Genomic DNA, 56,549 nt, shown 5'->3' on the forward strand with positions numbered 1-56,549 from the left:
CCCGGATTCAACTGGCTAGTGCAACGGGCGGGTTAATGCCGAAAAATACCTGATTCGGTGTTTTCATGCCAAGGCACTTCCTCGGACGATTGTTTAGTTTTTCCATGACGTGCTCAATATCCTGTTCAGTAATGTCAGTGAAGTCGCTGCCCTTTGGGAAGTATTGGCGGATTAAGCCGTTGGTGTTTTCGTTCAGTCCGCGCTCCCACGAAGCGTAGGGATGAGCAAAGTAGAAGTCTGCGGCGAGCGCTTCGGCTATGATCTGATGGCAGGCGAACTCTTTGCCATTGTCCGAGGTAATGGTATGGACGTGAGCTGACAGCGGCCCGAGCAGCTCAATTACCGCGTCCTTGACACCCTCGGCCTCTTTGCTGGAAACCTTGGAAATAAGTGCCAGCCGTGATTTTCGCTCAGTCAGTGAAACGATCGCCTGCTTGTGATGTTTGCCTATGATAGTGTCGAGCTCCCAATCACCCAGGCGGGCTCGTTCGCTCACAATGCTAGGTCGCTTCTCGATAGAGACTCGATTGGGAATTTGACCGCGGCGATCATAACTACCGTAGCGCTTTCTCCGCGGCTTCTGGCAGCGCAGACGGAGGTGTAGCTGACCGCCCCGGCGCTTGTCCTCCAGAATGTACTGGTAGATCCACTCGTGGCTGATGGATATCTGCTCTTCCTGTGCCAACCAGAGACTGACCTGCTCAGGGCTCCAATCCTCGCACAGCAGCTCCTCAACCCGGCTCCAATGGCCTGGGGCAATACGAGGCTGTACCTTGCACTGACGGCGCTGTAGAGCTAACTGTTGAGCCTGTTTGGGCCGATAGCCCTTCAGGCCGCGATTGCGCCGCATCTCCCGACTCACGGTGGACTTGTGAACGCCGACGATGCTGGCGATCTCTGTCTGGCTATGGCCTGCTTTCATCAGGGCGTAAATTTGATATCGTTGCTCTTGGGTTAGCTGTGCGTAGTGTCTCATCTGTGCTTCTCATTCTTGCCGGAACGATGAGCCGAGATGCTACCGCAGCTCGCCCTCCATTCCGACTTATTGAGTTGCACTTACGAGTTGAATCCGGGATTTATCTTCATCGTAGCCAAATTGAGCACTGGCCAATTCATAAAAATAACGTGAGTTGGCAGCCTGCTCCTCTGGCAGCATTCCGCCTTCGCCAGAGCAAATGCCAGTGCCCGCCATCTCGGCTCCTATAGACATGGCTAATTTCGCTTCTTCCGACAGTGCGCCAAAGCTCATGTCGGAAACGAATAGAGGAATATTCAGTTTCAATGGTTTTTTAGCTCTTTTGCCTATCACGAGCTCGCTGTTGACGGCAACATCTTCGAGTAAGGGCTTTGTTGCCATTTGCGCGGTCATAACCTGAATGTCATCCCAATGTGGCAGCAAATGACGAGGTACACCCATGGAGGTCATCGGGCCATGGTGGCCCATTTTTGATAAACCCTCCCGCGCAAGCTGATGAATGAACTCAACAGTGGGCTCTTCTGTTGTGGCGCTAGCAGTGGGGATCTTGTCAGCGTGCTGCTGAACTCCGGGGCCTTCTTTGCCTATTGCACTGTCATCAAATTGCTTATGTGTACCATCACAAAAGGGTAAATTGGCCGAATGCTTACACTGACACAAAAATGCATCACCTGATTCTTCAGCGGTAAAAGGTTTTGGTTTAAAGTCTGTGCCTGCGTGTGAACCGTCACAAAATGGTTGATTAGCGGAACGTCCACAGGCACAAAAGTAATACTCTTCACCCGCTGTAACCTCAACTTTTACCGGCTTATTATTTGCAACAATCGGATTCATTAATTCATTCCTTTAAAGACAATAATAGGAGAAAAGCTCGTAAGAGATTCATTAGAAAATTAGGGGCTGAGACTTATTAATTTTTATAGTTTTTGTCATAGCTCGCAAGGTGCTTTTTATTATAGCTAGCTTTACTAGTAGGCTAAAAGTAAGTGTTAAGAGCTGTGAACAGCGGTCACTTACTATGACTTAGACGCTCTCACTGCAAACCACTTCACCTCGAGGATATGACTTGTGAAAAGCCACAGAGCCCTCTACTTCTATCCAATCGCAAGGCAGGGTGGGGCCGCCAAACATCTCTTGCACGATGCAGATATCTAGCCAACGAACCGGCTCGCCTGACTTCACTTCATGCGTGTTGAAGCCTTTGTGCTCCCATTCTTCAAGTATCATTTCTATATCCATTGAATTCATGGCACCTGTTCTAAACAGATGGTCGTCATACCAGATCCTGCTTCCAATTTGTCCTCTGTGGTCTGAAAGGCAGCGCTTCCAGCCACCAGGATATTTCTTCTCAATCACATCGCGAGGAACAATGAAGTTAATGACCTCAAGTTGGATAGCCATCAGAATACCCCCTTAGTATGTAACAGCTTCTTTAGATGCTAGGCAGTTCATAGCAAGACACATTGCTGCTTTTTAGTTAGTGTTGTTGTGCTTTCCTTGGTGATCCCATACTACAACTCAGTACGTTTTTCTATTTATGTAATGGGCTGTAGCTGAAATCTATCTGAACAGGCTTCGCCAAATCCATGAAAACTTATACCCAGCTTATGGTTGCTCACCTACTCAAGTCGACACCATGGTCTGCTAGATAGTGGCTAGCCAGTTTCGGATTTTCATCCAGAATTTCGTTGATTTCATAAAGCCGTTCATATTTGCTTTCTATGATTAGCCATTTGCCATTAACTTTTTTGTAAGTGTCCCAATAGATAGCTGTGCCGGTTGTGAAGGCCTTCATGTTCAGGCTCCACATATTATCGGCTAGATACCATAGGCCAGTTGCTTCGCTATCACTCAATAGCTGAATTTCAGGGTGATGCCCGTTATGTTGACCCACAGCCTGTTTGTGAAATGCGTCGCGTTGCTTGTCTAGAAGTTCTTGTTTTCCCTTGATTTTCCATTCGTAACTTCCACCTAAAAAATGCACGGCAATATCATCATGATAGAGCGTCGCAAGTTCTTCTATGTTGGCGGTGTCAACGCAGCGGAAATAAGCATATTTAAGCTGTTTGATCGCTTCGATATCCATGAGCCGCTGAACATCAGCACTGAGTGCTTCGATAGTCGTAGCACTGACTTGTAGTGGTATACCAGGCTTGATGCCCATGTAGTCTTTGTTGAGAACTGGTCTTTTGGAGGCTGCTTTATTGTTCATTGTGCTTCCTGTCTTATTAAGAAGTAATAGTCGGTCAAGTTGAAGGCTGTAAGACAGCCCCTATGCTCAACAGAGGGCCTGTAGTCATTGGGAAGATAAGAGCAATGCTCAGTCTAATATGCTTGCCTTGAAAATACTAAATCCTCAGCTCTTAGTTGGCGATCATTTTAAGTAGCAGCTTGGCTGCGCAATGATGACAAAACAACTGAGTTGCTCTTGGCTATTAATTCATCATACATGGCTGCTATGGCCCAACTAGAGTAAGTAGGGCGCGTGCGCTACTCGATTAATGCAGCCAAGTCGGTTTACTATGAGCAGTTATTTAATACGATAGTGGATTCATCTGAATAACACCACGGTGCCGTTTAAGGCTAAAGGCATTGAGATAGGTTCAACAAGATATGATTAAAAAAAAACAGGAAGAGTTACTTGATGCTGTAGAGCGCTGTTTTGCTCGCTATGGCATTGATAAAACTAACCTGCAAGATGTAGCAGCTGAAGCTGGGGTATCTAGGCAAACGGTTTACCGCTATTTTCGGGATAAGAATGCTTTATTTGAAGAGGTTGTGCTCAGGGCTATGCGACACTTTTGGCAAGGTGTTGGTTTGCGCTTTTCCCACCTTGATGACCTCGAGAACTGGCTGCTTGAAGTCATCCTATATTGCGTTGATGAGGTTCCTAAAGATCCCCATCACGCATTAATTCGCCAGTTAGATTCAGTTGATAGCGGAATGCCGATTAGTCTCAGTCTGGAAGGGGTTCAGCCCATAGTGCTGGCTTTTGCTGAGCAATTTGAGCGGGCAAAATCCAATGGCAGCCTCAAGTCGGGCTTGACTGAGATAAATGTCGGTGTATGGGCCTATCGTCTAATACATACCTATTTGATGCTCGATCAATATCCAATGCGTGATAAGAATGAGCTTAGACATTGGCTCTCGGAGTATGTCCTGAGTGGCCTGTTCAATAAGCAAGTGTTCGCTGAGTAATTAGGAATAGTCACATGCAATTAGCACATGAAGATTGGTTTGAGTTGTACGCATTAATCCCTAAATACAGTCATACTCTTGATTATGGAGATATGGAGGATATGCGCAATATCTGGGCTGAAGATTGTACATTTACTGTTGATAGCCCTGCCTATTCAGCATCAGGAATTGATGAGGTGATCGCTATGCTGTCTCAAACCAGACAGTCGCACCCCCATGTTAGGCACATTGTTAGCAACTCCTGGGTTCGAGTCAGTGATACTGTTCAGATTTGTAGTTATCTTCAAATACTAGACACCCAATCCATGTCGCTGACCATGTTCGCTAGGTATATTGATGAGGTAGAAAAAACAGCTCAGGGTTGGCGAATTAAACATCGCAAGTGTCTTAATGGCTAAGTGATCAGCTTCTCAGCCCCTTTATGTAATGACATAGAGGGGACCTATAGCTTGACCACATTCAAGCGCTGACTCTTTGGCGAATCAGTCAATAGATCAACCCTGTGGTGTTGGTGCTTCCGAAAACGGTGCTTGTTCTTTTTTGGGTAGGCGATAAAGCCGCTGTTGGTAGGCGCTTGCACTCCACACTGAATAGGCCAGTGCGCGATCGATTAAGTCGGGTTTGGCTTGATCGGAGGGTGCTAGGCCAGAAGCTGTGCGCTTGTACAAAGAGGGCTTTTTATCCAGCTCCATAATCACTACGTCATCACCACGCATATAGGCCTGAGTGCTGTTGTATTGCATGATCGCGCGGCCGGGAATCTGGTCTATATCTGGCCTGAAGAGGTCATGCCCAGTGCTGGGACGCTGGTCTGGAATGCCCATTAGCCCAAGGAGAGTCGGCAGCAGGTCTATTTGGCTGGCTAGGCGTGTGTAGATCTGTGGTTCAACGGAGCCGCCTAGAATGAGTGCTGGAATGTGGAAGTATTCAATAGGTACAAGGTTGGCACCTCTGACGCGGGAATTGTGGTCTGCAACTACAAGAAACAGGGTGTTGTCCCAATAATTTGACTGCTTGGCTTTACGGAAAAACTCCCCCATGGCGTAATCGGCGTACTTAACCGCGTTATTGACGGTATCTCGCGGCTGCTCATAGAGCTCAATTTTGTTTTCTGGAAACTCAAAAGGTGAGTGGTTGGATGAGGTAAACACCATGGTGAAAAAGGGCTTATCGGCCGATTTGCTGAACTCTTGGTGAGCGCGTTGGAAGAGGTCGCCATCTGAAACGCCCCAGGAGCCGCTAAATTGCGGATTCAGAAAATCCTGTTCTTCTATAATGTTGTCAAAGCCATTCGCGGCAAAAAACTGCCTCATATTGTCGAAGTGGGCTTCACCGCCGTAAATAAAGCTAGTGTCGTAGCCTCGCCGCTTGAGCAATTCGGCGATGCTAAAAAAGTCGGATTGGGATTTTGGCAGCTTGACCACACTGCGAGCGGGAGTCGGAGTAAAGCCGGTGACAACGGCCTCTATCCCTCGCGCCGAACGAGTTCCGGTGGCGTAAAGATTATCGAACCAGATGCCTTCACTGGACAGCTTGTCAAGTTCAGGTGTCACAGGAGTGCCGCCCAGCGCTCCAACGAACTCTGCGCCCAAGCTTTCTTGCAGGATGATGACTAGATTCATGGGCTTTGCTAGGGGCTCAACCCACTTTGCTCTATGCAGGGTCGGTATTTCATCTGAGATAAACTGCTCTTTAGGCAGAGCCATGTCATCTCTTATTTCTTCAAGGACCTTGTCCATTTCCATTCGGCCATAGGCTTGCACACTCTTTTCATGGCGGCTCGAGCTATACAGAGCATAGAGCACGCTGTAGAGGGAGTTTAGGCTTAAGTCATTGACTAAAAGGTCTTTAGAGAAGGCAATTTTGGCGGGGTTAGCGGGCCTGTGGCCAAAGCTGGAGCGTATGCCCAGGCTACAAAGTATGACAACGATTAGGCTGCATACTACAGATGGTACAAGGTTTGGCCTGAGGCTTGTGCCACTACTTGCTCTGAGTACTTTAGCGAATAGCCACGAGATCAGCAGTACCGCCGATAGTCCTAGCAAAAGGTCTAGCTTATAGCCAGCCAGTAGCATGGATGTGACTTCTTTAGGGTATTTTAGGTAGTCAACAAATAAGATATTCGGTCGTAAGTCGTACTCTGAAATAAAGGTTGGAGTGGCGGCCTCCATAAAAATAGTGAGTAAGAAAGCAGTCACTAAATAGCATTGTAGGATTTTGAACCAAGAATGCTTGTGGCATAAAAATGGTGATAATAGGGCTGGGGGCAGTATTAAAGCGCAAGTCAGGATGAGGTCGAATCGTAGCCCTTGTAGCAATACAAAGAGTAAACCGTCAACAGCCTCTACTCGTTGCCAGTGAACGGCAATCAACAGGATTCGGGATATGCTGAGTGTAATGAGGATACACGCAGTGAACATGAGTATAGGTTGGTAAGCTCTGATGAGTGTTTGTTGTGCGTTTATGCTCAATTTACCTTCCCATAATTAAAGTGAGGCTTACTATCGGTTGGACGACGATACAGTGCTAGTCTTAAGAAAATCTTAAGATAGAGGGCTTTATGCTTTGCCCTACCAATGCTTTGCTTTGCGATAAGCCAAGGGATGCTTAGTAAAGCTTAACTGGAGCAAAGCAGGCAGAATAAAGCGATGATACAGAGCTCACAACTGGAAGGGACTTGCTAATGAAACCTGGTGAACAAGGCATTGCTCGGTTAATTTCAGCTACTCGCTACTCTTGGCTAGGGTTTAAGGCGGCCTGGAAATACGAGGCAGCGTTTAGGCAAGAGCTCATCTTAACAGCTATTGGAGTTCCTCTAGCCATCTTTCTAGCTAGAGATCTTAGCGAATTTCTTTTTCTAGTGGCATCACTATTACTCGTGCTAATAGTAGAGCTAGCTAATAGCGCCATTGAGGCGCTTGTGGACCGCGTGGGGGATGAATACCACGAGCTCTCAGGCCGCGCTAAAGATCTGGGGTCGGCGATGGTCTTTGTAGCCTTGGTGAGTGCTGCGCTCACTTGGCTTACTGTGTTGCTATCGATAGTCATTGCAAGCTAGTGGTACTAGTCGTGCTTTATGGCTCTAGGCTTATTCTAGATGGTTGAATGTTTTTGGAGATGATTATGTTTATGAAATGCAGCACTGATAAGAGCAGCTTAGCGCAATGGCTAAGATACCTTGCCTTACTAATTTGTAGTGCTTCCGCTTTAAGCTATGCAGGTGCTGATGTTGATGAGCGTGTCGATGACCTGACTCGTTTGAGCCATTCAGTCACAGCCTTAAATGACTTTATATATAGAATCGACGGCCAGGGCTCTATATTTTTAATCAATACCTCCGAAGGCTCTGTCTTGATCGATGTTGGCTCGGACGAAAAACAGGGTGCAGAACAGAAAAGGCTGGCTCAGGAGTTGGCTAGTGGGCCAATACGTAAAATTATTCTGAGCCACTTTCATAGCGACCATGTGGCTGCCCTGCCGGTATGGGAAGAGGAGTTATCGCAGGGCCTGCCGATTGTCACTCATCAGCGCTATGCCTATATGTCGCAGATTCAACGCGAGCTAAGCCCATTCTTTAATCGGCGTTATAAGATCTTATACGGAGATCTGGTCGATGAGTCGCCCAAGGAAGAGCGTAGCTATTGGCAATTAGAACCTGAGCATGAGGTCTATGTTGGAAAGCCTTATAGCTTTTCTTTAGGTGCTGTTGATTTCGAAATTATCGCCATGAATAACACTGGGGAGGGTGAAGATGGGCTTTTAGTTTGGCTGCCACAGCATAAGATTCTATTTGTCGGCGATATGTTCGGGCCGATTTACCCAATGTTTCCCAACTTGTATACCGTGCGCGGCGAGAAATACCGAGATGCACTGGACTATATTGACTCCCTAGATTTCATTTTATCTTTGCAGCCTGAAATGATGGTTTGCTCCCATTTTTGTTCCTTGAATGATCCGCAAGAGATACAAAACAGCGTCCTGAAAATGCGTGATGCAGTGCAGTATGTTTGGGATGAAGTTGTCGAGGGAATGAATGCGGGAAAGTCGCTATGGCAATTAATGGATGAGATTAGTCTTCCTAAAGACTTCGCTATCAGTCAGGGCCACGGTAAAGTGTCCTGGAGTGTGCGGGCAATTTGGGAGACCGTCTCAGGCTGGTATCACTATCAGCATGTCGCTGACTTATATCCCGTGCCAGTGGCAAGCGTATATGGGGATGTCGTGGCGGCAGCTGGAGGTGTGGGCAGCTTGCTGCAAAAAGCCAAAGAGCGTCAGCTGGCCGGCGAGTTGGTTCATGCCCTGCGGCTGCTCGATATACTGCGTGACTCAGAAACTGAGGAAGTGTTAACACTTAGATTAGCAGTGCTTGATGGCTTGTTAGAGCAGGCGCAGGCCTTGCGCAACTATAGCGAAATAGGTTTGTTGCGCCACGATCGGCAGCAAAGCGCTGAGCGACTAAAGTTCATTACAGGGGATGTAGTAGGGAGTGCTACTTGAGCGCAGCATAAATTACTCATTCACTATCGAAGAGCACCTTTGGCTCGCCCATTGACAAAACCCAGTGAGCATCACGGCGTACAATACGCCAGCCTTCTGGTCGGCGAGCCCATTGATCGCTGTACTCACCATGGGTGTCGTAAAAGCTCTGTTCGTAGGCTCCTTTGCCCTGATGGCGAGCCTGTACGTAGGCCCGCGTCACGGCGCGGTTGCCATCGAGCTCGAGTTGCACACTGCCAATCAGATGTTGCATGGCAGAGCAGCGATCGTGAAAACTGCGGAACTGTTGCAGCAGGGCATCAAGCCCTTGCTGCTCTTGGCCATCGCCATAGTTAAAGCGGACATCCTCAGCAAATACTTCGCCCACTCGATCCCATTGATTGCGATCAACGACCCGCGGGAATTCGTTGAGGGTGTTGAGTATCTCGCGCTCGTCACTGGCACGCTTTGACATGATGAATCCTCTCTAATGTGTTGTTAGCACTTTGAAGGGCTGGCGCAATATAGGCAAAACAAGCCGCTGCTTTTTAAGTACCCGGTTTAAATCCTTGCCCTGGCCGCTGTAAATGCTTAATAAAGCATCGACTTCAGTGGCTGGGTGCTGTGGAGTATCATTTTATGTGAGACCTTTCAGACATTGCCGACCATCTAATAAGTAGCGGTCCTTTTGTCCACACAGCGGAATCAGGTATGACTAAAGCTAAAACCAGCCCTTTCGATCCAATCCAAATTGGCCCACTAGAGCTGCATAATCGCTTTATAAAGTCCGGTGCTAACGAGAATATGTCTAAGAATGGCCGGCCCACTAAAGCGATGGTTAAACACCATACAGATCTTGCCCTGGGCGGAGTTGGGCTCACGACCGTAGCTTACTTAGCTGTGACCGAAGTCGGTCGTACTCTGGAAGATCAGATTTGGTTGCGGCGGGAAGTGCTGCCTGATCTGCAAGCCCTCACAGACTCAGTCCATGCTGCTGGTGCGGCAATTTCAGCACAAATTACCCACGGTGGATCCTTCGTCACTGGCCTGCGAGTTAAAGGCCGTACAATCAGTGCCTCATCTGGTATCAACGCAGCGGGTTTACTCAAGGGCAACATCCTGCAGCGAGCAATGAATGAAGAGGATATGCAGCGAGTGGTCGATGAGTTTGTCGCTGGCGCGGAGCTGTGCCGCGAGGCAGGATTTGATGCCGTAGAGCTGCATATGGGACACGGTTACCTGCTAAACCAGTTCATCTCACCATTATCGAATAAGCGCAAAGATCAATACGGTGGTAGCGCTGAAAACCGGGTGAGATTTCCGGCTCGCGTGCTGGCTGCGGTTAAGCAGGCAGTGGGTAAAGACCTTGCGGTGATTGCCAAAATTAATGTGGCTGACGGAGTGCGCGGCGGCGCTACTGCGGAAGATGGCTGTATTACTGCCCAGGCACTTGAAGCCGCTGGTGCCGACTTACTGGTCCTATCCGGTGGGCGTAATGTTGAGTCCACTTGGTTTACCTTCGGCAGCAATATGAACTTGGAGGAAATTAAGAAGGTGCTTAAGGGACAGTGGTTAAGCACTGCAATGCTGAGTATTGCAGCAAAAAGCGCCCCCAAGGTGACTTTCAAGCCAATGTATTTCTGGGAGTACTCGAGCAAAGTTCGCGCTGCCAGCAGGGTGCCAATGGCTTACCTAGGCGGTTTGCGCTCGATTGAGGGGACGCAGCAGGCATTAGACGCTGGCTTTGACTGTGTTGTGATGGCCAGGCCCTTGATACACGATCCGGGCTTGGTGAATAAGTTTAAAAGCGCTGAGCTCACTGAGTCAGGCTGCACCAACTGTAATGCCTGTGTAGCTTACATTTATCATAGCGATGGCACGCGCTGCATACTGAATCCACCGAATGACACTAGCTTGAATCACATTGCAGCGTCTGCCAACTAAGCGTTTTGGCGATACAACGCGTCTGCTACCTGCCGCAAAATAAGCTAAAGTGATTGCTGTATCTGGAACTACGCTACAATCACTAGTGACAGACCGCTTTCGGCTGTGGCCAGAGTCGCCAGAGTAAGGGTCAAAAAATTCAAGCTAAAAAATAATCTATAAATATGACGAGTTTTATCGTGGTAGGAGCAAAGTAATGGCAGCATCAAGTTTTGATTACGTGATTCGTAATGGGCTGGTTTTTGATGGTAGCGGCGGTGAGCCCTTCCTAGCGGATGTCGCTATTACTGGCGCTAAGGTTGTTCAGGTGGGCAAGGTCAGTGGCCGTGGTGAAGAGGAAATTGATGCCAGTGGGCGCATTGTCACGCCAGGTTTTGTTGATATTCATACTCATTATGATGGTCAGGTTACTTGGGAGAACCGTTTATCCCCTTCGTCTTACCATGGGGTGACAACCGTTCTTATGGGTAACTGCGGTGTGGGCTTTGCACCTTGTAAGCCTGAGCATCGAGATATGCTTGTGCGCGTCATGGAGGGAGTAGAGGATATTCCCGAAATTGTGATGACAGAAGGCCTGCCCTGGAACTGGGAAACTTTCCCAGAGTATATGGATGCGCTAGAAGAGCGACGGGCCGATATGGATTTTGCAGCTCAGTTGGCGCACGCTCCTGTAAGAGTCAATGTTATGGGCCAGCGCGGCGCTGATCGCGAGCCGCCGACCGCCGAAGAGATGGATAAGATGACTGCCATGGTGGCTGAGGCGATTCGTGTCGGCGCGATTGGGGTGACGACCTCACGCAGTATGAGCCATCGCACCAAAGCGGGCGACCTAGCCCCAACCGTTGAGACAGAGGATGAAGAGTTACTGGCCTTGGCAAGAGGTTTGCGCGAAGCAGGGGCAGGGGTGTTTCAGATGATTCCCGCTTCTACCGCTGGTGGTGACCCGGTTGCTGAAGTAGCTTTTATGCGCAAGTTGGTTGAGACTTCTGGTGGTCGTCCACTGTCCTATACATTGCTAAACAACACCTTTATGCCGGATTCTCACTTACAGTTTTTAGAGAAGATGGAGGAGGCCTCGGCAGATGGGCTGCCGATTCGCGGACAGGTTTTTCCACGCCCAGTGGGTGTTTTATTAGGTTTAGACCTATCGTTTCACCCCTTCCGTTTTAACCCCAGTTATTTGGCGACAGAGCATTTGCCCTTGGCAGAGCGGGTTGCGGCCATGCGTGACCCAGCTATGCGGGCTAAGTTGTTAGCTGAGGAGCCAGAGCACAGTAATGAAATTTTCCTCTACTTTGCTAGCCAGATAGAAACTTTGTATCCCTTGGGCAACCCGCCTAACAACGAGCCTGAGCCCTCCCATCGCGTGGGTGAGCAAGCAAAGCGCTTGGGTATAAGTGCCAAAGAATTAGTATACGATTTGTTACTAGAAGACGAAGGGCGAAGTACTCTATTTCTACCCGCAGCCAACTTTCTAGGTGACTCCCTGGAACCGGTCAGGGAGTTGCTTGAGCACCCGGACACTCTAATTGGTCTGGGGGATGGTGGTGCGCACTACGGAATGATTTGCGATAGCAGCTACCCGACTAGTTTACTGGCTTATTGGACTCGCGATCGTGAAAGAGGACCTAAGCTGCCACTGCCCTGGGCGATCAATGCACTGACTCGGCGCAATGCTTTGGCAATTGGTTTGGAAGATCGGGGTTTAATTGCACCGGGCATGAAGGCCGACCTTAACGTCATTGATTATGAGCGCCTGCAGCTAAAAGCGCCCTCGGTGACCTATGATCTACCTGCGGGTGGGCGGCGCTTGGCGCAAAAAGCGGATGGTTATGATCTGACAATGGTCAGTGGTGAAGTGACCTACCGCAAGGGTGAAGCCACAGATGCCTTGCCGGGGCGCTTGGTGCGAAACCCAGCAACGCGAGCCAGTCGGCAAGCCTAAGCTCTACTTGGCACAGCTACAGTTTATCTGTGGCTGTGCTGCATATCCAAATAGGACCTAATGCATTTCTAAGCTTTGCTGTCCCACGCCGCTAGGAGTGCCTCGTTGCTGAATGCCGCTTGAGCCCATGTCGGGGCGGGAGGAGCTATTCAGGCTGTGGGGTAAGGGGCCTAAAAGGGTCTCTCCCCATTCATGCTGTGGCAGAGCTTGCACCAAGTCGCCTACCTCGACTACGTCCGCAATTCCTAGCAGGGGTTGCAGCGCTGAGCCACCGCCGCTGCGGTTATCCCAGAGAGAATAGGTAGCACTTGCTAGGCGGTGCTCATGATCAAAGGCGAGCATTAAGAACTCACCGGAGACCTTGGCTTTCCCCCAGTCTATTGAGAACACATCAGCACCTAGGGCTCCAAGACTAATGCCGAGGCTGTCTTCATTGACGCGCCAGAACTCCCAAGCCAAAACGTAGCCTTGGGCGGAACTCGAAATGCGCAAGGGTGGGCCGAGTTGTAACAGCACATCGCTGAGTGAGTCCCCTTTGCTTAGTGAGCTGTGGGAGTTCACTGGTAGTGGACTGCCGAGCTCATACTGCCATTGTGTGCAGCCACTCAGAGCTAGACATAGAAGCAAGCAAAGATAGCGCGTACTTGTTTTAAAGTGTTTCATGAACTTTGCTGGAAAACTCGCTCAAGCGGTCATTTTCATCAAAGATAAATACTGCGCGGTCATAGCGAGTGTCCACTTGGAAGCGGTTGTACACAATAAGTAATAGCCCATTACCTTTGGAGCGTTCGTAAAGGTAGTAAAGCACTGTTTCGTCATTCAGTGCGATCAGCTGAGAGGGAGGGCCTAGCTGCTTGAGTACTTCGCTGCGGGTTGTTTTACCTGGAGTCATATTCTTTAGGACGCTAGGGTCCCATGTGACCTCTACGCCACGCTGGTTTTCATATTGCGCACAGGCTCCTAGGAAAACAGTGAGTGCAGCAATCAGAAACGATCGAATCATATCAGGCTCCTATAGATAAGCGTTTAGCATAGCCTTTTTTAACAATGAAAGCTGCTATGGCTGGAGCTGGCCTGTGCTGTATGGGCGCTATTGAATCTGTAATGATGGGGCAGGGGCAGGGGCAGGGGCAGGGTGCCGCGGGGAGCGGCACCTGGCTGATTAAGCTTCTTTCGCTGCTTCGGCGATAGCTTCCTCGAGTGGGCCAAGCAAACTAGCTGCGCGTGGGTAGCCTGCATATTGAGCGATAAATAGCAGCAGCTCACGGGCCTCTTCGGCGTTCATTTCGCCGCGCTTTAAGGAGGCTTTGAGTTGGATTTTGAAGGTGGCGGGTTCGCCTTTCTCGGCGATAATACCAATCAGCAGGATACGTTTGTCGCGCATAGACAGGGTTTCGCGTGTCCATAACTCTGCAAATAGCTGCTCCAGCATCACATCAGTGAAGGCATAGCCTTCAGGGGGTACTTCGACGTCTCCGGCGTAGACATCGCGGATTTTTTCAAGGCCTTTTTCGCGCCGAGTTTTGTCGCTCATGGTGTTGTCCTCTTATTGCTTGTTTGCCTCTTTATCCGCTGGGCTTAGTCCAGCGTTCCGAACAATTTGTCATAGAGCAAGGTGATCGTAGCGTAGTTTCCTTTGTGCATGTTCTCGTGGTGGATGTGATGCTTAGCTGTAATCCAGCTCACGGTCTTAAAGGGGAAGGGCAGGTCCACAAAGGTGTGGTTGAGAGTGTTCAGTTGGGTAAACAATACGTAAGTGATAATCGCGGTGCTGACATGAAATGGACCGAGGAATGCGGCCAGTATTGCAAGGGAGCCGAGAAACAAGGCAATACCAACAAAGGTTTCCACCGGATGGACGTAAAAAGCATCAATATAAGTGGGCTTTCTAGCTTGATGGTGAACCGCATGAATCCTGCGCATCCAACCATTGCCATGAAACCAAAAACGATGACACAGGTAATAGAAGAAGTCATAAACCATTAAGATAATGAAGCTATTGACGATGACCATCCACCATTTGTCGAGCTCAAGGGTCACACAAAAGGGCAGGATCAGAATAAAGAACGCTAGGTTAGTGATCAGGCCAATATTGCGGCTCGCTTTCATCACCGGAGGGTATTTTTCTTGAGCTATTTTTTTGCGGTCTTGTTCTTTATTGATTTCTCGCATGCGTTGTAGAGAAGGGTTAAGGAAGGCGAGGTAGTTAATTAGCTTAGTGAGTATGATGACTCCAGCCAGTACTATCAGTGCGGCCTGCCAGTGGTACTGGGATGCAAGCGTGGCTATGAATTCAGACATGGGATACTCCTAGTTTGCCTATTTAAGTAGTAGGTTGGCCAGGTGTTGGCGAGCTTCTGGCGAGAGCTTTTGTCTTAATTCTCGCGCCAGTTGTGCCAAGTCTGGCTCGTTATTAGTGAACACTGCCACTTCTGGTTGCAGTGCGTGATAGAGCCGTTTGATGGTACTGCGCAGTTGATCGAGGGCGGGAACGCCCACTATTTGGCTCATTTCGAACTCTAACTCGTCGATGTTTTCGACCGAGTCTTCTATCAGGGTCCGGCCAAGTCCGGTGAAGCGCAGTAGTACTTGCCGGGCATCATTGGGGTCGGGTTCTCGATAGATATAACCGAGCTCTTCTAGTTCATTAACGATTGAGCTAACCGCTTGTTTACTGACGTTCTGTAAACTTGCGATCTGTAGAATTCTTCCGCCCTCGGGACCAATAAGCGCTAGTACTTGGCCGTAGGACAGCTTCAGTCCGTCGTGGCCGCGCTGTACACCGAGCGCCATTAGGCGATGGTTAATGAAGTTACTTATGCGCGGTAGCAAACCAACCAACAAGACTGGGTGTTTGGACCCTGGCGCTTCTGGCGGGTAGGTATTAGTGGCCAAACAGACCGCTTTAAGCGTCTCAACACTTTGGCGCAAGGCTTTTTCGCCTACAATCTTTTCGCATTCGTGTTGTAGTCTAGCGGCAACTTCTAGCCCACAGCGCCGTAGATCGAGACCGTGAGCGGTCAGCTTTATGCGTTTGGCACGGCCATCAGTTGCATCGGGAATGCGACGGATATAGCCAGCATTTTCGATTAAGTTGGCCGTTTGGTTGGCTGCTTGGCGGGAAATGTTTAATGCTTCAGCTAAATCGGTTAAGCGCGCGCCCTCGCGAGGGAGTAATGAAATATATGGCTCATAGTAGAGACGCAGGTCCTTGAAGCCATAGGCGCCTGTTAAGCGCTCCATAATCTGAGATTCGAGATAACGGGAAACGCCAAGCACGTGACGCGGGAAGTTATCACGGTAGCGGCGCCATGTGGGATCAATGGCTAGGGCTATGGGCTGAGTAGAAATCATAGGATAAATGTAAAGTTAATTTGACGGTAGGTCAAACATAATTGACAAACTGCTCTGGCTAGAGCAAAGTTCTTTGTTATAAATGAGTCATATAGTGCTTGGATGGCTTAGCCATAGGAGGGGAGTGATTATGCCAAAAGCAGTGCAGGTGCCTGAAAGTCATCGAAATATACTAGAAACATCATTTTTTGCTTTTGTGAGCACTATCCGCAAAAAAGACCAGCTGATATCGACTAATCCAGTGGGCTTTGATTGGGACGGTGAGACCTTCCGTTTTAGTACCCTTAAAAGCCGAATAAAGTATCGAAATATGCAGGCAGATCCAAGGCTGACGATCTGTATTATGGACCCTAAAAGCCCGACCCGTTACATTGAGATGCGGGGTAAGGCAATACTTGAAGATGATCCGGAGGGCTCCTTGGCCAAAAAGATATTCAAGCGGCAAACGGGACGAGATTTTGATCTAGATGAGCCCGGTGCGGAGCGCGTCATTGTGACCCTCGAAATTGAGCAGGTCTCAACCCCTAAACTTTATGGGGGTAAGCTCGATCATATGGGGCGTTCCTAGCTCAGAGCTTTGCTCCAGCTTCTGAGAGCTAATCGCGCTGCAGCTCAGTATTTTAAAAGTGACAGTGACTAGGCTTGTACAACAAGCTCCTGAGACTTGGCCTCTGCTGATGGGATAAGACTCAAGAGCTCGCTTTGAAGTCAATCTAATTCAATGATTCTGATTGTTTGGTTGGGGCAGAAATTAACCGCGTCTTGGACCTTGCTGCGCAAGCTCTCACTCGGACGAGCCTGTTTCACTTTAACCTTGGGGTAGCCTGTGCCAGTATCAACAACCTCGAATACCTCGGGGCACTCGTCAGCGCATACGCCGTGTCCTTGGCATAACAGCATATCGACTTTAACTTGATACTTACCCATGGCCTTACAGCGCCCCCTTGCGATCCACCCGTCGGCGGTAGCGAAGAATGCAGGGGTCAGATGGTCGTAAAATAAGTGAAGGCATAATTTCTGCGTATTCGCCGGATGGTCCTGCTAGCTCGAACTCATATTCGTTTAAGAGCACCGAAAAAATCACTTTGACCTGAAGCATAGCAAAGGCATTACCTACGCATTTACGCTGTCCTCCACCAAATGGAATTAAGGCAAATGGATTGTCGGGTAGTGGTCGGTCTGGCTTGAACGCTAATGCATCTTCAAAGCTACTTTCAAGGCGGTGTGCCACATAGGGGCACAGCATGACGTTTTTGCCTTTTTCGATGATGTGCCCTTTGTATTCAAAGTCTTCAATGACCCGACGGGTGAGGGTGTTCAGGGGCGGGTGTACACGCAGTGTTTCGCGAATAAAGCCGTCTAGTTTCGACATGCGACGCAGTACTTTCATGTCAAATTGTTCGCCGGAAGCGATTACCGCATCCACCTCGGCCACGACTTCGGCGGCCAGCTCTGGATGTCGTGCTAACTCTACCAAGGTCCAGGCCGCGGTATTGGCGCTGGTGTGGTGGCCGGCAAACATAAACCACACGATCATACCGGCGACTTCGCTGGTGCTTAGATGAGTGCCATCGTTATAGGTGGCATCCATATAGACCTGCAGCAAGTCCATATGTGTTTCACCAGACTCCCGGCGTATGTCGATGCGCTCAGTAATGAGCTCTTCCAGACGTGCGCGAGCAGCATCCCGGGCATCATAGGCGTCTTTGCGCGCGTTTGGATCCTGTAGTCCCCCAGCGTCGGCTGCGGCGCCAAGAGTGTGGTAGAGAGAGGCGAACTCATCGGTTAATGAGTAGCGAAACTCCGGGCCAAGCAAGCAGTGAGTAGAGGTTTTGATAGTCAGGTCGGCAAAACCCTCATAAAAATCAAATTCACCCTCATCGCCCCAGTCGGCGATCCAGTCCTGCGTTTCTTTAGTGATGATCGGGGCATAGAAGTTCATTTTTTCACTGGCTAGGCCACGTGAGTGCATACGTAATTGCTGCCGTTCTATGTCGAGCGGCGCGCCGTACTGAACACCCTTGCCAAAGATGGGCACCATGAACTGATAAGCTTCTCTGGCGCTAACTTTTATGTCGTCAGCACGAAACACCGCTTCATGCGCTTCTGGGCCGACCATTAACACCGTATTGGTGCCACCAATATCAAATTCTGCAAGTTCGCCGCACTCTTCATAAGCGCGAGTTAAAAACTGTGCTGGGTGTTGACTAAACTCGTCAAAATGACCGCCTTGTTCTGCTGGTTTGGCGCCGCTGACGAAAGGGATATTTTGTCCGGAATTACTCATGGCATCCTCAACTTATAATTAGCGCATAAAACATTTCAAGTGAAATTGTTTGTTCACTATATCTCAAGCCTAGCACAGCGGCAAGCCACATTAGCCAATGCCTTAAGGTATAAAAATGTTGTGATCAGAGGGGAAAAAATTTGTTAAGGTATGTCAACTATCGTTAATGTAGTTTGAGGCGCGTAATGGCTTTAAAAATCAACCCAGCTGATATTGAGGCTATGGGTCTGCAGGCAGCTAAAAGTAAGGCGACCCAGGATCAGATCATCAATGCTGTTATTGGTCTAATCAAGGAGGAGGGCTTCTCTGCAGCTAGCTCCAGTCGTATAGCTAAGCGTGCAGGGGTTACTTGGGGCGCGGTGCAGCACCATTTCGGCGGTAAGGAAGAGATTCTAGAAGAGGTCTTGCAGCGCTCGCACCTGAAATTTCATGAAGCCTTGAGCGCCAGCCGCTTTACTACCGGTACTGCAGAGCGCCGAGTCGCTAAGTATGTCGATGCTGCTTGGTTTCATTACCAAGGTGATGAGTACATGGCCACGATGGAGATTTTGCTGGCTACTCGGGGCAATGGAAAAGCTTCTAGCGACCTTTCTATTAGCCGCAGTCGGAAGGCCCACTTGGCGCTTGCCCGGCGAATTTTTCACGACAGTGAGGCCTCAGATCGTATTTTCCAAGAGGTAATCTACACCGTTCACTGTATGTTGACCGGCTTGCTAATTGAAATAGCCCTTGAGCCGCAGAGCTTTGAGCCCAAGCCTTATCTAAAACGCCTAAAGGCCCAGGTCTCTTCAATGCTCTATGGCTAACAGCCCTACAGTAGATCCGTTGGCCTGGTTGCTTTGCGCCTGATGTTTTTAGGCTAAGTATTTTTCTGCAAAGGCATCCATGTCACGCAGTTTGTCAGCTAGACTCATGCTACTTGCCATGCCGTTTTCATCACAAAAGGCATCGCGATAAAGTGCCGTGACTCCCAGCTCTTGGCAGCGGGCAATATTTGCTTCACTTGGCTCAAATAGGCTCACATTGATATTAAAGTCTTCGATGGGTAGCTGCGTTGCCTTGCGTTCAGAGAGGAGGGCTGGAATAAGCTCCTCCAGCTCTGTTATTTCATGCTGACCACCAAGCCAGCCCTGATGTCTGGCGGCGCGCCGAAGCGCTGCATTGGAAGATCCGCCAATATAGATCGCTAGCTCGTGCTCTAATTTAGGTGACATCTGTAGACTAGGAAAACTGTAAAATTCACCCTGGTGCTTGACTGCTTCGCCACTCCAGAGCTTCTGCATGAGCTCTAGCATCTCGTCACTGCGCTTGCCGCGATTGTGAAAGCTTTGGCCGACCAGTTCGAACTCACTTTTTTGCCAGCCAATTCCAGCCCCTAAAATCAGTCGTCCTTCGCAGAGATTGGCTGCCGTGGAGATCGATTTGGCGAGATCCAAAGGGTTGTGCATCGGCAGCACGCAGACACTGGTTAAAAACTTAAGTGTCGTAGTGATCTGTGACAGCGCGCCAATTTGTACCCAGGGTTCAGGCCAATGTGTTTCCGGGTACCAGCGAATCATTTGATTGTCACTGTAATTGTAGCTGTCGTACTGCTCAGTGAAGGTAATAAGGTGCTCACTTAAGCTGACGCCTTCAAAGCCCAGTTGCTCAGCGTGTCGCGCAAGCGTCGGCAGTTCTTTCATGTCCAGCATCGCAATACTTTGCCAGTACTTCATTGCTTAATTCCAATCTGAGGTGGTAATAAGAGGGGAGCCTATGCGATCAAGCACTCTTCATCAGGCTTTACAGATCGCTAAATCTTGTCTAGCACAAAGCTAAATTATAGTTGACTATTAGTCAAACGATATTGACAATGTGTGGGCAGTGATCGAATAGCATGCCTTGTATCAACGAACTAAACATTGTGGTGGTACTGTTATTAGGTAAGCACTCGATGCTAGCTTGTTGCCATGAGGGAGAATAAAAAGCATGAACCAACTTTCCGCAGTAGGTTATATCGGATTAGGTGATATTGGAAAACCCTCGGCAGTTCGACTGCTTGATGGGCCCTGGACAACCTATGTTTATGATGTCGTAGAAGATGCGGTTGCCGAGCTAGAAAAATTAGGGGCTAAGGGCTGCTCCAGTCCGGCTGAGCTGGCCGCAGCCTGCCAGCACATCGGTATTTGCGTACGTGATGAATCTCAGGTGCAAGCCTTACTTTATGGTGAGCAGGGCTTGTTTGCCAACGCGGCACCGGGAACTGTGATTGCAATTCATAGCACCTTGGCTTGTTCGGTTCTAAAGCTTTGGGCTGGTGATGCTGAAGCGGCCGGTGTGCGTTTAATTGACGCAGCTATTACTGGTGGCCGGCAGGGCGCTGAAAATGGCACGCTGTGCTATATGGTCGGTGGCAGCGCGGCCGATGTTGAGCGAGCTAAGCCTGTCTTTGAAACTTCCGCTGAGCGGATTGTGCATGCTGGAGATCTGGGAGCTGGGATGCTGCTCAAGCTCTGTAATAACCTAATTACCTACGCTGAGTTTCTGGCAATGTCTGAGGCCTGCCGCTTAGCGGAAGCGGGCGGTCTCTCGATTAATGTCCTGCGCGAAGTGGGCCTCTCTAATGGCGTCGTCAACGAATCAATGCACCGTTTTGTAGAAAATAGAAATGCCATCTCAGCCAAGGCATCAGAGCAAGATATGGAAACTTACTTTGGCCCCTTCGGTCGCCTTGGAGAGAAAGATCTGGACTGTGCACTGGCCTCAGCGCGTGATTTGGGTGTCGAGCTACCCTCAACTGAGCGTTTGCGTGAAGTGGTTTACGATCTATTTATGAATAAAGCTTAGGAGAACAATGATGAATCCAGAGACACGTTTATTTATAGACGGTGAGTTATGCGCAGCCGCTTCAGGCCAAGAGTACCCCAACATTAACCCGGCAACAGAAGAGGTCATGGGGCAGGTGGCGGATGCCGGTCCCGAAGATATGGAGCGCGCCATTGCTGCTGCACGCCGTGCTTTTGATAACACGGACTGGGCAACAGATCACGCCTACCGGCTAAAGTGTATAAAGCAATTAAAGGCAGGTCTTGAGGCTAATATGGAAGATTTTAAGCTTCAGATAGCGGCTGAAACCGGCGCGCCAGCCGGTATCTGTGGGCTGGGCGGCCCGCAGTGCGAGGTGCCCATAGGCTTTATTGATTACACCTTAGAGTCGCTGCCAAAGTATGAGTGGAGCCGTGATATAGGTGTGTCAGAAGTGCTGGGTGTCAAAAGCCGGCGCTTGGTAGAAAAAGAAGCAGTGGGGGTAGTGGCTTGCATTACTCCTTGGAACGTTCCGCTGCAAATTAACCTAGCCAAGTGTATACCTGCTTTAGCAGCGGGCTGTACCATCGTGCTCAAAGCGGCGCCCGATACACCTTGGTCAGCTACTATGCTTGGTCGAATCGTAAAAGAGCATACCGACATCCCTGCTGGGGTCTTTAATGTGATCACTGCGGCGGATCCCCGAGAAGTCGGTGAGCAGCTAGTGAATGACCCGCGAGTCGACATGGTGTCATTTACTGGTTCTACCGCAGTTGGCAAACAGATCATGGCCAGTGCAGCACAAACCGTGAAAAAAGTTTTCCTCGAGCTGGGTGGTAAGTCGGCAAATATCATTCTTGATGATGCTGACTTGAGTCAAAGTCTGCTTTCTGCGCTAGGCGTGTGCTTTCACTCCGGGCAGGGTTGCGCAATTCATACCCGCCTACTGATTCCGCGAGCACGACAAGCGGAGGTTGAAGAATTACTCAAAAGCTACTTCGCTATGATCGAATACGGCGACCCTTCCTCAGAAAGCCAAATTATGGGGGCGCTGGTCAATGCACGGCAGCGTGAGCGTGTCCTGTCTTATATTGAGCAGGGTAAAAAGGAGGGTGCGCGTCTACTCTTGGGTGGTGGTACCCCAGCGCACTTGGAAAAAGGCTACTACGTGGAGCCTACCGTGTTTGTCGATGTTAGCAACGACATGGTAATTGCCCGGGAAGAGATTTTTGGCCCTGTGTTAGTGGCCATTGCCTACGAGGATGAAGAAGAAGCCATCCGCATTGCCAATGATTCTGACTACGGCTTGTCGGCGGGGGTTTGGTCCGCTGACGAAGATCGCGCGATGCGTGTTGCTCGACGTATGCGCAGTGGTACCGTCACCGTGAACGGCGGCAACTACTATGGCGCTGATGCTCCCTTTGGTGGCTATAAGCAAAGTGGTCTCGGTCGCGAAATGGGCCGTGAAGGTTTTGAAGAATATCTGGAAACAAAAACAATAGCGGTGGGAGTATGAAGTCGAATTTAGAGGGCCTGCACTATCTGATCACTGGGGGCTCTAGTGGTTTTGGTCTAGCAATTGCCAGAGCTTTGGTGGCTAAAGGCGCCCATGTCATTCTACTTGGCCGGAGCAAGGGCCCCCTTGATGCGGCTGTCGAGGAGCTGGGAGCGGATCATGCCACTGCTCGAGTTTGTGATGTCTCCAATGCCAGTGAAGTGAACAAGGTTTTTGCTAGCCTCCCGGCCTTGGACGGTTTGATTAACAATGCTGGAATGGCCCGGCCCGGCGCTGTGGAAAATCTTATAGCTGAAGAAGTACAAATGCAGGTAAATACCAACTTTCTCGGCACAGTTTACTGCTGTCAGGCAGCTATTCCGCTGTTGCGAAAAAATCGAGCCAACCCGCGTATTGTCAATATTTCATCAGCCAGTGCTTGGCATCATGATGAGATGGCTCACTTGTCAATTTACGCATCTACTAAAGCTGCAGTTGAGCGCTTTACACGGGACTTGCGTGAAGAGGTGCAGGCTGATGGCATTGGGGTGACTTGCCTGCGTCCCGGCTCAGCCTGGACCAACTTCTCTGATGGCTGGAATGAAGAGGCAGTGCGGAGCGGCTTTGAAGCGTGGATGAAATACGGCCCAGAAATGGATACCGGTATGGAGCCTGAGCACGTTGCAGAGTCTGTTGCGCATGTGCTGAGCTATCCGCCGGGCGTTGCGGTTGATCTGCTTGAGGTAAGGCCTAATCAGCCTATCCTTAAGCCCACATACGAAGACCGCCAGCCTAGTTAGGCTGACTACTGTTTAATAATAATGGAGAGCATTATGGATTTTACCGGAAAGACTATCATTGTGACTGGAGCGGGTGGTGGCATCGGCGAAGCTTATGCCAAGGCTTGTGCCGACAAAGGCATGAACGTTGTTATCGCAGAGTTGAGTGAAGCTGGCGGTCAGCGCGTGGCCAATGAAATTGAAGCAAGTGGTGGCAAGGCACTATTTGTAAAGACTGATGTCGGCGATGAGCAGTCGGCCAAGGACTGTGCCGCAGCAACAGTAAAGGCCTTTGGCTCGATTAACTACTTGATCAACAATGCGGCCATCTTCGGCGACATGAAGATCGAAGGCTACCTTGATATTGATATGGATTACCTTGAGAAGTTCATGCGCATCAATGCTCACGGTGCTCTTATTATGACTCGAGCTGTTGTCGATGCAATGACTGAGGCTGGGGGAGGCGCTATTGTCAACCAGTCTTCTACTGCGGCTTGGATGGGTATGGGCTTTTACGGTGTAGCAAAACTGGCGCTCAATGGTATTACTCAATCTTTGGCACATGAGCTCGGTCCGCGCAATATTCGTATTAATGCGATCGCGCCAGGACCAACAGATACAGGTGCTTTGCAGAAGACGGCCGGCGATTACGCTCAGCAAATGATCCAGGCGATGCCACTTAAGAGGCTGGGGCAGCCCGGTGATATGGCTGACGCGGCTCTATTTTTACTGTCGGATGAAGCGAGTTGGGTGACGGGACATATTTTGAACGTCGATGGCGGTCAGTTCATGCGACCTTAAGTCCGTCTTGTTTGCCTAGCATTTCTAAAAACCCCGGCTCGATGCTGGGGTTTTTTTTTGCTTGTTATTCCATTATATAAACATTGCTAAAGAAATGTAATGTGCTAGTCTAAGAGTCCAGATTTAGGCTCATAATAATTACTTGATAAGACACTATTGCTATCTGAGGTGAATAATATGCAAGGTAAGTTGCTCAAAAAAACATTGCTAGCCACTGCTTTGGTTCCACTTTTGGCTCCCGCTACAGTTTTGGCTCAGGGGGAACGCGTCGCACTAGAAGAGGTTATCGTATCGGCGCAGAGGCGCCAGCAAAGTTTGCAGGAAGTTCCTATATCGATTACTGCATTTGATAACAGCAGTATCGAAACCTATCGCATCACTAATTTAGTAGACCTCAATACTTTAGTACCTAACCTTTCAGCTGTTGAGGGTGCTGGTGGTTCGCGAAGCGTGCTGTTTCAAATTCGAGGCCTCTATGCCTCAGGAACTGCGCTTGCTGCGGATAGTGGTGTGGCAATTTATCAAGATGGCGTTTATCTCCAGGGGGGGAACGGGGCCTTAAGTAACTATGCCGAGCTGGAGCGGATTGAGGTGCTGCGTGGGCCGCAAGGGACCCTCTTTGGGCGCAATACTTCCGGTGGTGCAATTCATTTTATTACTAAAGATCCCACGGGTGAGTTTGGCCTTAAGCAAACACTGACCACAGGCAACCTAAATCTATTTGAATCGAAAACCCGAATCGATAGTCCCCAGTGGGGGCCGATCAGTATGAGTCTTGACTACACCATAAGTGAGCGTGATGGCCCAGTAAAAAATGATGGTGCGGGCTTTGTTGCTGATTTTTCCGCTCAAGGTGCTGGCAAATATAAATCACCAAAACGCCTCGGTGACGACAAGACACATACCCTGCTTCTGGGTGTTGAATTTGATCTCAACGATAAGCTCGATATGATTTACAAGTTTGATTACGTGGACATGAAGTCTACACCTGCAGCAGCGGGCATTGTTGCAGCTGATAGCTCTATCCAGCCTTTAATTGGGCCCTCGTTTGGGCGCAAGCGTCCCAAATCTGTAAACAACTCATTTCATATGCCCATTAACCAAATCAAACAGGGCCATAACCTAACGCTTCAATATGAGCTCAGTGACACGCTTTCATTCCGCAATATACTTTCTTACCGTGAATCCTTTCTCGACAGTCGAGGCTTTACCCTCGATGGCCTGGGGCAGTTTGCGCCAGTTGTCGTCGTGTTTGCAGTGACCAGTGGTCAGGAGTCTGAGCAGGTCAGTGAAGAAATGCAGCTTATCTGGGATACCGATAACTACACCCTTACTACCGGGTTTCTCTATTACGGTCTAGATCAGTCTGCGGGTGGCTACGGCCATGTACCCAATGCCTTTTACGGTTCAGCGCCTCCGGCAGTTACACTTTTCCCCGGATCAAATTACGCCATTCAGTCGACGGCTGAAACAGAGTCCTATGCAGTTTACGGGCAGTGGGAATATCGATTCAACGAAGAGTGGGAGCTTGTGTTAGGGGCTCGAGTTACCAATGATAAGAAAGATTACGAAGACCGCACCCTTTTAACTGGTGAAGTTGTCTATGTGTCATACGATGAAACTGAGCCCACGTTCTTGATGGGGCTTAACTATCAGCCCGCTGAAAATATGATGCTGTTTGCTAAAGCATCCAATGGCTATATTTCAGGGGGTGTGGTGTCAGGGTTGGCTTACGAGCCCGAGAAGGCCAAGTCATATGAAATTGGTATGAAGACGGATTGGCTTGAGCGAACCCTGCAAACAAACTTGTCTATTTTCTCAGTCGACTATCAAGACCAGCAGTTTGTGACATCGGGTAGCCAGGTGAAGCCACCGATTCCAGCTGCGCAAGCTATCGTGAATGCCGGCGATACTAAGGCGAAAGGTTTCGAACTTGAGACAACTTGGCTACCACTGAATAACCTGACACTGGCGTGGAATTTAGGTTATTTAGACTTTAAGTTTAAGACCTTAGACTTGGAGCTCTTAGGTACGGCGCCATCGCCGCACTTGCGCCCAGACTGGACCTCAACCGTAAGGGCAGACTACTTGGCTGAGTCTTTAGTGGGCAATTTAGATTTCCGTTTTCACCTTGATGCATCATATCGCTCGGAAGAGTGGAGCTCTTCACGCGCAGTCGACTATTCCGATACCGGTAAAAATGATTCAGTGTGGCGCTTAAATGCGCAGATATCGGTTGAGGAAATCAAAATAGGTGAGGGGAGTTTCAGGGTGGCTGTGTGGGGCCGCAACCTGACCGACAGTGACTTGCCAGCTAATATGAACGTTCTTGGTCCCGTCATCGCAGGTACCTACGAACCGCCACGGACCTATGGTGTCGATTTGACCTACGAGTTTTAGACTTAGTAGCTCCATCACTTAGCCTTCAAACAGGGCTCTAGCGCATCGTCGTGCTAGGGCCCTGTTTACTTATGAGCCACAGTAACTGTGCCGCAAGCATAATATGGCCCCTTTATTGGTAGATCCACAATACCCGTCAATAAAAGTTTAAGGCCGGGCCGGGTTCAGTATGAACACTATTAGCCTGTGAATAATCCGATATGACTGTCGAGTAAGACAGCCGGCGGTATTCAATGATATCGCTTAATGTAGGGAGCGGAGTAGAAATAAGCAGCTGGGTGATTAGCTCTTTTGTAGTAAAAATAAAGGGGCTTGATAGAGCTCACCAGAGCCTGCTTTGAGCTTTCTAAAGGTTACTTGCACTGGTAAATCACAAGCTACATCTTCGGCTTGGCAATCGACTAGTTGAGATACTAGACGTACGCTGGGGTCTTCTTCGAGAGCAATAAGAGCGGGAATAAAAGGTAACCAGTCAGCATACTCAGGGAAGAGTGGGCGGCGCACCACAGTGAAGGCAGCCACAGTGCCGCGGCCTGAAAGTTCTCGCCAGAGTAAGTCTTCGCCACAGTCGGGGCAGCTCTGCTGTGGGTACCACACTAGCTTTCCAGATGAAGGGCAGCAGGGTAACTCTAGACGCCCCTGTGCCGCAGCTCGCCAAAAGGGGGCGGTCAGTTGGGCCTGCATATCTGGCGTGATAGTCATCTTAGCCTCTACTTAAAATAAGGGTTGACGATTCATCGGCGGTAAAACCGGCGTAGGCTGCGAGCTCAGCGGCATCGACTTGATTGATGGCCTTGCCTCGGAGTTGCTTGACCAGTTCGATGACATGAGCAATGCCTAGGACATAGGCATGCGATAGAAGGCCACCGTGGGTGTTAGTGGGTAGTCCACCAGATGCACGCGGTCTATCGTAGCGCAAGCGACCACCTTCGACGAAGGCTCCCCCTTCACCTTTGGCGCAAAAGCCCATGTCTTCAATTTGCATTAAGGCAGTGATTGAGAAGCAATCGTATACTCCCAGGACATCAATATCGCTGGCCTGCACGCCTGCCATGTTAAATGCGCCTGGTGCGGCAAAGCCCTGTGGGGTACTGCTCAGATCCTGTTGCTGAGAAATATAGGGCGCGTTATCAATAATGCCATGACCGATGCCTTCAACAATGACCGGTTTTTGAGCGAGGTCTCTGGCTCGCTCGACTGTCGTCATGATGAAGGCGCCGCCGCCATCTGAAATCAAGCAGCAATCTTCAATACGAAGTGGGTCCGCGAGAGTTGGACGTGCTAGGTAATCATCTAGGCTAAGTTCTTTGTCACGCATGATGGCATCAGGGTGGCGGTTAGCGTGTGCTCTAAAAGTTGTAACCAATTCTCCGAGTTGTGCTGCAGTGGTGCCATATTCATGCATGTGCCGGCTGGCGAAAGTTGCAAAATAAATCGGTTGCGGAAACCAACCAAAAGGTATTTCCAGCTGCGCTTTGATTAGCTCTGAAGCGTGCCAAGCCCCTGGCCCGCCAGCCATTTGTGGCCTTCTGGTAGCCCAGTCGACAGCAAAGCTATTGACGATATATTTTGCCTCACCGCGTCGCAAAGCCTCGGCAGCTTGGTAGGCCGCTGTCGCAGCCCATACCATCCCGCCGCCTTCCGTGCTTTCCCAGAGCTGATGACTGGTGCCGAAGTGCTGATGAAAGTCTTCCCCGGTGAAGGCTTCAGGCATCATGCCACTATACATCACGCCATCGATGTCACTGGGACTCAATCCGGCATCACTGATTGCGCGCTCAATGGCCTGCGCCGCAATGGTTTTACTGTCGCGTCCAGAGGGACCGCTGTACTCTGACTCCCCAATACCTGCGATAGCCACAGCTCCGCGGATACTGTTAAAGTGCGTACTTTTACCCCAACTCATATAGTCTTCCTTGAATGACCTCAGCGCTGGGGCCGAAAGTCAGATTTCTTCATGTCCCAAGTTTGTGAGCTGATGCCCATTTCCCGCAATTTAAACTTTTGTATTTTATTAGTGGGGGTATAGGGCAAGGCTTCGCGCAGCTCGATGAAGCGTGGGACAAAATAGTAGGGCGCATTGTCGTTGATAAAACGGGCCAATTCCACAGGCTCTACTTCCTGTCCTGGCGCCAGCACGACGTCTAGCTTTATTTCAGCTTCACTCGCTAATTCTTCCGAGGGGATACCGACAACGGCAGCCTGGGAGACTGCAGGATGCTTAAGGGCAACGGCCTCTACCTGCATGGAAGATACGTTGCGGCCTTTATAGCGAATAAAGTCATTCTTACGGTCGACAAAGAAGTACTCGCCATCCTCATCCATGCGACCTAAGTCGCCAGTTCTGTACCACTCACCGAAATATGCCTTCTCAGTGGCTTCCGGGTTGTTAAAGTAGCCATTAAAAATGATGTACTCTTTTTTAGGGCGCACACAAAACTCACCCGTCTGGCCTACAGCTACTTCATTGCCATCATCATCAAGTAGCTTCAGTTCTAAGTGCTCATGGCACTGACCAAGAGAGTTTGCTTTCAATGTCATATCGCTGTTTCTGTTGAGCAGTGACATGACTTCACTCTGACCATAGCCCTGGTTAATTTTTTCAATACCAAAGCGCTCGCAAAAAGGCTGCAATAACTCTTCTGGCATTGGCACCATCTGGGCGACTCGCAGTGGGTTGTCGCGGTCGTTATGTTTTGGCTCTTGCTGCCACAGGAAGATGTGCATTGCACCTAAGGTAAAGGTTTGTGTGGCACCGTAATAACGTATTCGATCCCAGAATGTTGTGACAGAAAATACGGGATCCATGGCGCAGGTTATTCCAGCTACCAGGGCCCGATAAATGTTAGCTGCCCAGGCCGCTGAGTTATACAGCGGCAAACAGTTATAAGTAATGTCACCCGCTCGAGTATCGAAATTTTTAATACCCGACTCAGCTGTGCAAATCCAAAGATTGTGACTTTGCATGACCCCCTTAGGTTTGCCCGTTGTTCCGGAGGTCCAAAGGATGGCGGCGGTGTCGCCATAATGGATCGAATCGAGCTTAGGCTCTGAAGCGTCGAGCTTGTCAAAATCACTCAGATAGGCAGTAGCCAGTGTGTCCTTATTGTTGTCCCCCTTAACTAAAAGTTTTTTGCAGTTTAGTTTAGCGAAGACTTTAGTCAGAGCGCTTAGGTGCTCTGTATCGCTGACAATCAACTGGGCCAGGCTATCGTTAATGCTATCTAGCAACCAGTCACCCCTGTAGTCGGTATTAATCGGGACCCAGATGGCTCCGAGTTTATTGATTGCCAGTGTCAAAAATACATATTCGACACAACTGCCCATGTAGATCGCGACGCGATCACCTGCAGCTATACCTAGCTTTTTAAGCCCACTTGCGTAGCGATTGACGATCACATTGCTATCTTTAAAACTGTAGCGCATTTCGCCACTGGCTAGAAAGCAGGTGTCCCCATTATGTTGAGCCTGCAATGCTAAGACTCGGCTCAAGTTGCGATCACTGGGAGAACTAAGATCGATGTTCATTAGCTCAGGCTTCCTCTACATAAAACTGCTGTGCCCACTTACGGAACTTGTTAAATGGGCCGTCACCGTCACAGAGTTCGGGTTTTGCTCGGTAGATTTTGTTCTCCCAAATGGGGATGTCGTCCCGAAACTGCCGGTTCACCTCTTCAACAAAGGCGTGACCAATACGATCGGTTCTCTCGTCCCCCTCGGGGTTGTGGTAGTACACATGATTGACCTGCATCGATAGATCTTTTTCTATAGGGGCTTGAGTAGAGATCATGAACATTTCGATCAGGGTCGTATACTCAACAACAGCAAATCCAAAACCTGCTGTGTAGGCCGAGAGTGTCCCTTCAACAGAGCCACGGGAGCTGGGGAAGTGCTGCCTGCTCTCCATGATCATCGAATGGCCCTCAAAGGCCATTTTGTCATATTCGGCCGGGCCAGGATGTTGGTGTATGGTCTGAAAGTGAGCTGAATCCACTGTGTTTTCTGCCATTTCTTGGAGGCAGGTCTTGATGGTATGGGCCTGGCTAAAGGGGCCTTTAAATGCCTTGTCTTCCAGTTTGGGTACTTTGGGCAGCTCGAATAAGGGTTGCTTTTCTTGGGGGTGGTACCAAGCCATTATCCAGTTGTAATGCTGTACTACGGGGTAGGTGCTTAGGCAGGCATTTTCATTAATGCGCTTGGCATAGGGAATAGCAGCCACAGAGCCATCGGTATTAAAACGCCAGGCATGGAAGGGGCATTCAATAGTGTTGTCCTTTACCACACCGCCAACCGCTATATTGGCTCCTAAGTGTGGGCAATAGGCATCTTGTACGTGGTAGCCACCTTGCATATCCCGCCACAGAACAAGGTCTCGGCTAAATCGACGCAAAGGCTGAAGCTGGCCTGGTTCTAGCTCCGTTGAGTCACAGATGTAAAACCAGCCATAGGGAATGGGGAAGTCATAACGGCTCATAATATAGTCCTGCTTGTCAGAGGTGGTGGCTAGGGGGTATCAGTTTCACTGACAGATCTGTCAGTACTATAGAGTGTCGTAAACTTATATGTCAATATTAAGTTTTAATGTAAATGTTTTTTTGTTGAGGGTTTCAGATGGGATTGAAGGAAAGGCCTGCAGTTTCTCGAGTTGAGCAGAGGGAGCAGACCAAGTCGCGGATCCTTGAGGCGGCCATGGCATGTTTTGCACGGCTAGGCTTTGAGGGGACCCACTTCAGTCACATTACGGAGCACTGTGGTGTCAAACGCTCCACCGTTTTGTATCACTTCCAAAGTAAAGAGAATTTGTGGCGGGAGGCGGTAAAAAGCGTGGTAGAGCGCTTTGATGAGGCCTTTAGTCAATCCTTAAATCTCTGCGACCCCAGCTCAGATCAGGCTCGTGTTCGTGCCTTGATGAGTGCCTTTATTGATGCTCTGATCGCCGTTCCTCAATATGGGCAAATCTACCTTAGAGAAGGTAGTAGTGAGGGGGAGCGTTTAGATTGGTTGGTATCAAACTTTGGCCCACCTCGAGCGATGGCAATTGGCTTTGAGGATAGGCATTTACAGGAGCGAATTCGCTTATCCATCGTACGTGATATTCTGGGGGCAAGCTTGATATCAGTGGTAACACTTGGCCCGATGATGGAGGCCTCGCTGGCTGCGGCCTTAGGAAAAAAGCCAGCGGGCCTACACCCCATGACGGATTACCGAAAGCAAGAGCTGATCGAGGCCCTAATGCTGATAGTTTTCCCTCTGTAGCCAAGCTTTAGTGATCGCTGGGCAACGATTATTTAAGCAAATCGCTGCCCAGGCTTCAGTGAGTTATTGCTGCCTGTAGGGCAGTTCTTATTGCTTTGATGCTCGGGCAAATACAGGTCTTGAAATCAAAACTGATGGGTACTAGAGCCCGGCCTTAGTGGGCCACTCCGTTAAGAATGCCCGGGTCTTGGCGTAATTCTCGGCGCGCCATGGCTTCAAATAAAAATGGAAAACCATTGCTATCTGGCAGAGCGATTTGAGCGACCATTGCTTCGGGTAGTGCGCGACCACCATCGGCTAGTCGAGCTTGCCAAGCACGCATGCTGCGCCATTCTAGAGTTGCCATCCGCAGGTGAGCCTGGCGAGGATTTTCAGCTAGCACGAGGGCCCCGTGATTAGCTAGGAGAGCCCACTTAGCATCGCCAATCGCCTCTACTAGCGATCCGGTTATCTTTAGGTCATCGAAGGTGCCGTCGTATTCGCTGAAAACTGGTAGTGGCCCATCTACGTAAGCACTCGCTTGGTCAAGAGCTGGGGGCGTCTCCCCAAGACAGGCCCAGATACCACTCCACTGAGGATGGTTGTGCATCACTACGTGGGCATCGGGACGGGCAGCGTGAATTTGCAGGTGCAGGCCAATGGCGGGGGTGATGTTCCATTCGCCGCTAATCACCTCACCCTCTGGAGAAAGGGTAAGAATGTCTGCTTCGGTGACTTCATCCCACGCTAACTCCCAGGGGTTACTGAGTATTCTGCCGTCAGCGAGCCGCCAAGTGATGTGGCCAGCTAGATGCTCATTCCAGCCTTCGCGATAGGCAATTCGGCACAGCAGGGCCACCAAGCCTTGCTCAGAGACTTCAGGTAGCAGCGGATAGCGACCTGGTTTTGAGATGTAAGAGCCGATAGCCTCTCGGTTCAGGTATTGGTATTTATCCATAATAAAATCCTCCTGGTAACAGCATTTCAGGCAGTTAATCATAGGCTTTTTTGGCAACAGAAATCGAATTTCATTAATCACTCTTGTCGGTTTTGTGGCACTAGAGAAAAGAGTGTTTTTCAGTAAAAAGCATTGTTGATGAAATCGAATCAATTATACTGGCTTGCGCCATTTTCTCAGAGTGGCGGTGTCTTGGCTTAACCGCCAGCCCTGCTAATCATAAAGCCTATAGTAGAGTGCCTAGGGATACCGGAGTCCATTGGAGTTTCTTTTGCCGGTTGACGCCAGAGCCAAGCCGAATTTTAGGTGAAGACTTTCGAGCGACGGAATTGCCCTGGCGATACGCCGGTATAGCGGCGGAATATTCGATAAAAAGCACCGGTATCGCTGTAGCCCACCTGTCGACCAATTTCCTCCACGCTATGACGAGTGGTTGCTAAGAGAAACTGACTAGTCTTGACGCGCAGTAAAAGCACATAATCGAGGGGCGCCATACCGGTCTCAGTCTTGAAGCGCCGATTGAATGTACGCCGGTGCATGTTGAGGCGTTCAATACAGCGTAAGATCACGTGTTCTTCTGCATAATGTTCGCTTAGCCAACGCTGAGCTAGCGAAATCGAACCGTCGATCATAGCTTCAGAGCAGGGCTTATAGATATCGTGATTCCACTGAAGAGCATAGGTTTCAGCGCAATCTTTAGCGATGTCATCACCCCAGCAGTTGGCAATCATAGCCAGTACAGCTTCTTGCCAGGGAAGTTCGCCAGAGCATAGGACAGAGCCATCCTTAATCCAAGTCGGTTTTTGAATGAGCTCAAGGTCTGGGTAGGAGTGCTCGAACTGGCTGGTGAACTGGCTGTGTGTGACTGCCTTGCCACTACGAAAAAGGCCTGCTTCAGCTACTATAAATGTTCCTGTTCCCACTGCTACAACATTTGCACCTTTGTCGCTAACTCGCCTTAGCCAGCAGCTGAGTTCGCGAGAGTGAGCGGGTAAGCCTGCTTCTGGAATATTTAATGCGGGAACGAATACCCAGTCGGGCTGTAAATCCATGCCTTCATCAGGTTGGTCAATAAAGCCAAAGCGGTGATCTAGACTACTCTTATCATCGCAGCTGACGGCATAAATATGATCATCTTCTGTTCGGCTTGCTATGCAATGCTGTAATAGGTCGTGAGCTGAGGCTACTAGTGAGACTACTGAGCTCTGCGTTATAGCAAAGGCAAGCCGCATTCTATCCTCCATGTCCATATTGGCCAGCAATTGGCGCATCTGGCAATTAAATTGCTTCTTCGGCAGTCCTACAATGTTTAAAAGCTGGGCAGAAAACATCCTTTAAGCAATGTTATTTAGGGTGTTTCGAAGTGTACCGATATTACAACTATATGCTCATAACAGGGGAATTGCCATGTCGTACAAAATTATACAGTGGGGCACCGGGGCGGTTGGAAAACACGCTTTGCGGGCAGTCTTGGATGATCCTGATATGCAGTTGGTTGGGGTCAAGGTCTATAGCGAGCAAAAAGTTGGTCTTGATGCTGGCACCTTATGTGATCGGCCCGAGACTGGGGTGAAAGCAGTGCTAGATCAAAGCCAGCTGCCACTGATGGACGCCGATTGCATTTTGTATATGCCAATGCTCCCAGACTATGAGGAGATCGCTAACTTGCTACGTGCGGGCATCAATGTCGTTACCACAGCTGCCAACATGTACCCGAAAGCTTACGGAGAAGAAGTCTTCAATAACTTGAATCAGGCAGCGCTGGAAGGCAAGAGCGTGTTTCATGGCTCAGGAATAAATCCGGCGTTCATGTCGGATGTGCTGCCATTAACCCTTTCGGGTATGTCTCATCGGGTTAGCAAAATCATAGTTCAGGAAGTATCTGATGTGCATGTTTATGCGAGTCAGGCTCCAGAAATCATGATGGATAACATCGGATTTGGTAAAACACCCGAAGAAGCACTAAGGCCCGACAATCCCTTCTTGGAGTGGATGAGTGCCTACTTTCACGAGTCTATGTATATGCTGGCTGAGCACATGCAGGTGAAGTTAGACCGTATCGAGCCTCATCATGAAGTGGCGGTTGCCAACAACGCTGTGCAGCTTGGAAATGATCTAGTGATCGAAGCCGGTAGCGTGGCCTGTCGTCGTTTTGAATGGCGCGGGATTATCAATGGTAAAGATGCCATTGTATTGCGAACCTTTTGGAAAACTACATTGGACATTGAGCCCGCTTGGGCTGTCGACTCTAACAAGGAGGTAGAGTGGACAGTGACTGTTGAAGGGACGCCTTCCTATCAAGCTAAAGTAGAAGTCTGTGCCAGTTTTGATCCACTAAACGTAATGTGCGGTAAAGGCGGAGAAGATGCGGCCGTCATTGGAACTGCAATGCATGCAATAAACGCGATTCCAGTGGTTTGCAAGGCCGCCCCGGGCGTCAGAACTTTTCTAGACCTTCCTATTATTGCCAGTCATGGCGCATTTCGATAATCCAAGCTTGGACTTCTTATGAATAATTTACTAGATCGTATGCGGGTTGAGGGCAAGGTGGCAATAGTCACCGGAGCCGGTCGAGGGGTCGGGCGGGGTATCGCTTTAGCGCTAGCGTCAGGTGGTGCCAAAGTTGTTTGTTCCGCTCGTTCTGCCAAAGAGATTGCAGAAACTGTTGCTATGATTAAAGCGCAGGGTGCTGAATCTGTGCCTATCATCGCTGATGTTATGGACGAGCAGCAATTACAAAACCTTGTCGATCGTACAGTGGAAGAGTACAGCGGTATCGACATTATTATCAATAATGCGGGGGGCAATGATTACGCGCCCTTTCTAGAAACTACTACAGATTCTTTCAAATATCATTTTGACTGGAACACCACCTCAGCTTTTACACTTAGCAGGATTGCTACACCCTGGATGCTCAAACGCGGTGGCGGGAGCATAATCAATATTTCTTCGGCAGCTGGCCATATAGGTATTCGAGGAATGATGGCCTATTGCGTGGCAAAAGCGGGTTTAGATCAACTCACTCGCTGTATGGCGGAGGAACTAGCCCCTAAGATTCGTGTTAACTGCTTGGCGCTAGGCTCAATAATGACCCCGGCATTACAAAAAACCTTTGACCTGGAAGAGGGGTTTCGCGAAAAGCTTGAAAGTAAAACGCCCCTTCAATGTGTAGGAAATGCTGAAAATGTAGGTTTAGCAGCATTGTTTTTGTGTTCTGAAGCTGGCTCCTACTGCACTGGCGCGATACTCAATATCGATGGCGGGATCCAAGATACAAACCTACCATTTAGGCTACCTGACCTTTAAGGAGGGTGACAATGTCTCGCTCGGAGGATCCGTTCAGGTTCGATAATAAAGTCGTGGTCGTGACTGGCGGCAATGGTGCTATAGGGCAGGGTTTGGTGCACGGATTTTCCCTGCGCGGTGCTCAGGTTGTAATAGCCGATCACTCAGAAGCTGTGGTGCCAGTTCGGTCTGCAGGTGCCGGGCGGGTATTGGATGTGCGCACTGATATAACCGACCGCGATTCAGTGGATGCGATGGTAGCTCAGACTCTCGATGAGTTTGGTCAGATAGACGTTCTAGTGAATAATGCGGGTGCAGGAAAGGGGGTTGCGAGTATTTTGGAAGTGGATCAACCATCAATCGATTGGCTTATCGATCTGAATATTCGTGGCACGCTCCACTGTACCCAAGCTATCGCTCGACATATGAGCGATAGCCAGTCAGGTTCCATCGTTAACATCGCATCCGGCGCAGCGCTCAGTGGGGTTGCCGGTCGCTACGATCCTGTCTATGCCGGCTGTAAAGGGTTTATGGTATCGCTTACCAAGGTTTTAGCGATGGATCTTGGTCAGTTTGGTGTTCGGGTTAATACCGTTGCGCCAGGGTGGATCGTGCCAGAGAGTAGCGCGGAAATCTCCGATGGAAGCTTTTGGGTAAAGCTTGCGGATACCTTCGGGACACCAGAGCAATTCAATCAAGATTTTGAAAGAGATGGCAGTCTGCACGCCTCCAGTGATCGAGCCTTAGCGCGTCTTGGTCGACCCTCGGACATTGCTAACGCGACTATCTACTTCGCTTCCGATGCGGCCTGTCATGTTACGGGGCAGTTATTGAGTGTTTGCGGTGGTGCAATAATGCCTTCTTGACGCAACACGCGAAGTGCAATGCGCAGCTGGGCTTGGCTAAGAGCCCGTGATGGGGTGATGCGATAAATTAATTATTTTGCACGGTATTGCTTACTAGCGGCCATAGCTCGAGTTCGACTCGCCGGTTGATGGCGCGATTTTCGGGACTGTCATTGTCCACCAGCGGCAGGCTGGAACCCAGCCCCAATATCACTAAACGCCTTGGTAAGACACCTTTGTTATTCAGGTATTGGCCGACCGCATCTGCACGCTGTTCTGACAGTCGCTGATTGTAATTAGGGTCTCCTAGACTGTCACTGTGGCCACTAATTGCGATCAGAGTCTTATCGTAATCAAGCAGTAAACTTGACAGAAGATCCAGCACCTCCTGTGCCGCAGGGGTCAGGCTGGCACTGTTTGTATCGAAGGTGGCGGCACCGGGAATAATGAGGTGAATATGGTCTTTGAGCCGGGTTAGCTGCAGACCGTGTTGGGCCAGAGGTAATAGACTGGCGTTTTGCACGTCGAGGTAGAAGCCCACCGTGGGGGGCGTCAGGGGTTCAGGTTCTTGGCTTACTGCCTTGGCGAGCACTTCAGCTAGCTGGCCTTGGCTAGATATTGTAGTTAATGAGGTCGCTGGAGCCGGCCTCTTTGATGGCGTAGAAGATACGCTTGGACTCGTAGGCTTGGTTGCAGCTGGCTGAGCTAAGTAGCTACAAGCAGCAGTAAGGCTTATTAGGGCGGATACAATAGCTTGCTGGCAAAAATATCTAAGTGACACGTGAGGGCCTGTACTGGGTTATTGAGCGCCGAGTCATTCTACTCCAAAAGCTTTTCGCTGTTGTATTATTCAATCAGCGCTGTTTGGCATGATATTTGAGGAATTCTGCCGCTGTTAGCGGTTTACTATAATAGTAGCCTTGGCCTCTCTGTACGCCGTTGTTGGCCAGCCATTGAACCTGATGCGCTGACTCGATACCTTCAGCGACCATGTCCAATTCCAGCGATTTGGCCATTTCGATAATGTGAACAATAACGGAACTAGTCACTGCATGGGTCTCAATGGCATCTACAAAGGCTTTATCTAACTTGAGTGTGTCTAGCTCAAAAGTTTCCAGATAGGACAGGCTGGAATAGCCGGTGCCAAAATCGTCGATAGCCATCTGGTGACCGCGGCGACGCAACTTGCTGATCAACTTTCTGGAGTCTTCGTGATTGACCAGTGCTCGTTCGGTGATTTCAAATTTAATAGCAGAGGCGGGTAGCTTGGCTGAATCCAGTATGTGCTTCAACTCTAGGGCGATTAAGGGATGCTCTAAATCTTGGGCGGAAAGGTTGATATTGATGCTGAATTGATCGTGGGTGGCTAGCAGTTGACCCATCTCTTCAACTACACGCTTTATCACTAAGAGCGTCAACTTGTGGATGGAGTTAGATTTTTCAGCGACTGGAATAAATAGATCGGGGCTAATGATCTCGCCATCTTCTCGCTGCCAGCGAGCGAGGGCTTCGGCACCATGACAGCGGCCAGTAGAGAGGTCGACAATCGGCTGATAAGCGACAGTGATATTACCGTTTTTAATGGCATTTGTTAGCTCAGCACTGAAACTCAGCTGCCGCTGTGACACTCGAAACACTGCTAGAACCCACAACACAATAAGCAGTATTCCCAGTACTGCCGCAGTGATTAAGCTTGGCAGATAGCGCTCTACTAATTGGCCCGAAGGTTGTACAGCAACGACATCCATTGGGAACACAGTGTTGAGTGAAAAGCGTGACACGATAAGCTGCCGATCACTGTCTATCGTTAAACCAGGTTCGAGAGTGCTCGGTTCAGGTAGAAGGGCCTCTGTTGGACTGGACACCAAAAGTAAGTTTTCAACCCAAAGGCCTGCTTGCTGATCCAGTGCGGTGGTGTCTAGCAAAAGGCGCGGATCGATGGCGACATCGTGGTCACCAAAGCGCATCAAAAATAGTTCTACATCGCCCACGGCTGTCTCTGGGCTGGGCCACCAGGCGATTACACCATTGTCATAAATTCGGCTGGCTTCTGGGGGAGTTAAGATTGCTCCCTGCACAAAGCCCGCACCGCATTGGCGTTTAATGGCCCGCCAATATCCAATAGAGCGAATATAGGGCCGAGCAATGGCCTCTTGTTGCATCCACTGAATATGAAGATCTGAGCAGGGCTCAATATCTGCTCGGTTTAGTCGCTCAAGCAGGCCGCGAATATCCAAGATAGCCGACTCCGCCTCGAGCCCCAAGCGCTCTGCCACGGTAGCAAGACGCTGCTCTTCGGCCACGATGGACTGGTGCCATAGATACCACCCCAACAAGAAAAATAAACAGAGTGCGCCGAGTATGGAGTTCACCAGCACGCGCAGAATTAGGCGCTTGCTGCGTGCGGGTTTTTGTCGACCTGCCTTGCTCAATATGGAGCTTCCATTTAGCTGGTATAACTGCCTACATTAGTTGCTTGTGCCGGTCTTGGCAATTGACATATGAGCGCTTAATTTCATAGTCACTGGTGGCAAAAATGAGAGCTTGATCACAGTCTGCCCACCGAGTGTTTCGAAGGGCGAAGCTATGGTGTTAAGCTGGTATTTTGTCGCTTTGGATTTTTGTGCCTAACACAGCTGCACAGGTGTTTTTGAAGGCCCTATTCTTACTGTTCACAGGCTTTGGCTTTTTGGCTGAGTCCAAGGCAGAGTCAGTGCTGGGCGAGCCCCAGTTACAGCAATCACTACATCAACTAGCCCCCCTAGTGTGGACTGACCCCTGGGCGGCGAGAGAACAGCTTAATGCACTGGCCCCTCAATTGGCTACGGCCAGCAGCGAGACGCGGGTAGATTACTATTTGCGGCTGGCACAGGCCTTGCAATATCTTCACTTAAAGGATGAGTTCGCTGAGGCGGTAGATGCCGGCATGGCCGCACTGACGCAGGAGTCGGTCCTGGATACACGTTTGCTTCTTATCACCTTTGAGGCTGTTCGGTCCCGGCGAGAAGGCAGCTTCGCTCGCGCACAGAGCTTGTTGGCTAAGGCCCTCGTTGATGCTCAAGAAGCGGACTTGGATTTTTTGGCTGTATTTATTCAGGCTGAGCTGGCTTTTACGCACACTCTTGCCGGCCGATACGAGCTGGCATTTATGGAGTTGCAGCAGGCTTTTGAATCGGCGGTAAAACAACAAGATCAGTTCTTAATCGCCTTGGTTAACGAAAGTTTGGGTGCTCTGTACGGCTATACCGATGAGTATCAGCAGTCTATAAAGCATTATCAGAAGGCGCTTGATAGCTACACTGCTTTGGGCTTCCGAGTCTATGCGGCGGAGGCGACTTATGGGCTAGCTATTACGCAGCGCTATGCCAAGCAGTGGGAGCAAGCTCTAGTGGGTTTCCGACAATACCGTGATATGACCGAAAGCAAAAGCGCTGCTCATGCCAATTTCCTTGCTAATTACGGGCTGGGGATGAGCTATGCCGAGCAAGGTGATTGTGCGCAGGCGCTTGTGGCCATTGCCAAAGCTTTAGATTCAGTGAATGCGCCTCTAGATATGAAGGGTGAACTGTATAAGCGAAAAGCAGTTTGTAAGGCCAAACTTGGTGAGCAGGAAGCTGCGCTCACAGCGATAAGCTCAGCAAAAGAGATCTTTGCAGCGCTTCCTGAGCTCAAAGGGTCACGCTGGCAGTTGGAAGTACTTCAGGCAGAATCCCAAGTGGCGGCGATGCAGGGTAAGCATCACTTGGCTTATGATTTACTTCAGGACTTCCATCAGCAAATGATCGCCCGGGAGCGTGAGGATACTGCCCAGCGCTTGATCAGTTTGCGTGTTCAAATGGAGGATGCCCGCAAGGATCATGAGATCACTTTGCTCAAAAAGCAGGCCAAGGTAGATGCCTTTGAATTGCAGCAGCAGCAACAAGATAATGAGATACAGCGTGTCACCATAGCTTCTTGGGTAGGCAGCACTTGTATTGCAGTTGTATTTTTGGGCTGGCAGTTACGTAACGCAAGACGTTTTCGTGAGCTCTCAGCTCGTGATGGCCTCACAGGGCTCTACAATAGGCGCTTTATCTTTGCTCAGCTTGAGAAGCTTGTGGCAGGGATTACTTCAGATAAGGGGCGGCTTGCGATAATCCTCATTGACCTAGATAACTTTAAGCAAATCAATGATCGCCACGGTCATCCAGCGGGTGATTTAGTGCTAAAAGGCATTGCCAAGATCGTCAGTTCTGAGCTGCGGCCCGCTGATGAAGTGGCGCGAGTGGGGGGCGAGGAGTTTCTCTGTATGTTACCGCGCACCTCAGCGGCAGAAGCCTCAGTGATTGCGCAGCGCTTATTGGCTTGCATTCATAAGCAGCACTTTAGACTCTCAGATGCTAGCCTCTTACAAGTCACAGTGAGTATGGGGCTTGCCAGTTACAGTAGAGATTGCAGCACAGTCGAAGCACTCTACGCTGCTGCTGATGATGCGCTATACCAAGCCAAGTCTCATGGAAAAAATCAGCTGGTTTTCGCTGGCTCAGCTTTGTCCCAGAGTGTTGGTGCTCCAGCTCTGCAATAGAACAGCCGGGGGGCTGAGAGCTGGCCTTTAAAAATGTCTAATGTAGCGTTCGGCGTATTCCTCCATAAGCCGTTTTTTATCTGCAAGAGAAGATGTTTTGCCAAGTATAAATGGAAAGGGTGGAGCCACGGTTGCCGTCATACCCTGCTCGCCGAGTGCCTGCAACTGGCTTACATCTACCTCGGCTTTCAAGCCTACTATGGTTTCAAAACCCTCCCACTTGCGCCCGGCCTCGCTGCGCAAGGCTTTAAGTTGAGCCATGATGCCCGGTACCTCCTCTGGGAGGTTGCCAGCACCAATCCAGCCATCGCAGCGCTGCGCCGCTCGCTTCAGCGCTGCTTGGTTATCGCCTCCAACATAGATTGGCACGCGGTTTTTTGGTGCGGGTTCAATTTGCAGTCGCGGGAATTGGTAGAACTCGCCTTGATAATCGACCATACCGCCATCCCATAAGCGCTGGATCACTTCAATCATTTCATCCATGCGCTTGCCCCGGGCCTTAAATGGCGCGCCATAGATTTCGAATTCATCTTTCATCCAACCTGCTCCAATACCCAGTGCAAAGCGCTCGCCGCTGAATATGGACAGCGCGCCGCAGGCTTTGGCCACTTCAAAGGGATTACGCAAGGGGAGGACGTAGACCGCGGTAGAGAAGCGCAGGCGTGTGGTAGCTGCTGCCATAAAGGCAATGCTTACCCAGCAGTCAGGGAAGGGATCGCTCGCTGTCATCGGCGCTTTGCCATCGGGCGAGTAGGGGTAGGGAGCGTTGACAACCTCAGGGTAGATTGCATGATCGGCATTGAGAATGCCTTCAAAGCCCAGCTCTTCAGCAAAGCGCACTACCGGAATTAATTGCTCGGGCTCAACCCAAGCCACCGATTGCCAAAACTTCATCTAATCGAACCTTTGAAAACTTATAGCAGCGGAGCTCATCATATGCTGGGCCAGTTGCAATTCATATCACTGCTATCGCGGCCCAAGGCTTTCGATTGCATAGTTGAACTGGCTGTCACGTCAGCCTGCCATGGCTTAGCAAAGCTTGCTAGCAGCTGCAGTACCTTATGCGCTTGGAAGTTTATTATGGCTATATCAGACATTTAAAAATGTCTGATATAGCGCTCGGCGTACTGTTCCATAAAGCGCTTTTTATCCGACAGGGAGGATGTCTTGCCGAGCACAAAGGCAAAGGGCGGTGCAACGGTGGCTGTCATGCCGTGGCCGGCTAGATCTTGAAGCATGGTGACATCAGTTTCGGCTTTTACACCGATGATAGTTTCAAAACCCTCCCATTCACGGCCAGCTTCTGCACGCAGGGCTTTCAGCTTGGCCATAAGGCCAGGTACTTCTTCTGGGAAGTTGCCAGCACCAATCCAGCCTTCGCAGCGCTGGGCTGCGCGCTTGAGAGCTGCGGGGTTGTCGCCCCCGACATAGATTGGAATGCGATTCTTTGGTGCGGGCTCGATCTGCAGCCGCGGGAATTGGTAGAACTCGCCCTGGTAATCCACCATGCCACCGTCCCATAAGCGCTGCATTACCTCAATCATCTCATCCATGCGCTTGCCCCGAGCTTTGAATGGCGCGCCATAGATGTCGAACTCATCTTTCATCCAGCCTGCTCCAATACCCAGTGCAAAGCGTTCCTCGCTGAATATGGACAGTGCGCCGCAGGCTTTGGCCACTTCAAAGGGGCTGCGCAAGGGGAGAACGTATACTGAAGTGGAGAAGCGCAGTCGAGTGGTGGCTGCGGCCATAAAGGCAATGCTTACCCAGCAGTCAGGATAGGGATCATCCGCTGTCATAGGGGGGATGCCATCAGGCGAGTAGGGGTAGGGAGCTTTCACCTGCTCGGGATAGATGGCGTGATCAGCATTGAGAATACCCTCAAAACCCAGCTCTTCAGCAAAACGGGCAACGGGAACTAGGTGCTCTGGCTCTACCCAGGCGACTGACTGCCAAAACTTCACTGCAACTAACCTCGTAGCTATTATTGTCAATATACGATCATATTCTGATCAGTGGCTAATTGATATTAGCCTCCACTTACTTGGTAATGCTGATTGCATAGTTAAACTGAGCGCCGCAATTCGGCCATTACTGGTGTCAAGCAGGCGATGCAGGCTAGTATGTCCGCTACTATCCTCTGCTTCAATTGAGCCCCTTACCTGGGAGTCACATTATTATGAGTAGCCAACTTTCTAGTTTAGCTTCGCCCTGTCGTATAGGTAGCATGGAACTTAAAAATCGCATGGTGGTTACCGCTATGGGCACTAACTTGGGTGCCGAAGATGGTAGCTGCGGTGAGCGATTGCATGCATTGCATGAGCGCCATGCTAAAGGTGGGGCTGGCTTGATTGTACTGGGCTCCGTAGGGGTTAGTTGGCCCAGTGGCGGCAATCAGAGGAATCAGCTGGCTATTTCTGAAGACTATATGATTCCCTCACTGCGCAAGTTGGCCGACGCTGTGCACAGTTACGGCGCCAAGCTGGCCGCGCAACTGCACCATGGCGGGATGGTTGCCGTGCAGGACACGGCTGAGGGGCGCCCCCTGTGGGTGCCTTCCTACCCTGAAGTTAAACAGGGTGATATGCAAAGTGGCTTCCTAGAGTCAGAACTGGCGGCCATGTTTAAGCCTGATTCGCCCTCGCCTCAATTACATTTGATGACGCCGGATGACATTAAGAAACTAGTGACGGATTTTGCCGCTGCGGCAAGGCGTGCTAAAGAGGCTGGTATTGATGGGGTGGAAATACACGCTGGTCACGGCTACATCATCTCCGAGTTTCTCTCGCCGCTCGTTAATAATCGCGATGATGAGTACGGCGGTAGCCTAGAAAACCGTGCGCGCCTCCTGCTTGAAATCCTTGCCGCCATACGAGCAGAAGTGGGGTCTGATTACCCGGTATGGTGCAAGATTGACTCGGGCGAGTTTGGCCATGCCGAGGGCATTAGCCTAGAAGATGCTAAGTCGACGGCAATGATGCTAGAAAAAGCTGGTATCGATGCGATAACCGTTTCCGCTTACCACGACACATCTACGGGAGTGAATCACTCGGAGTCTAATATTCCCCATACCCCAGAGCGTATAGTGGCCAATGCTACGGCGATCAAAAAGTGCCTGAAGGTGCCGGTGATTACTTCTGGGCGCATCGAGCTTGAGTCCGGCAATAAACATATCGCTGCGGGTAATTTTGACTTGATGGGTATGGGGCGAAAAATCTTAGCGGATCCGGACTTGCCCAATAAAGTTATTGCCGGGCAGCTCAAAGATATTCGACCCTGCGTCTATTGCTATTGCTGCGTGAGCCAGATTTACGTACAAAATTCGGTGAAGTGTGCAGTCAATCCAGAAACGGCCCATGAGACGACGCGAATGCTGATTGCGACTACTAACGCGCGGCATTTTGCTGTTGTTGGCGGTGGCCCAGCTGGTATGGAGGCTGCGCGCAGGCTAGTTGAGAAGGGGCACCGGGTGACTTTGCTGGAAGCTGCTGATCGACTGGGTGGTACGCTGCAGTTTGCCAGTATTGCTTATGAGCCCAACGAGCGCCTGTTGCGCTGGTTGCGTCGCCAAACCGAGCAGTCAGCAGTAGATGTGCGTTTCAATACTTATGCGACACCCTCTTTGCTTAAGCAGTTGGCTGTTGATGAAGTGATTGTCGCTACCGGTGCTAAGCGCGATATGCCGGATATTCCTGGTAGCGACCAGAGTTTTGTGTTCAGCGGTGATGAGATGCGCTCCCTAGTATTGGGTGATAAGGCCCCGAGCTTGGAGCGTAAAACTGACGCTTTCACCCGCTTCATGACCCGAGCCGGTTCGTTAACAGGGGTGAATAAACACCCTTGGATATTGCGTCAGGTATCGCGCGCATGGTTGCCTTTAGGGCAGGAAATTGTAGTGATTGGCGCTGAGCTGGTCGGGCTTGAGCTGGCAGAATATTTGGCACATCGTGGCCGCCAGGTCACAGTTATTGATAGTGCAACGCGGCCAGGGGCTGGTCTGTATCTGGTGCGCAGAATGCGAATTTTACATGAGTTGCGCGAGATGGGCGTGACAATGATCAACCGAGCTGAGGATATTTCGATTGGTGATCATACGGTGAGCTATCGAAATTATCGGGGCCAGCAGCGCACAGTGGGTGCTGAACATGTCATTGTCGCCCAAGGTGCGACCGGTGATCAGAGCCTAGTGGAGCAGCTGCGAGAACAAGAACTGAAGGTGCATGCCATTGGCGATTGCAATGGTGTGGGTTACATCGAAGGGGCGATGGAGTCCGCCGCCGAGCTGGTGGCTAGCCTAAATTAGCTGCAGCAGTCTATGAGCTAGGGTACATCGCTTCTGAGCGTGGCCAAATGAAATTATAAGTTGCTGCTCACAGCTGTTTTCTTGATTCATTATAGTCAGCGGCAGCGTCTAGACGCTGCCGCTGACTGTTTATCTATTCCTTGTAATGCTTTGTAGGAAGCTGTTATGAACGACGCAACGCGCGCGCAACTCGGCCTTGGTCCCATGGATCAGCTGGGCTTTGTCTTTAAGGACCTAGAGGCCGCAGTTAAGGCATACGAGCCTATTTATGGCCCTTTTAAGATCATTAACTATGGTAGCTACGACTATAACTACCGCGGTCAGCAGGAAGCCTGTGAACTGAGGATGGCTTTTGCACGCAGCGGTGATTTAGAAATTGAATTTATCCAATGGGTATCTGGTGGCTCGCCGCACAAAGAGTTTTTAGATGCGGGTCGAGAAGGGATGCATCATGTCCGGTTTCGAGTCGAAAGCTTAGAGAGTAAAGTCGCCGAGGCAGAAAAGCTTGGTTACCGCGCGATCTGGCAGACTCGATTTGCAGAGGGCTTGGCTGTGGCGTATATGGAGCGAGACTGCGACCCAGTACTAGTTGAGCTGTTTGAGAATTTACAGGAGTAAAAAACAAAATGACAACATTTAGCGAACGTTATGGGCCAGTGGCCGTAGTAACTGGAGCCTCGTCAGGTATAGGTCGTGCTTTTGCTGAGCTGCTGGCAGCTAAAGGACTTAACTTGATACTGGTAGCCCGTCGCGAGGATCGGCTCAATACCCTAGTTGAGTCGCTTACTGAGAAGCACGGTGTTGAAGTTGAGACCCTAGCGCTCGACTTGGCTTCCCCTTCTGCAATTAATCGCATAGCACAGGCCACGGAAGGCAAAGATATTGGGCTCTTAGTGAGTAATGCGGGCTTTGGACTGAAGGGGCCGCATGAAGACAACGACCCAGAAATGATGACTGATATGCTACAAGTAAACTGCCAAGCACCGCTGCAGTTAAGCCATCGTCTGATCCCACACCTTAAGTCGAGAGGCCGTGGCGGCATCATTATTACTAGTTCAGTTGAAGGTTTAATGGGGGTCCCTAACTCTGCTGCTTATGCAGCTAGTAAGGCCTTTACTAACAGTCTGGGGGAGTCGCTATGGGGTGAGTTGTCTCCACTGGGAATCGATGTTCTGGCTCTGTGCCCTGGTAGTACTGATACTGAGGCCCATGAAAAGCAAGGCATCGACCGCTCGACCTTGGAGGGAATGATGAGTTCTGAGGAGGTGGCTGGACTGGCGCTAGATCGGCTCAGTGATGGCCCCATCTATATTGCGGGTGAGCAGAACCGCGCGATGTTTGATGTCTTACTAGAGATGCCTCGCCGCGATGCTTTATTAGCTATGGGGGAAAACATCCTTAAGGCTCTGAAGTAATTTATCTGCAAAAGGGGCTGCAGAGACCCTCTAAGCTAGAGCTCTAGTTATATTTGAGAAAAAAATCACTGATACAGGGAATAATTATCCGGCACAGTCGTTAACCTGTTGAAAGTGGAGTGAAACCGCTTTGAGTGCAGGTGTATCGAGCTATTTGGGTACGTCAGCTGCCACCATTAGAGTGGTCCGGCGTAGTCGGTACAATTAACCTGCCTCAATTTTATTAGAACGCCCGTTGTGGATGCGCAAGTAGCCACAACGTCCGTCAGTGAGCTGTAAGGGCGTAACTGGCATTGGGACACAGAACCGGGGACCGCTAGCCCTCCGGATCTGAACTCCAGAGCTTGCCGTCTACATGGGGCGGCAAGCTCTGCCACTCTTTCTTCTCCCCGTCTTGACCTCTCTCATATCCCTTAATTACATCGCTGTGCAATATGATTTGCTCAACTATGGCTCTGTGGCGCCATAGCCTGGCACAATCCTGCTTGGGCTAAGTAGTGCTTTATTGAGTCTGTGGCGGAGATTACAGCTCTTGCCGAGAGGGCTGTCTAGGTAGTGGCGAGGCTTGGTTTGGCTGCGGGCTGTCATGAGTACAGCCCGCGTTAAGCTGGTGGAGGCGAGGTTACTGCCAATTCTTGGCTATGACAGAAGCTTCTTCTGCGGCGCTAAGAGGGTTGTCGGCGGCGTGTTGGTTAATGAAGCGCGAGATCTCATCCAGTTCAGCGGCGCCAGCAGGCTGGTAAAGGTTGCCAGCTGATAGTTGCTGCGATTCCGCGTTGACTAAGGCTTCGTTGTGCCAGCCTGAGTCGTCACGACAGGCGATGCCATGTGAGGTCTGACCGGAGGCGTTGAGCTGATACTCTCGGCACCACTGGCCAGTGCTGGTCATAAAGCTGAGTACTGGGCGAAGTTGGCGGCCATCAGCGATGCTATGCCATTGATCTGCACTGGAAGGCAGTGTTTCTAGTGCAGTGGCAAAACTGTTTTCAGCTGACAAGCCCTGTTGCTCCGCTTGCCACTGGGGCGCGAGAAGAAGACCGGCAGCGGCAATTAGAGAAGCCGCAATAGCAAAGCCAATCGCAGTTCGCGCGCGATGGGAGGGGAAGGGGTGAATCTTGGCGCTGCGCTTCGCTGTGACTTCAAGCAGAGCCGTAATATGTGCGGGAACAGCTTGCAAATGAGCGGCTTCAGCACTGTTGCGTAGATGCTCATCAATGGCCTGCATTGCAGCCAACTGGCGTCGCAGTGCTGGCTCTGTCTTTAAACGGCTTTGTAAATTGATCTCCTCCGCCTCGGATAGCTCGCGATCCAAGTGCTGAGATAATAGCCTATCATCCTGTTCTGTCATATCACTTCCCGTCATTCGTCGCCGGACACATTAACGCTGTCCATCAGCTGTCGCCTGGCCCTGGCAATTCTGCTCATGATAGTGCCCACTGGCACCTCGAGGATTTCCGCTGCCTCAGCATAAGTTTTCCCTTCTACTGCCACCAAGGTCAGCGCCAAACGCTGATCTGTCGGTAGTTGCTCTAGGGCATCGCTAAGGTCGCTGACCTGTCGCTCCTGACTGGCTACCCATTCGGCTGAAGGGGAGCCTTCAGATTCTTCTACCTGCTCTGGGTAGCGCTGGCGCACATCGCGCGAACGCAGTTCGTCGATCCAAGCATTTTTGCAAACCCGGTAGGCCCATTTAGCAGGATGTGCTCCTTCGGGCATGCCTTTTTCGAGTACTTTCTCAACAGTAGTTTGCAATAAATCATCGGCGTCGGCTTGACTCCCAGTCAGCGAATAGCAAAATCGTCGCAGACCACTCAGCTCTGCGAGTAATGCCTCTCGCTGTGAGTCGCTGAGTGATGGCATAATGTTCCTATTATGTTCATGACGGTTTGGGCGGGGATTCTATTCCATCTGGAGGAATATTTCTTGCTATGACTCGTTAACTTGATGCAACCCTCTTCTTTTCGCAGGCGGCATTATGTCTGGTACAGCTTCCATCAGCTCCGCTGGGGCTACTCGAACACATTACTTAGCCACATCTAGTCGCGGCTTAGTCGGCCGCCTTTGTCTGTGGTCCCTGATTGGCGCTTTTTCCCTGCTAGCGCTCCACTCAGCGCATGCCCAAGTGCCCTGCTGTATGGACCCGGAAGATAGAATTGAGGAGAGCATAGAGGAAGGAGTCACCGAAGATCTTGAAGAAAGCGCTGAAGAGGAAATCGAGCAATCTATTGAAGACAGCGTCGCAGGGGCTGCAGAAGAGAACATTGAAGACAATATCGAACAGGAAATTGAAGCCAGCCTAGAAGAGAATGTGCAAGAAAGCGTTGAAAAAAACGTTGAGAAGGTTGTGGAATCAGCGCTGGAGGACAGTGTTGAATCTGATGTGGAAAGTGCTGTAGAAGAAAGCGTAGAGCAGGTGGTGGAGTCTTCAGTGGAAGACTCAGTCGAAGGCAGCCTTGAAGTCGCGATTGAGGATTCCGTAGAGGGTTCCGTTGAAGACTCAGTAGAGGATACGCTTGAGCAAAGTGTTGAGAGTGACCTTGAAGATGCGCTGCAAGATAGCGTCGAAGTAGCACTTGAGGAGTCGGTCGAAGAGACGCTAGAGCAAAGTGTAGAGCAGGGCCTTGAAGGTGATGTCGAACGCGATGTAGAAGCTGAAATCGCCGCTGCGATAGAAGATCGTCTGGAAAGTGAAATTGATGAAATCATCGATGAGATCGAAAATAAATTCGAGATCGATGAGACCCGTATTCACACCGCCCAGTGGCTGGTGATGGCCGAGCCCGAGGCCTTTGAAGAGCTGGCCAAGCGCGGCTATTTATTTGACAAAGTGACCGAGCTGCCCGGCATGGGCCTGCGCCTTGCTGAAGTGGCGGCGCCCTCCAGTTTTAAGATATCGGAAGTGCGGCAGGGGGTGGTGGATGTGGTCGGTACCGATCGGGCCGATGTTGACCTCAACCACTTTTACACCGCCGGTTCCCCCATCTCGCACACTGTCGAAGGCGTTCAGCCGCGCAATGCTGTGCCATTTCCAGCAGATGTCGATGAGCTGAGTCTGCGCATCGGCATGATTGATAGCCAAGTGGATACCTCGCACCCTGCGCTGGCAAGCTCCCAGATCAGTGCTGAGTCTTTTGTTGGCATTGGCGAGGATTTGCCCAGCTTCCACGGCACAGCCATTGCGTCCATCCTAGTGGCCAGTGGTGCTGATTATCAGGGCTTGGCACCGCGGGCCCAGCTCTATGCAGCGGGTGTGTTTGAGCAAGATAGTGAGCGCGGAGAGGTCGCAAGTACGGTTAGCTTAGTCCGGGCTTTGGACTGGCTGGTCAGCTCGGGAGTCGATGTGGTGAATCTCAGCTTAGCGGGGCCAGCGAATCGCCTGCTGGAAACCGCCCTCAACAGGGCTGCGCAGCGTGGCGTGTTGATTCTGGCCGCGGCGGGCAACGGTGGACCGGCGGCAAGGCCAATGTATCCAGCAGCATATAGTTCTGTGGTCGCAGTCACCGCGGTTGACACCAGAGGGCGTATATTCCGCCTAGCTAACCGCGGAGACTACTTGGATCTTGCCGCACCTGGTGTGGGGCTGCTGCACGCTAAATCCGGTGGTGGCTATGCCACTTCTTCGGGCACCTCATTTGCCGTGCCTTTTGCCACCACAGCTGCGGCACGTTTGCGCTTGTTGCAACCGGAAGACGATGTGTTGGAGAGCCTCTACCGCAGTGCTGAGGACCTCGGCCCCCCAGGCTGGGATGAAATTTACGGTTACGGCCTGTTGCGACCGATGCCCTTGCTTACCAGCGATAAATAAAACGGCTACCCAATACGCCCTGACTGTAATCGGCGGGACTGTAATTGGAGCTGTAGTTGCCGTGGCCGGCATAAAACTGTAGTGCCGCGCTATCTAGAATCGGGATCTCTGCATCGACTTGAAAGCGCTGGCGTTCATCCTTGCGGCGGGTATTGATAATAGGGCTGATCCCATCGTAATTCCGATCTTCAAAGCGCCAGGCAAACTCTAGTTTGATGGGGCGCCGTGATAATTCGATACGGTGGACATAGCGGAGTTTGATACTGTTTGACTGGTAGTCGAACTGCGCTGCTGTGGCATCTTCCACTCTATAGCGATAGCCAAAGTTGAAGTAGCTGCGCAGGCCCCGCCGGAAAAAATACAGATCGGCTTCCCCAGCTTGGGTTTGCGCGTTACGCCGCCGGTTGTTTTCTAAGGTTTTTTCGGAATACACATAGGCGCCCCGAGCAAACCATTTCTTGCCAATAAAGCCAGATACAGAAGGGGAGACCCTAAATAACTGCAGGAAACTGTCGCCGGCCAAGCGCGAGTCGATGTAATACAGCGAGAGGCCAGTATCTATCTTGTTGAAGTCTTGTTCGAGGTTGGCACCAAGAATGTGAGTCTGTCGGTTGACCTCGGTGAATTCGTCGTACAGGTTTTGACTAAAGTCGTAGGATAAGCCGAGTTTAGTGGAGTCGCTTAAGGGCTTTTTCATGGCCAATTCTGCCCCCAGAGTGAGCGCGTAGTCGCCCTCGCTGCTGCTGGCATCAAGCTCGTCGACTCCGACGTTATCATCGTACTCTAGGCCCACCGCAAGTTCTGCCGAGTATTGAGTCGGGCGGTCTGCGGGCTGTTCAGCTGCCTGTGAGTGAGTGCAGCACAGGCATACTATTAATGCGCCCGCGCCAGAAGGCCATCGAATCAAGCGGAGAGGTCCTTGAGGTTGCCAAAATTTGAAGTGGAAGACTATCCAAGAGCGGCGCTACTCACAAGTTTCAATTTTTGTTCAGACCTGATAGTCAATATGGACTGTATTGATGCTGTTATAGTAGTTTCCGACATCTCCTAGTCCCAATAAACCCTGCACTGTTGTTTCTCCTTTTCGCGCAACACGCTAAGGTGTGCGCGTAAATCAGCAGTGCTTTAGTTACAGGTATTCAATGATACAAGTTATTTCTTACTCTCAAGAGTTTAGCCCTCGGCGCAGGGAACTCATCTTTTTAGATCAGTGTTCGGCTTTTAATCTGCGCAATAACTTCGCTGGAGGGTGGCAATGCTAGAGACTTATCTGCTGCTGCTGACCCTGTTGTTAGCGGTCACTTTGCTACCCTTGTCGCGCAAAGAGGTTTGGTGGATTCGAGATCTGGACTTTCCGCGTCTGCAGTTGGCTTTGCTCGCCTTGTTACTGCTGGTTTGTGCAATCCCTGCGACCGCTGGCAAGGTAGTGGCCGGGCTGCCACTGGCGCCTGTGGCGCTATTGCTTAGTGCCGGCTGCTTAATCTACCAGCTGTGGTGGATTTTACCTTACACGCGATTGTTTCCCCCTGAGGTAAAAGCTGCCCGTCACAACAGTGCTGCCACTGAACTCACTATTTTGACCAGTAATGTACTGACGCCTAATCGCAATGCTGATGCATTGCTGGACTTGGTGGCCCGAGAGCGCCCCGACGTGCTGGTGACACTGGAGTCAGATCAATGGTGGCAGGATCAGCTCGATAGCCTGTTGCCTGATTACCCATATGCCCTCAAGTGCCCTTTGGATAACCTTTATGGGATGCACGTTTACTCTCGACTGCCCTTGGAAGATGGGCAGATAGAATATTTAGTTGAAGACAAGGTGCCGTCAATGCACGGGCTGTTGCGCTTGCCTAATGGTTGCGGTGTGCGTGTGCACTTTCTACACCCTGCGCCACCTAGCCCCACTGAAAATGCCGAGTCTGCAGAGCGTGACGCTGAGCTCATTATGGTGGCTAAAAGCGTGCAAAAAGCGAGCGACCCAGTGATTGTTACTGGTGATCTTAACGATGTGGCCTGGTCTGAAACTACCCGCTTATTTCGCAAAATTAGTGCTTTGTTAGACCCGCGAATTGGCCGAGGTATGTTCAATACCTTTCATGCTGATTATTGGTTTTTCCGCTGGCCCTTGGATCATTTATTCCACAGTGAGCATTTTACACTGGTGAATATCCGCCGCCTAGCGAACATAGGCTCGGATCACTTCCCGCTGCTCACCACACTGGCCTTTGAGCCGCTGCGTGGCAGCGAACAGGAGGGTGTTGAGGCTGGTGCTGATGACCGCGCACTGGCGCGCAAGAAGCTGGATCAGCAAGAGGTCAAAGTCGCTGATGTGCCTGAGCCGGGGGCACCCTAGCTGGATTTGCGCTTTTTGGCTGGTCGTTTAGAAGGCTTGGCCTCGGCTTTGGCGGGGCCTTTTCTAGCACTTGGCTTGCGCTGCTTGTTATTTTCACCACCCAAGCGGCTGATTTGCAAGCGTTGCCCACTGACCCAGACAGCCTGAAGCTTTTGGAATAGCTCGACGGGCATCCCTTCAGGCAGATCAACTGTGCTGTAGTCGTCGAGAATAGCGATATGGCCGATATGCCGACTATCAATATCTGCTTCATTGGCGATGGCGCCAACAATATTACCGGGTTTAACGCCGTGGTTGTGTCCGACTTCTATGCGGTAGCGCTGCATACCCTTTTCTAGCTGTGTTGCATCGCTGCTTTTACGCTGGCTTTTTGCGTGCTCGGGGGCCTTTTTGCGTGGGCGCTCCGAACGTTCAAAGCGGGGCTTGCTGTAATCGGCTTCGGCGAGTGTTTCACTGCTTTTGTTACCAGCTTTGGCGCTGGAAGTGCTTTTACCTTGCGCCATAAGGGCTAGAGCAGCGGCAATATCTAGAAGTGAGACTTCGTTGTCATGCTCATACTGCTCAATCAATTGGCGCATGGCATCGAGATCGCGGCTGGCTAGGGTTTCAGTGATTTCATCACGGAAGCGGTCAGCGCGCTTGTCAGCGACTTGCGCGGCACTGGGCAATTCCATTTTTTCAATGGCTTTGCCAGTTGCCTTTTCGATAGCTTTAAGCAGGCGGCGCTCGCGGTTAGCGGCAAACAGGATGGCTTCGCCGGTTCGGCCTGCCCGTCCGGTACGGCCAATGCGGTGCACATAAGCCTCGACATCGTAGGGGATATCATAGTTGATGACATGTGAGATACGCTCGACATCCAATCCGCGCGCAGCTACATCGGTAGCCACCAAAATATCCAGCTGCCCATTCTTGAGCTGCTCGACAGATTTTTCGCGCAGCTTCTGGGGCACGTCGCCGTTCAAGGCCGTAGCAGCGTAGCCGCGGGCGGCGAGCTTTTCGGCCAGCTCGGTGGTCGCGATACGCGTTCTGACAAAGACGATGACGCCATCAAAGTCTTCAACTTCTAAAATACGAGTGAGTGCATCTAATTTGTGTACGCCAGAAGTCATCCACACCCGCTGACGGATTGAGTCGTTGGTAACAGACTGCATTTTGACCGTGACTTCAGCCGGTGACGACAGGTGATGGCGCGCAATTCGGCGAATGGCATCGGGCATAGTGGCGGAGAATAGGGCGATCTGACGTTCCGGTGGGGTCTGGGTAAGCACCCATTCCACATCATCAATAAAGCCCATGCGCAGCATTTCGTCAGCTTCATCGAGCACTAGCATTTTGAGGCCGTCGAGCTTCAAGGTGCCGCGGCGCATATGATCCATTACCCGCCCTGGTGTGCCTACGATGACATGAGCTCCACGCTGCAGCTGGCGCATTTGCCCTCGCAAGTCGGAGCCACCGTAAATTGGCAAAATCCGAAAGCCGGGGAGGTGATTGGCATATTTTTGGAAGGCTTCGGCAACCTGAATCGCCAGTTCTCGAGTGGGCGCTAGCACTAGAACTTGCGGTTCGACTTTGGATAAATCCAAGCGCGCTAGTGCAGGAAGTGCGAAGGCGGCAGTTTTACCCGTACCTGTTTGAGCCTGCCCTACCATATCGGTGCCTTCGAGTAGGATCGGAATGGTTTGCGCTTGAATCGCAGAAGGTGACTCATAACCGACATCACGCAAACCTTGTTGCAATGATTCGGGAAGCTTGAGGTCTGCGAAGCTAATCGCTGAGGGAACAGAGGACATGATTTGGGCCTGGTAGGGTAGGAATGCTAGACTTTGGCGGCAAGTATACAGCCCTGCCGCTATGCTGCAATTTGAATATTTGGGTCAGAATTGGCATCCTTTAGGCTTCAATAGCTTGATTTTAGGGCTTTGAGCCCCAATACAGTCAATAGCCGCAGTAATAACTAAGGGCGGCTAACGAGCTTCGTTTTTATCCACAAGCAATGCCTTCTTAATCAAGTTTACGTATTATTAGTACGTCTTACTGAGTACAGCCCTGCTGGGCTGTTAAATGACAACATAGGAGATTAACCCTTATGGCTATTTCACTTCCCGAACTGCCTTATGCAATGGATGCCTTGGCGCCGCACATTTCTAAAGAAACCCTGGAGTTTCACTACGGCAAGCACCACGCGGCTTACGTCAACAACCTGGGCCCACTGATTAAAGGTACCGAGTTAGAGAACGCCGATCTGGAAACTATTGTGCGCAAGTCTTCTGGTGGCACTTTCAACAACGCCGCCCAAGTATGGAACCACAGCTTCTACTGGAACTGCTTGAGCCCCAATGGCGGCGGCGCAGCTAGCGGTGCAGTAGCAGAGAAAATCAATGCAGCATTTGGTTCTTTTGACAAGTTTAAAGAAGAGTTTACTGCCAGCGCGATTGGCAACTTCGGTTCAGGTTGGACTTGGCTGGTAGAGAACAAAGACGGTTCAGTTGCTATTGTAAACACCAGCAATGCAGAAACACCACTGACCACTGACGCCAAGCCGCTGCTGACTGTCGATGTGTGGGAGCACGCTTACTACATCGATTACCGCAACGCTCGCCCTAAGTACATGGAAGCTTTCTGGGCACTGGTAAACTGGGAATTTGTTAACGCCAACTTGGCCGCTTAAATCCCTCGTGTCGCGTCGGGCTAATGCCCGGCGCACACTCTTGTCCGACCCTCCTCCTTTGTTACCCCGATATTGACGCCACCATCGCGTCAGCCACTCTTGAATAGAGGTAAAATTATGGGATTTGCACTGTCAGATATTCAAATTACCAGTACCGCTTTTGCAGCTGGAGAGGCTATTCCCACCAAACACACTGGTGAGGGTGTAGATGTTTCACCGGCACTGAGCTGGGATCAGGTGCCAGAGGGCACGAAATCTTTTGCTGTGTTTTGTCACGACCCCGATGCCCCCCTGATCACCGAGTGTGGCAGCTACGGATTTGTGCACTGGGTCTTGTACAACATTCCCGCTGATGTACGTGAGCTTAAGGAAGGCTGTAGCGATTACACCAAGGGTAAGAACAACTTTGGGCACGAGCACTACGGTGGCCCAATGCCTCCCCCTGGTCACGGGAAGCACCAGTACTACTTTTGGATCTTAGCCTTAGATACCGAAACTGCTCTGCCAGAGGGCTTGGCATTGAGAGATCTTTTACAAGAACTTGAACCCCACACACTGGGCATGAACCGTCTGGTTGGAACCTACCAGCGCGACGCTGAATAAGCCTAGACCATTCTTGCTAAATGGGCTCCGTCTACGGGCAGTACTGTGCCGTTGACAAAGGAGCCCGCTTCGCTGG

At 50.5% G+C, this 56,549-nt stretch carries 54 protein-coding genes (1 of these 54 running past the window's edge); 25 read left to right on the top strand and 29 right to left on the bottom strand.

The window, feature by feature from the left end; translation table 11 throughout:
- Positions 1 to 7: 7 nt before the first annotated feature.
- The 4 genes from H2508_RS11170 to H2508_RS11185 form a co-directional block, all read right to left on the bottom strand.
- A complete protein-coding gene (locus tag H2508_RS11170; protein ID WP_182168589.1) occupies positions 8 to 976 on the bottom strand; it encodes an IS30 family transposase in 969 nt (322 codons plus the stop codon).
- A gap of 66 nt (positions 977 to 1,042) precedes the next feature.
- The gene (locus H2508_RS11175; RefSeq protein WP_220463754.1) at positions 1,043 to 1,810 is read right to left on the bottom strand and encodes a CDGSH iron-sulfur domain-containing protein; all 768 of its coding nucleotides are present in this window, start codon (positions 1,808 to 1,810) and stop codon (positions 1,043 to 1,045) included.
- 189 nt (positions 1,811 to 1,999) lie between these two features.
- Positions 2,000 to 2,377: a hypothetical protein gene (locus H2508_RS11180; protein ID WP_182173482.1), complete on the bottom strand. Its 378-nt coding sequence runs from the start codon at positions 2,375 to 2,377 to the stop codon at positions 2,000 to 2,002.
- A gap of 214 nt (positions 2,378 to 2,591) precedes the next feature.
- A complete protein-coding gene (locus tag H2508_RS11185) occupies positions 2,592 to 3,188 on the bottom strand; it encodes a nuclear transport factor 2 family protein (protein WP_182173485.1) in 597 nt (198 codons plus the stop codon).
- A 401-nt stretch (positions 3,189 to 3,589) separates the two neighbouring features.
- Between H2508_RS11185 and H2508_RS11190 the strand changes: the two genes are divergently transcribed.
- Positions 3,590 to 4,174 carry a TetR/AcrR family transcriptional regulator gene (locus H2508_RS11190; protein ID WP_182173490.1) on the top strand — a complete coding sequence of 195 codons (585 nt, stop codon included), beginning with the start codon at positions 3,590 to 3,592 and terminating at the stop codon, positions 4,172 to 4,174.
- Between the two features lie 14 nt (positions 4,175 to 4,188).
- A complete protein-coding gene (locus tag H2508_RS11195) occupies positions 4,189 to 4,572 on the top strand; it encodes a nuclear transport factor 2 family protein (RefSeq protein WP_182173492.1) in 384 nt (127 codons plus the stop codon).
- A gap of 96 nt (positions 4,573 to 4,668) precedes the next feature.
- Here the strand turns inward: H2508_RS11195 and H2508_RS11200 are convergent, their stop codons facing one another.
- Positions 4,669 to 6,372, bottom strand: a complete 1,704-nt coding sequence (locus H2508_RS11200) for an LTA synthase family protein (protein WP_220463755.1) — start codon at positions 6,370 to 6,372, stop codon at positions 4,669 to 4,671.
- A 485-nt stretch (positions 6,373 to 6,857) separates the two neighbouring features.
- Here H2508_RS11200 and H2508_RS11205 point away from each other — a divergent pair, with 485 nt between their 5' ends.
- A complete protein-coding gene (locus H2508_RS11205; protein ID WP_182173495.1) occupies positions 6,858 to 7,232 on the top strand; it encodes a diacylglycerol kinase in 375 nt (124 codons plus the stop codon).
- 71 nt (positions 7,233 to 7,303) lie between these two features.
- On the top strand, positions 7,304 to 8,671 hold the full coding sequence (locus tag H2508_RS11210; RefSeq protein ID WP_182173498.1) for an MBL fold metallo-hydrolase: 1,368 nt from the start codon (positions 7,304 to 7,306) through the stop codon (positions 8,669 to 8,671).
- 16 nt (positions 8,672 to 8,687) lie between these two features.
- Here H2508_RS11210 and H2508_RS11215 read toward each other — a convergent pair whose 3' ends face one another.
- Entirely contained in the window at positions 8,688 to 9,125 is a 438-nt protein-coding gene (locus tag H2508_RS11215; RefSeq protein WP_182173501.1) for a nuclear transport factor 2 family protein, read from the bottom strand.
- A gap of 236 nt (positions 9,126 to 9,361) precedes the next feature.
- Here H2508_RS11215 and H2508_RS11220 point away from each other — a divergent pair, with 236 nt between their 5' ends.
- Positions 9,362 to 10,594 carry an NADH:flavin oxidoreductase gene (locus tag H2508_RS11220; RefSeq protein WP_182173504.1) on the top strand — a complete coding sequence of 411 codons (1,233 nt, stop codon included), beginning with the start codon at positions 9,362 to 9,364 and terminating at the stop codon, positions 10,592 to 10,594.
- Positions 10,595 to 10,790: 196 nt separating this feature from the next.
- Entirely contained in the window at positions 10,791 to 12,539 is a 1,749-nt protein-coding gene (locus H2508_RS11225) for an N-acyl-D-amino-acid deacylase family protein (RefSeq protein WP_182173507.1), read from the top strand.
- Between the two features lie 57 nt (positions 12,540 to 12,596).
- Here H2508_RS11225 and H2508_RS11230 read toward each other — a convergent pair whose 3' ends face one another.
- The 5 genes from H2508_RS11230 to H2508_RS11250 all read right to left on the bottom strand — a co-directional run bounded on the left by H2508_RS11230 (position 12,597) and on the right by H2508_RS11250 (position 15,893).
- Positions 12,597 to 13,100, bottom strand: a complete 504-nt coding sequence (locus tag H2508_RS11230) for a hypothetical protein (protein ID WP_182173510.1) — start codon at positions 13,098 to 13,100, stop codon at positions 12,597 to 12,599.
- 88 nt (positions 13,101 to 13,188) lie between these two features.
- A complete protein-coding gene (locus H2508_RS11235; protein WP_182173513.1) occupies positions 13,189 to 13,542 on the bottom strand; it encodes an outer membrane protein assembly factor BamE in 354 nt (117 codons plus the stop codon).
- Between the two features lie 159 nt (positions 13,543 to 13,701).
- Positions 13,702 to 14,073, bottom strand: coding sequence for a carboxymuconolactone decarboxylase family protein (locus H2508_RS11240; protein WP_182173516.1), 372 nt, complete (start codon positions 14,071 to 14,073; stop codon positions 13,702 to 13,704).
- Between the two features lie 44 nt (positions 14,074 to 14,117).
- A complete protein-coding gene (locus tag H2508_RS11245) occupies positions 14,118 to 14,840 on the bottom strand; it encodes a sterol desaturase family protein (protein WP_182173519.1) in 723 nt (240 codons plus the stop codon).
- Between the two features lie 18 nt (positions 14,841 to 14,858).
- Complete coding sequence (locus H2508_RS11250) at positions 14,859 to 15,893, bottom strand: MarR family winged helix-turn-helix transcriptional regulator (RefSeq protein WP_182173522.1); 1,035 nt, start codon at positions 15,891 to 15,893, stop codon at positions 14,859 to 14,861.
- A gap of 130 nt (positions 15,894 to 16,023) precedes the next feature.
- Between H2508_RS11250 and H2508_RS11255 the strand changes: the two genes are divergently transcribed.
- Entirely contained in the window at positions 16,024 to 16,461 is a 438-nt protein-coding gene (locus H2508_RS11255; RefSeq protein ID WP_182173525.1) for a PPOX class F420-dependent oxidoreductase, read from the top strand.
- Between the two features lie 140 nt (positions 16,462 to 16,601).
- On the opposite strand, the gene H2508_RS11260 is transcribed toward H2508_RS11255, so the two are convergent.
- Both H2508_RS11260 and H2508_RS11265 read right to left on the bottom strand, forming a co-directional pair.
- Positions 16,602 to 16,820 (bottom strand): ferredoxin, encoded by a 219-nt coding sequence (locus H2508_RS11260; RefSeq protein ID WP_182173527.1) that lies wholly within the window; start codon positions 16,818 to 16,820, stop codon positions 16,602 to 16,604.
- 4 nt (positions 16,821 to 16,824) lie between these two features.
- Positions 16,825 to 18,180 carry a cytochrome P450 gene (locus H2508_RS11265; protein WP_182173530.1) on the bottom strand — a complete coding sequence of 452 codons (1,356 nt, stop codon included), beginning with the start codon at positions 18,178 to 18,180 and terminating at the stop codon, positions 16,825 to 16,827.
- Between the two features lie 185 nt (positions 18,181 to 18,365).
- Here H2508_RS11265 and H2508_RS11270 point away from each other — a divergent pair, with 185 nt between their 5' ends.
- Complete coding sequence (locus H2508_RS11270; RefSeq protein ID WP_182173533.1) at positions 18,366 to 18,986, top strand: TetR/AcrR family transcriptional regulator; 621 nt, start codon at positions 18,366 to 18,368, stop codon at positions 18,984 to 18,986.
- Between the two features lie 48 nt (positions 18,987 to 19,034).
- Here the strand turns inward: H2508_RS11270 and H2508_RS11275 are convergent, their stop codons facing one another.
- Positions 19,035 to 19,895, bottom strand: a complete 861-nt coding sequence (locus H2508_RS11275) for a TIGR03619 family F420-dependent LLM class oxidoreductase (RefSeq protein WP_182173536.1) — start codon at positions 19,893 to 19,895, stop codon at positions 19,035 to 19,037.
- Positions 19,896 to 20,148: 253 nt separating this feature from the next.
- On the opposite strand from H2508_RS11275, the gene H2508_RS11280 reads away from it, so the two are divergent.
- The 5 genes from H2508_RS11280 to H2508_RS11300 all read left to right on the top strand — a co-directional run bounded on the left by H2508_RS11280 (position 20,149) and on the right by H2508_RS11300 (position 26,439).
- Complete coding sequence (locus H2508_RS11280) at positions 20,149 to 21,006, top strand: NAD(P)-dependent oxidoreductase (RefSeq protein WP_182173539.1); 858 nt, start codon at positions 20,149 to 20,151, stop codon at positions 21,004 to 21,006.
- 7 nt (positions 21,007 to 21,013) lie between these two features.
- Entirely contained in the window at positions 21,014 to 22,480 is a 1,467-nt protein-coding gene (locus H2508_RS11285) for an aldehyde dehydrogenase family protein (RefSeq protein WP_235965293.1), read from the top strand.
- Positions 22,477 to 23,259: an SDR family oxidoreductase gene (locus H2508_RS11290; RefSeq protein ID WP_182173542.1), complete on the top strand. Its 783-nt coding sequence runs from the start codon at positions 22,477 to 22,479 to the stop codon at positions 23,257 to 23,259. The genes H2508_RS11285 and H2508_RS11290 overlap by 4 nt, the downstream gene beginning before the upstream one ends.
- Before the next feature lie 33 nt (positions 23,260 to 23,292).
- A complete protein-coding gene (locus H2508_RS11295; protein ID WP_220463756.1) occupies positions 23,293 to 24,039 on the top strand; it encodes an SDR family oxidoreductase in 747 nt (248 codons plus the stop codon).
- 177 nt (positions 24,040 to 24,216) lie between these two features.
- Positions 24,217 to 26,439 carry a TonB-dependent receptor gene (locus H2508_RS11300; RefSeq protein WP_182173545.1) on the top strand — a complete coding sequence of 741 codons (2,223 nt, stop codon included), beginning with the start codon at positions 24,217 to 24,219 and terminating at the stop codon, positions 26,437 to 26,439.
- A gap of 282 nt (positions 26,440 to 26,721) precedes the next feature.
- Here the strand turns inward: H2508_RS11300 and H2508_RS11305 are convergent, their stop codons facing one another.
- The 4 genes from H2508_RS11305 to H2508_RS11320 are packed head-to-tail and all read right to left on the bottom strand — an operon-like array spanning position 26,722 to position 30,913.
- Positions 26,722 to 27,141 (bottom strand): Zn-ribbon domain-containing OB-fold protein, encoded by a 420-nt coding sequence (locus H2508_RS11305; protein WP_182173548.1) that lies wholly within the window; start codon positions 27,139 to 27,141, stop codon positions 26,722 to 26,724.
- Position 27,142: 1 nt separating this feature from the next.
- Positions 27,143 to 28,345 (bottom strand): thiolase C-terminal domain-containing protein, encoded by a 1,203-nt coding sequence (locus H2508_RS11310; RefSeq protein ID WP_182173551.1) that lies wholly within the window; start codon positions 28,343 to 28,345, stop codon positions 27,143 to 27,145.
- A gap of 20 nt (positions 28,346 to 28,365) precedes the next feature.
- The gene (locus tag H2508_RS11315; RefSeq protein ID WP_182173554.1) at positions 28,366 to 29,967 is read right to left on the bottom strand and encodes an AMP-binding protein; all 1,602 of its coding nucleotides are present in this window, start codon (positions 29,965 to 29,967) and stop codon (positions 28,366 to 28,368) included.
- A gap of 4 nt (positions 29,968 to 29,971) precedes the next feature.
- Positions 29,972 to 30,913: a Rieske 2Fe-2S domain-containing protein gene (locus tag H2508_RS11320; RefSeq protein WP_182173557.1), complete on the bottom strand. Its 942-nt coding sequence runs from the start codon at positions 30,911 to 30,913 to the stop codon at positions 29,972 to 29,974.
- A 137-nt stretch (positions 30,914 to 31,050) separates the two neighbouring features.
- On the opposite strand from H2508_RS11320, the gene H2508_RS11325 reads away from it, so the two are divergent.
- The gene (locus H2508_RS11325) at positions 31,051 to 31,695 is read left to right on the top strand and encodes a TetR/AcrR family transcriptional regulator (protein WP_182173560.1); all 645 of its coding nucleotides are present in this window, start codon (positions 31,051 to 31,053) and stop codon (positions 31,693 to 31,695) included.
- Positions 31,696 to 31,849: 154 nt separating this feature from the next.
- Here the strand turns inward: H2508_RS11325 and H2508_RS11330 are convergent, their stop codons facing one another.
- Positions 31,850 to 32,632 (bottom strand): class II aldolase/adducin family protein, encoded by a 783-nt coding sequence (locus tag H2508_RS11330; RefSeq protein WP_182173563.1) that lies wholly within the window; start codon positions 32,630 to 32,632, stop codon positions 31,850 to 31,852.
- A gap of 302 nt (positions 32,633 to 32,934) precedes the next feature.
- The gene (locus tag H2508_RS11335; protein ID WP_182173566.1) at positions 32,935 to 33,864 is read right to left on the bottom strand and encodes a GlxA family transcriptional regulator; all 930 of its coding nucleotides are present in this window, start codon (positions 33,862 to 33,864) and stop codon (positions 32,935 to 32,937) included.
- A 175-nt stretch (positions 33,865 to 34,039) separates the two neighbouring features.
- Between H2508_RS11335 and H2508_RS11340 the strand changes: the two genes are divergently transcribed.
- From H2508_RS11340 to H2508_RS11350, 3 genes are read left to right on the top strand one after another with little or no spacing between them, the layout of a single operon-like run.
- Positions 34,040 to 35,122: an NAD(P)H-dependent amine dehydrogenase family protein gene (locus H2508_RS11340; RefSeq protein ID WP_182173569.1), complete on the top strand. Its 1,083-nt coding sequence runs from the start codon at positions 34,040 to 34,042 to the stop codon at positions 35,120 to 35,122.
- An 18-nt stretch (positions 35,123 to 35,140) separates the two neighbouring features.
- Positions 35,141 to 35,938 carry an SDR family NAD(P)-dependent oxidoreductase gene (locus tag H2508_RS11345; protein ID WP_182173572.1) on the top strand — a complete coding sequence of 266 codons (798 nt, stop codon included), beginning with the start codon at positions 35,141 to 35,143 and terminating at the stop codon, positions 35,936 to 35,938.
- Positions 35,939 to 35,949: 11 nt separating this feature from the next.
- Entirely contained in the window at positions 35,950 to 36,783 is an 834-nt protein-coding gene (locus tag H2508_RS11350) for an SDR family NAD(P)-dependent oxidoreductase (protein WP_182173575.1), read from the top strand.
- Between the two features lie 67 nt (positions 36,784 to 36,850).
- On the opposite strand, the gene H2508_RS15050 is transcribed toward H2508_RS11350, so the two are convergent.
- Positions 36,851 to 37,354, bottom strand: a complete 504-nt coding sequence (locus H2508_RS15050) for an OmpA family protein (protein WP_182173578.1) — start codon at positions 37,352 to 37,354, stop codon at positions 36,851 to 36,853.
- Between the two features lie 262 nt (positions 37,355 to 37,616).
- Positions 37,617 to 39,194: an EAL domain-containing protein gene (locus tag H2508_RS11360; protein ID WP_182173582.1), complete on the bottom strand. Its 1,578-nt coding sequence runs from the start codon at positions 39,192 to 39,194 to the stop codon at positions 37,617 to 37,619.
- A gap of 191 nt (positions 39,195 to 39,385) precedes the next feature.
- On the opposite strand from H2508_RS11360, the gene H2508_RS15260 reads away from it, so the two are divergent.
- The gene (locus H2508_RS15260) at positions 39,386 to 41,326 is read left to right on the top strand and encodes a diguanylate cyclase (protein ID WP_182173585.1); all 1,941 of its coding nucleotides are present in this window, start codon (positions 39,386 to 39,388) and stop codon (positions 41,324 to 41,326) included.
- A 27-nt stretch (positions 41,327 to 41,353) separates the two neighbouring features.
- Here the strand turns inward: H2508_RS15260 and H2508_RS11370 are convergent, their stop codons facing one another.
- Entirely contained in the window at positions 41,354 to 42,220 is an 867-nt protein-coding gene (locus tag H2508_RS11370) for a TIGR03619 family F420-dependent LLM class oxidoreductase (RefSeq protein WP_182173588.1), read from the bottom strand.
- A gap of 203 nt (positions 42,221 to 42,423) precedes the next feature.
- Positions 42,424 to 43,290, bottom strand: coding sequence for a TIGR03619 family F420-dependent LLM class oxidoreductase (locus H2508_RS11375; RefSeq protein ID WP_182173591.1), 867 nt, complete (start codon positions 43,288 to 43,290; stop codon positions 42,424 to 42,426).
- 215 nt (positions 43,291 to 43,505) lie between these two features.
- On the opposite strand from H2508_RS11375, the gene H2508_RS11380 reads away from it, so the two are divergent.
- The 3 genes from H2508_RS11380 to H2508_RS11390 all read left to right on the top strand — a co-directional run bounded on the left by H2508_RS11380 (position 43,506) and on the right by H2508_RS11390 (position 47,044).
- Positions 43,506 to 45,629, top strand: coding sequence for an oxidoreductase (locus tag H2508_RS11380; RefSeq protein ID WP_182173595.1), 2,124 nt, complete (start codon positions 43,506 to 43,508; stop codon positions 45,627 to 45,629).
- 165 nt (positions 45,630 to 45,794) lie between these two features.
- A complete protein-coding gene (locus H2508_RS11385) occupies positions 45,795 to 46,247 on the top strand; it encodes a VOC family protein (protein WP_182173598.1) in 453 nt (150 codons plus the stop codon).
- 8 nt (positions 46,248 to 46,255) lie between these two features.
- Positions 46,256 to 47,044, top strand: coding sequence for an SDR family NAD(P)-dependent oxidoreductase (locus H2508_RS11390; RefSeq protein ID WP_182173601.1), 789 nt, complete (start codon positions 46,256 to 46,258; stop codon positions 47,042 to 47,044).
- Between the two features lie 622 nt (positions 47,045 to 47,666).
- On the opposite strand, the gene H2508_RS11395 is transcribed toward H2508_RS11390, so the two are convergent.
- The gene (locus H2508_RS11395; RefSeq protein ID WP_182173604.1) at positions 47,667 to 48,392 is read right to left on the bottom strand and encodes a hypothetical protein; all 726 of its coding nucleotides are present in this window, start codon (positions 48,390 to 48,392) and stop codon (positions 47,667 to 47,669) included.
- An 11-nt stretch (positions 48,393 to 48,403) separates the two neighbouring features.
- Positions 48,404 to 48,904, bottom strand: a complete 501-nt coding sequence (locus H2508_RS11400) for an RNA polymerase sigma factor (RefSeq protein WP_182173607.1) — start codon at positions 48,902 to 48,904, stop codon at positions 48,404 to 48,406.
- A gap of 115 nt (positions 48,905 to 49,019) precedes the next feature.
- Here H2508_RS11400 and H2508_RS11405 point away from each other — a divergent pair, with 115 nt between their 5' ends.
- The gene (locus tag H2508_RS11405) at positions 49,020 to 50,849 is read left to right on the top strand and encodes a S8 family serine peptidase (RefSeq protein WP_182173610.1); all 1,830 of its coding nucleotides are present in this window, start codon (positions 49,020 to 49,022) and stop codon (positions 50,847 to 50,849) included.
- Here H2508_RS11405 and H2508_RS11410 read toward each other — a convergent pair.
- Positions 50,833 to 51,756 (bottom strand): surface lipoprotein assembly modifier, encoded by a 924-nt coding sequence (locus H2508_RS11410; protein ID WP_235965298.1) that lies wholly within the window; start codon positions 51,754 to 51,756, stop codon positions 50,833 to 50,835. The genes H2508_RS11405 and H2508_RS11410 overlap by 17 nt on opposite strands.
- 348 nt (positions 51,757 to 52,104) lie before the next feature.
- Here H2508_RS11410 and H2508_RS11415 point away from each other — a divergent pair, with 348 nt between their 5' ends.
- Complete coding sequence (locus H2508_RS11415; protein WP_182173613.1) at positions 52,105 to 53,202, top strand: endonuclease/exonuclease/phosphatase family protein; 1,098 nt, start codon at positions 52,105 to 52,107, stop codon at positions 53,200 to 53,202.
- On the opposite strand, the gene H2508_RS11420 is transcribed toward H2508_RS11415, so the two are convergent.
- Entirely contained in the window at positions 53,199 to 54,992 is a 1,794-nt protein-coding gene (locus H2508_RS11420; protein ID WP_182173616.1) for a DEAD/DEAH box helicase, read from the bottom strand. The genes H2508_RS11415 and H2508_RS11420 overlap by 4 nt on opposite strands.
- A 296-nt stretch (positions 54,993 to 55,288) precedes the next feature.
- On the opposite strand from H2508_RS11420, the gene H2508_RS11425 reads away from it, so the two are divergent.
- The gene (locus H2508_RS11425; RefSeq protein WP_182173619.1) at positions 55,289 to 55,870 is read left to right on the top strand and encodes a superoxide dismutase; all 582 of its coding nucleotides are present in this window, start codon (positions 55,289 to 55,291) and stop codon (positions 55,868 to 55,870) included.
- 117 nt (positions 55,871 to 55,987) lie between these two features.
- Positions 55,988 to 56,473, top strand: a complete 486-nt coding sequence (locus tag H2508_RS11430) for a YbhB/YbcL family Raf kinase inhibitor-like protein (RefSeq protein WP_182173622.1) — start codon at positions 55,988 to 55,990, stop codon at positions 56,471 to 56,473.
- Between the two features lie 2 nt (positions 56,474 to 56,475).
- Here the strand turns inward: H2508_RS11430 and H2508_RS11435 are convergent, their stop codons facing one another.
- A protein-coding gene (locus tag H2508_RS11435; RefSeq protein WP_182173626.1) for an SDR family NAD(P)-dependent oxidoreductase crosses the window boundary here: on the bottom strand, positions 56,476 to 56,549 show its 3' end. The gene runs 700 nt beyond the window's last position; the window shows 74 of its 774 coding nt (coding positions 701-774); the start codon falls outside the window, past its right edge; its stop codon occupies positions 56,476 to 56,478.

The sequence above is a fragment of the Sediminihaliea albiluteola genome (assembly GCF_014077625.1).
Lineage (GTDB): Bacteria > Pseudomonadota > Gammaproteobacteria > Pseudomonadales > Halieaceae > Sediminihaliea > Sediminihaliea albiluteola.

Bases quoted from the DNA above. Each gene is read 5' to 3' on its own strand.
- H2508_RS11280 (WP_182173539.1), top strand. From the start codon at position 20,149: ATGAACCAACTTTCCGCAGTAGGTTATATCGGATTAGGTGATATTGGA.
- H2508_RS11245 (WP_182173519.1), bottom strand. From the start codon at position 14,840: ATGTCTGAATTCATAGCCACGCTTGCATCCCAGTACCACTGGCAGGCC.
- H2508_RS11310 (WP_182173551.1), bottom strand. From the start codon at position 28,345: ATGAGTTGGGGTAAAAGTACGCACTTTAACAGTATCCGCGGAGCTGTG.
- H2508_RS11170 (WP_182168589.1), bottom strand. From the start codon at position 976: ATGAGACACTACGCACAGCTAACCCAAGAGCAACGATATCAAATTTAC.
- H2508_RS11305 (WP_182173548.1), bottom strand. From the start codon at position 27,141: ATGACTATCACGCCAGATATGCAGGCCCAACTGACCGCCCCCTTTTGG.
- H2508_RS11315 (WP_182173554.1), bottom strand. From the start codon at position 29,967: ATGAACATCGATCTTAGTTCTCCCAGTGATCGCAACTTGAGCCGAGTC.
- H2508_RS11240 (WP_182173516.1), bottom strand. From the start codon at position 14,073: ATGAGCGACAAAACTCGGCGCGAAAAAGGCCTTGAAAAAATCCGCGAT.
- H2508_RS11405 (WP_182173610.1), top strand. From the start codon at position 49,020: ATGTCTGGTACAGCTTCCATCAGCTCCGCTGGGGCTACTCGAACACAT.
- H2508_RS11325 (WP_182173560.1), top strand. From the start codon at position 31,051: ATGGGATTGAAGGAAAGGCCTGCAGTTTCTCGAGTTGAGCAGAGGGAG.
- H2508_RS11345 (WP_182173572.1), top strand. From the start codon at position 35,141: ATGAATAATTTACTAGATCGTATGCGGGTTGAGGGCAAGGTGGCAATA.
- H2508_RS11430 (WP_182173622.1), top strand. From the start codon at position 55,988: ATGGGATTTGCACTGTCAGATATTCAAATTACCAGTACCGCTTTTGCA.
- H2508_RS11205 (WP_182173495.1), top strand. From the start codon at position 6,858: ATGAAACCTGGTGAACAAGGCATTGCTCGGTTAATTTCAGCTACTCGC.
- H2508_RS11320 (WP_182173557.1), bottom strand. From the start codon at position 30,913: ATGAGCCGTTATGACTTCCCCATTCCCTATGGCTGGTTTTACATCTGT.
- H2508_RS11380 (WP_182173595.1), top strand. From the start codon at position 43,506: ATGAGTAGCCAACTTTCTAGTTTAGCTTCGCCCTGTCGTATAGGTAGC.
- H2508_RS11400 (WP_182173607.1), bottom strand. From the start codon at position 48,904: ATGCCATCACTCAGCGACTCACAGCGAGAGGCATTACTCGCAGAGCTG.
- H2508_RS11295 (WP_220463756.1), top strand. From the start codon at position 23,293: ATGGATTTTACCGGAAAGACTATCATTGTGACTGGAGCGGGTGGTGGC.
- H2508_RS11210 (WP_182173498.1), top strand. From the start codon at position 7,304: ATGAAATGCAGCACTGATAAGAGCAGCTTAGCGCAATGGCTAAGATAC.
- H2508_RS11260 (WP_182173527.1), bottom strand. From the start codon at position 16,820: ATGGGTAAGTATCAAGTTAAAGTCGATATGCTGTTATGCCAAGGACAC.
- H2508_RS11340 (WP_182173569.1), top strand. From the start codon at position 34,040: ATGTCGTACAAAATTATACAGTGGGGCACCGGGGCGGTTGGAAAACAC.
- H2508_RS11330 (WP_182173563.1), bottom strand. From the start codon at position 32,632: ATGGATAAATACCAATACCTGAACCGAGAGGCTATCGGCTCTTACATC.
- H2508_RS11415 (WP_182173613.1), top strand. From the start codon at position 52,105: ATGCTAGAGACTTATCTGCTGCTGCTGACCCTGTTGTTAGCGGTCACT.
- H2508_RS11395 (WP_182173604.1), bottom strand. From the start codon at position 48,392: ATGACAGAACAGGATGATAGGCTATTATCTCAGCACTTGGATCGCGAG.
- H2508_RS11175 (WP_220463754.1), bottom strand. From the start codon at position 1,810: ATGAATCCGATTGTTGCAAATAATAAGCCGGTAAAAGTTGAGGTTACA.
- H2508_RS11275 (WP_182173536.1), bottom strand. From the start codon at position 19,895: ATGAAGTACTGGCAAAGTATTGCGATGCTGGACATGAAAGAACTGCCG.
- H2508_RS11220 (WP_182173504.1), top strand. From the start codon at position 9,362: ATGACTAAAGCTAAAACCAGCCCTTTCGATCCAATCCAAATTGGCCCA.
- H2508_RS11265 (WP_182173530.1), bottom strand. From the start codon at position 18,180: ATGAGTAATTCCGGACAAAATATCCCTTTCGTCAGCGGCGCCAAACCA.
- H2508_RS11180 (WP_182173482.1), bottom strand. From the start codon at position 2,377: ATGGCTATCCAACTTGAGGTCATTAACTTCATTGTTCCTCGCGATGTG.
- H2508_RS11335 (WP_182173566.1), bottom strand. From the start codon at position 33,864: ATGCGGCTTGCCTTTGCTATAACGCAGAGCTCAGTAGTCTCACTAGTA.
- H2508_RS11225 (WP_182173507.1), top strand. From the start codon at position 10,791: ATGGCAGCATCAAGTTTTGATTACGTGATTCGTAATGGGCTGGTTTTT.
- H2508_RS11185 (WP_182173485.1), bottom strand. From the start codon at position 3,188: ATGAACAATAAAGCAGCCTCCAAAAGACCAGTTCTCAACAAAGACTAC.
- H2508_RS11255 (WP_182173525.1), top strand. From the start codon at position 16,024: ATGCCAAAAGCAGTGCAGGTGCCTGAAAGTCATCGAAATATACTAGAA.
- H2508_RS11290 (WP_182173542.1), top strand. From the start codon at position 22,477: ATGAAGTCGAATTTAGAGGGCCTGCACTATCTGATCACTGGGGGCTCT.
- H2508_RS11190 (WP_182173490.1), top strand. From the start codon at position 3,590: ATGATTAAAAAAAAACAGGAAGAGTTACTTGATGCTGTAGAGCGCTGT.
- H2508_RS11420 (WP_182173616.1), bottom strand. From the start codon at position 54,992: ATGTCCTCTGTTCCCTCAGCGATTAGCTTCGCAGACCTCAAGCTTCCC.
- H2508_RS11270 (WP_182173533.1), top strand. From the start codon at position 18,366: ATGGCTTTAAAAATCAACCCAGCTGATATTGAGGCTATGGGTCTGCAG.
- H2508_RS11195 (WP_182173492.1), top strand. From the start codon at position 4,189: ATGCAATTAGCACATGAAGATTGGTTTGAGTTGTACGCATTAATCCCT.
- H2508_RS11250 (WP_182173522.1), bottom strand. From the start codon at position 15,893: ATGATTTCTACTCAGCCCATAGCCCTAGCCATTGATCCCACATGGCGC.
- H2508_RS11235 (WP_182173513.1), bottom strand. From the start codon at position 13,542: ATGATTCGATCGTTTCTGATTGCTGCACTCACTGTTTTCCTAGGAGCC.
- H2508_RS11390 (WP_182173601.1), top strand. From the start codon at position 46,256: ATGACAACATTTAGCGAACGTTATGGGCCAGTGGCCGTAGTAACTGGA.
- H2508_RS11385 (WP_182173598.1), top strand. From the start codon at position 45,795: ATGAACGACGCAACGCGCGCGCAACTCGGCCTTGGTCCCATGGATCAG.
- H2508_RS11350 (WP_182173575.1), top strand. From the start codon at position 35,950: ATGTCTCGCTCGGAGGATCCGTTCAGGTTCGATAATAAAGTCGTGGTC.
- H2508_RS11300 (WP_182173545.1), top strand. From the start codon at position 24,217: ATGCAAGGTAAGTTGCTCAAAAAAACATTGCTAGCCACTGCTTTGGTT.
- H2508_RS11285 (WP_235965293.1), top strand. From the start codon at position 21,014: ATGATGAATCCAGAGACACGTTTATTTATAGACGGTGAGTTATGCGCA.
- H2508_RS11215 (WP_182173501.1), bottom strand. From the start codon at position 9,125: ATGTCAAAGCGTGCCAGTGACGAGCGCGAGATACTCAACACCCTCAAC.
- H2508_RS11425 (WP_182173619.1), top strand. From the start codon at position 55,289: ATGGCTATTTCACTTCCCGAACTGCCTTATGCAATGGATGCCTTGGCG.
- H2508_RS11370 (WP_182173588.1), bottom strand. From the start codon at position 42,220: ATGAAGTTTTGGCAATCGGTGGCTTGGGTTGAGCCCGAGCAATTAATT.